The organism is Flectobacillus longus (genome assembly GCF_030056705.1).
Taxonomy (GTDB): Bacteria; Bacteroidota; Bacteroidia; order Cytophagales; family Spirosomataceae; genus Flectobacillus; species Flectobacillus longus.
Genome location: NZ_JASHIC010000017.1, coordinates 1 through 57,671 on the forward strand (window position 1 = coordinate 1; position 57,671 = coordinate 57,671).

General features: G+C 38.4%; 50 protein-coding genes (1 of these 50 running past the window's edge). 23 read left to right on the plus strand and 27 right to left on the minus strand.

What is annotated here, in order from left to right; genetic code table 11:
- Positions 1-173: 173 nt before the first annotated feature.
- Positions 174-905, minus strand: coding sequence for an iron-sulfur cluster repair di-iron protein (ric, locus tag QM491_RS13740; RefSeq protein ID WP_283328059.1), 732 nt, complete (start codon positions 903-905; stop codon positions 174-176).
- 170 nt (positions 906-1,075) lie between these two features.
- On the opposite strand from ric, the gene QM491_RS13745 reads away from it, so the two are divergent.
- The 7 genes from QM491_RS13745 to QM491_RS13775 all read left to right on the plus strand — a co-directional run bounded on the left by QM491_RS13745 (position 1,076) and on the right by QM491_RS13775 (position 7,619).
- Positions 1,076-1,531, plus strand: coding sequence for a c-type cytochrome (locus QM491_RS13745; RefSeq protein ID WP_283328060.1), 456 nt, complete (start codon positions 1,076-1,078; stop codon positions 1,529-1,531).
- A gap of 13 nt (positions 1,532-1,544) precedes the next feature.
- Positions 1,545-3,554, plus strand: coding sequence for a Sec-dependent nitrous-oxide reductase (gene nosZ / locus QM491_RS13750; RefSeq protein WP_283328061.1), 2,010 nt, complete (start codon positions 1,545-1,547; stop codon positions 3,552-3,554).
- Between the two features lie 75 nt (positions 3,555-3,629).
- Positions 3,630-4,202, plus strand: a complete 573-nt coding sequence (locus tag QM491_RS13755; RefSeq protein ID WP_283328062.1) for a hypothetical protein — start codon at positions 3,630-3,632, stop codon at positions 4,200-4,202.
- Position 4,203: 1 nt separating this feature from the next.
- Positions 4,204-4,644 carry a nitrous oxide reductase accessory protein NosL gene (locus tag QM491_RS13760; protein WP_283328063.1) on the plus strand — a complete coding sequence of 147 codons (441 nt, stop codon included), beginning with the start codon at positions 4,204-4,206 and terminating at the stop codon, positions 4,642-4,644.
- 9 nt (positions 4,645-4,653) lie between these two features.
- Entirely contained in the window at positions 4,654-5,928 is a 1,275-nt protein-coding gene (gene nosD, locus QM491_RS13765; RefSeq protein WP_283328064.1) for a nitrous oxide reductase family maturation protein NosD, read from the plus strand.
- 4 nt (positions 5,929-5,932) lie between these two features.
- The gene (locus tag QM491_RS13770) at positions 5,933-6,679 is read left to right on the plus strand and encodes an ABC transporter ATP-binding protein (RefSeq protein ID WP_166580162.1); all 747 of its coding nucleotides are present in this window, start codon (positions 5,933-5,935) and stop codon (positions 6,677-6,679) included.
- 172 nt (positions 6,680-6,851) lie between these two features.
- The gene (locus QM491_RS13775; protein ID WP_166580163.1) at positions 6,852-7,619 is read left to right on the plus strand and encodes an ABC transporter permease subunit; all 768 of its coding nucleotides are present in this window, start codon (positions 6,852-6,854) and stop codon (positions 7,617-7,619) included.
- 2 nt (positions 7,620-7,621) lie between these two features.
- Here the strand turns inward: QM491_RS13775 and QM491_RS13780 are convergent, their stop codons facing one another.
- The 23 genes from QM491_RS13780 to QM491_RS13890 all read right to left on the minus strand — a co-directional run bounded on the left by QM491_RS13780 (position 7,622) and on the right by QM491_RS13890 (position 37,226).
- Positions 7,622-8,359, minus strand: coding sequence for a UbiA prenyltransferase family protein (locus QM491_RS13780; RefSeq protein ID WP_283328065.1), 738 nt, complete (start codon positions 8,357-8,359; stop codon positions 7,622-7,624).
- Between the two features lie 317 nt (positions 8,360-8,676).
- The gene (locus tag QM491_RS13785) at positions 8,677-10,095 is read right to left on the minus strand and encodes a phytoene desaturase family protein (RefSeq protein WP_283328066.1); all 1,419 of its coding nucleotides are present in this window, start codon (positions 10,093-10,095) and stop codon (positions 8,677-8,679) included.
- 111 nt (positions 10,096-10,206) lie between these two features.
- Positions 10,207-11,457, minus strand: a complete 1,251-nt coding sequence (gene soxC, locus QM491_RS13790; RefSeq protein WP_283328067.1) for a sulfite dehydrogenase — start codon at positions 11,455-11,457, stop codon at positions 10,207-10,209.
- A gap of 44 nt (positions 11,458-11,501) precedes the next feature.
- The gene (locus QM491_RS13795; RefSeq protein WP_283328068.1) at positions 11,502-12,083 is read right to left on the minus strand and encodes a c-type cytochrome; all 582 of its coding nucleotides are present in this window, start codon (positions 12,081-12,083) and stop codon (positions 11,502-11,504) included.
- A gap of 23 nt (positions 12,084-12,106) precedes the next feature.
- The gene (locus QM491_RS13800; RefSeq protein ID WP_283328069.1) at positions 12,107-13,432 is read right to left on the minus strand and encodes a hypothetical protein; all 1,326 of its coding nucleotides are present in this window, start codon (positions 13,430-13,432) and stop codon (positions 12,107-12,109) included.
- A gap of 44 nt (positions 13,433-13,476) precedes the next feature.
- Positions 13,477-15,135, minus strand: coding sequence for a hypothetical protein (locus QM491_RS13805; RefSeq protein ID WP_283328070.1), 1,659 nt, complete (start codon positions 15,133-15,135; stop codon positions 13,477-13,479).
- Positions 15,136-15,173: 38 nt separating this feature from the next.
- Positions 15,174-16,514, minus strand: a complete 1,341-nt coding sequence (locus QM491_RS13810) for a DoxX family protein (RefSeq protein WP_283328071.1) — start codon at positions 16,512-16,514, stop codon at positions 15,174-15,176.
- Positions 16,515-16,535: 21 nt separating this feature from the next.
- Positions 16,536-17,876, minus strand: a complete 1,341-nt coding sequence (locus QM491_RS13815; protein WP_374761259.1) for a RagB/SusD family nutrient uptake outer membrane protein — start codon at positions 17,874-17,876, stop codon at positions 16,536-16,538.
- Between the two features lie 49 nt (positions 17,877-17,925).
- Entirely contained in the window at positions 17,926-20,967 is a 3,042-nt protein-coding gene (locus QM491_RS13820; protein ID WP_283328073.1) for a SusC/RagA family TonB-linked outer membrane protein, read from the minus strand.
- Between the two features lie 293 nt (positions 20,968-21,260).
- On the minus strand, positions 21,261-21,575 hold the full coding sequence (locus tag QM491_RS13825) for an AtuA-related protein (RefSeq protein ID WP_283328074.1): 315 nt from the start codon (positions 21,573-21,575) through the stop codon (positions 21,261-21,263).
- Positions 21,572-22,918, minus strand: a complete 1,347-nt coding sequence (locus QM491_RS13830; RefSeq protein ID WP_283328075.1) for an acyclic terpene utilization AtuA family protein — start codon at positions 22,916-22,918, stop codon at positions 21,572-21,574. The genes QM491_RS13825 and QM491_RS13830 overlap by 4 nt, the downstream gene beginning before the upstream one ends.
- A gap of 3 nt (positions 22,919-22,921) precedes the next feature.
- Complete coding sequence (locus QM491_RS13835; RefSeq protein ID WP_283328076.1) at positions 22,922-24,217, minus strand: CitMHS family transporter; 1,296 nt, start codon at positions 24,215-24,217, stop codon at positions 22,922-22,924.
- 17 nt (positions 24,218-24,234) lie between these two features.
- Positions 24,235-25,263, minus strand: coding sequence for an alpha/beta hydrolase (locus QM491_RS13840; RefSeq protein WP_283328077.1), 1,029 nt, complete (start codon positions 25,261-25,263; stop codon positions 24,235-24,237).
- Positions 25,264-25,382: 119 nt separating this feature from the next.
- Positions 25,383-26,720, minus strand: a complete 1,338-nt coding sequence (locus QM491_RS13845; RefSeq protein ID WP_283328078.1) for a DUF3237 family protein — start codon at positions 26,718-26,720, stop codon at positions 25,383-25,385.
- Between the two features lie 16 nt (positions 26,721-26,736).
- Complete coding sequence (locus tag QM491_RS13850; RefSeq protein ID WP_283328079.1) at positions 26,737-27,504, minus strand: 3-hydroxyacyl-CoA dehydrogenase; 768 nt, start codon at positions 27,502-27,504, stop codon at positions 26,737-26,739.
- Between the two features lie 181 nt (positions 27,505-27,685).
- A complete protein-coding gene (locus tag QM491_RS13855; RefSeq protein WP_283328080.1) occupies positions 27,686-29,491 on the minus strand; it encodes a feruloyl-CoA synthase in 1,806 nt (601 codons plus the stop codon).
- Positions 29,492-29,589: 98 nt separating this feature from the next.
- Complete coding sequence (locus tag QM491_RS13860; protein ID WP_283328081.1) at positions 29,590-30,375, minus strand: crotonase/enoyl-CoA hydratase family protein; 786 nt, start codon at positions 30,373-30,375, stop codon at positions 29,590-29,592.
- 113 nt (positions 30,376-30,488) lie between these two features.
- Positions 30,489-31,781, minus strand: a complete 1,293-nt coding sequence (locus QM491_RS13865; protein ID WP_283328082.1) for an MFS transporter — start codon at positions 31,779-31,781, stop codon at positions 30,489-30,491.
- Positions 31,782-31,978: 197 nt separating this feature from the next.
- On the minus strand, positions 31,979-32,845 hold the full coding sequence (locus tag QM491_RS13870; RefSeq protein ID WP_283328083.1) for an amidohydrolase family protein: 867 nt from the start codon (positions 32,843-32,845) through the stop codon (positions 31,979-31,981).
- 15 nt (positions 32,846-32,860) lie between these two features.
- Positions 32,861-33,982 (minus strand): alpha/beta hydrolase family protein, encoded by a 1,122-nt coding sequence (locus tag QM491_RS13875; RefSeq protein ID WP_283328084.1) that lies wholly within the window; start codon positions 33,980-33,982, stop codon positions 32,861-32,863.
- Positions 33,983-34,071: 89 nt separating this feature from the next.
- Positions 34,072-35,178 (minus strand): 5-methyltetrahydropteroyltriglutamate--homocysteine S-methyltransferase, encoded by a 1,107-nt coding sequence (locus QM491_RS13880; protein WP_283328085.1) that lies wholly within the window; start codon positions 35,176-35,178, stop codon positions 34,072-34,074.
- 165 nt (positions 35,179-35,343) lie between these two features.
- Positions 35,344-36,252 (minus strand): helix-turn-helix domain-containing protein, encoded by a 909-nt coding sequence (locus tag QM491_RS13885; RefSeq protein ID WP_283328086.1) that lies wholly within the window; start codon positions 36,250-36,252, stop codon positions 35,344-35,346.
- Between the two features lie 83 nt (positions 36,253-36,335).
- The gene (locus QM491_RS13890; protein ID WP_283328087.1) at positions 36,336-37,226 is read right to left on the minus strand and encodes a helix-turn-helix domain-containing protein; all 891 of its coding nucleotides are present in this window, start codon (positions 37,224-37,226) and stop codon (positions 36,336-36,338) included.
- Between the two features lie 218 nt (positions 37,227-37,444).
- Between QM491_RS13890 and QM491_RS13895 the strand changes: the two genes are divergently transcribed.
- The 7 genes from QM491_RS13895 to pcaB all read left to right on the plus strand — a co-directional run bounded on the left by QM491_RS13895 (position 37,445) and on the right by pcaB (position 45,114).
- Positions 37,445-38,626 (plus strand): 4-hydroxybenzoate 3-monooxygenase, encoded by a 1,182-nt coding sequence (locus QM491_RS13895; RefSeq protein ID WP_283328088.1) that lies wholly within the window; start codon positions 37,445-37,447, stop codon positions 38,624-38,626.
- 19 nt (positions 38,627-38,645) lie between these two features.
- A complete protein-coding gene (gene pcaDC / locus QM491_RS13900; RefSeq protein ID WP_283328089.1) occupies positions 38,646-39,818 on the plus strand; it encodes a bifunctional 3-oxoadipate enol-lactonase/4-carboxymuconolactone decarboxylase PcaDC in 1,173 nt (390 codons plus the stop codon).
- A gap of 24 nt (positions 39,819-39,842) precedes the next feature.
- A complete protein-coding gene (gene pcaH, locus QM491_RS13905; RefSeq protein ID WP_283328090.1) occupies positions 39,843-40,541 on the plus strand; it encodes a protocatechuate 3,4-dioxygenase subunit beta in 699 nt (232 codons plus the stop codon).
- Positions 40,538-41,101: a protocatechuate 3,4-dioxygenase subunit alpha gene (gene pcaG / locus QM491_RS13910; protein ID WP_283328091.1), complete on the plus strand. Its 564-nt coding sequence runs from the start codon at positions 40,538-40,540 to the stop codon at positions 41,099-41,101. Before pcaH ends, pcaG begins: the two co-directional genes overlap by 4 nt.
- A 119-nt stretch (positions 41,102-41,220) precedes the next feature.
- Entirely contained in the window at positions 41,221-42,567 is a 1,347-nt protein-coding gene (locus tag QM491_RS13915; RefSeq protein WP_283328092.1) for a 3-oxoacid CoA-transferase, read from the plus strand.
- Positions 42,564-43,772, plus strand: a complete 1,209-nt coding sequence (gene pcaF / locus QM491_RS13920) for a 3-oxoadipyl-CoA thiolase (RefSeq protein ID WP_283328093.1) — start codon at positions 42,564-42,566, stop codon at positions 43,770-43,772. The genes QM491_RS13915 and pcaF overlap by 4 nt, the downstream gene beginning before the upstream one ends.
- A 22-nt stretch (positions 43,773-43,794) precedes the next feature.
- Positions 43,795-45,114 (plus strand): 3-carboxy-cis,cis-muconate cycloisomerase, encoded by a 1,320-nt coding sequence (gene pcaB, locus QM491_RS13925; RefSeq protein ID WP_283328094.1) that lies wholly within the window; start codon positions 43,795-43,797, stop codon positions 45,112-45,114.
- A 66-nt stretch (positions 45,115-45,180) separates the two neighbouring features.
- Here pcaB and QM491_RS13930 read toward each other — a convergent pair whose 3' ends face one another.
- The 3 genes from QM491_RS13930 to QM491_RS13940 all read right to left on the minus strand — a co-directional run bounded on the left by QM491_RS13930 (position 45,181) and on the right by QM491_RS13940 (position 47,524).
- Positions 45,181-45,687: an SgcJ/EcaC family oxidoreductase gene (locus QM491_RS13930; protein ID WP_283328095.1), complete on the minus strand. Its 507-nt coding sequence runs from the start codon at positions 45,685-45,687 to the stop codon at positions 45,181-45,183.
- An 81-nt stretch (positions 45,688-45,768) separates the two neighbouring features.
- On the minus strand, positions 45,769-46,536 hold the full coding sequence (locus QM491_RS13935; protein ID WP_283328096.1) for a helix-turn-helix domain-containing protein: 768 nt from the start codon (positions 46,534-46,536) through the stop codon (positions 45,769-45,771).
- A gap of 109 nt (positions 46,537-46,645) precedes the next feature.
- Positions 46,646-47,524, minus strand: coding sequence for a helix-turn-helix domain-containing protein (locus QM491_RS13940; protein WP_283328097.1), 879 nt, complete (start codon positions 47,522-47,524; stop codon positions 46,646-46,648).
- A 107-nt stretch (positions 47,525-47,631) separates the two neighbouring features.
- Here QM491_RS13940 and QM491_RS13945 point away from each other — a divergent pair, with 107 nt between their 5' ends.
- The 9 genes from QM491_RS13945 to QM491_RS13985 form a co-directional block, all read left to right on the plus strand.
- Entirely contained in the window at positions 47,632-48,585 is a 954-nt protein-coding gene (locus QM491_RS13945; protein WP_283328098.1) for a VOC family protein, read from the plus strand.
- Between the two features lie 74 nt (positions 48,586-48,659).
- Positions 48,660-49,379, plus strand: coding sequence for a PIG-L deacetylase family protein (locus tag QM491_RS13950; RefSeq protein ID WP_166551934.1), 720 nt, complete (start codon positions 48,660-48,662; stop codon positions 49,377-49,379).
- Positions 49,380-49,382: 3 nt separating this feature from the next.
- Positions 49,383-50,000 carry a 4-carboxy-4-hydroxy-2-oxoadipate aldolase/oxaloacetate decarboxylase gene (locus tag QM491_RS13955; protein WP_283328099.1) on the plus strand — a complete coding sequence of 206 codons (618 nt, stop codon included), beginning with the start codon at positions 49,383-49,385 and terminating at the stop codon, positions 49,998-50,000.
- A 77-nt stretch (positions 50,001-50,077) separates the two neighbouring features.
- Positions 50,078-50,851 (plus strand): NAD(P)-dependent oxidoreductase, encoded by a 774-nt coding sequence (locus tag QM491_RS13960; protein WP_283328100.1) that lies wholly within the window; start codon positions 50,078-50,080, stop codon positions 50,849-50,851.
- Positions 50,842-51,918 (plus strand): 4-oxalomesaconate tautomerase, encoded by a 1,077-nt coding sequence (locus QM491_RS13965; protein ID WP_283328101.1) that lies wholly within the window; start codon positions 50,842-50,844, stop codon positions 51,916-51,918. Before QM491_RS13960 ends, QM491_RS13965 begins: the two co-directional genes overlap by 10 nt.
- A gap of 189 nt (positions 51,919-52,107) precedes the next feature.
- Positions 52,108-53,733: a sulfatase family protein gene (locus QM491_RS13970; protein ID WP_283328102.1), complete on the plus strand. Its 1,626-nt coding sequence runs from the start codon at positions 52,108-52,110 to the stop codon at positions 53,731-53,733.
- Positions 53,734-53,996: 263 nt separating this feature from the next.
- On the plus strand, positions 53,997-54,668 hold the full coding sequence (locus QM491_RS13975; protein WP_283328103.1) for an RNA polymerase sigma-70 factor: 672 nt from the start codon (positions 53,997-53,999) through the stop codon (positions 54,666-54,668).
- Positions 54,669-54,699: 31 nt separating this feature from the next.
- A complete protein-coding gene (locus QM491_RS13980) occupies positions 54,700-55,695 on the plus strand; it encodes a FecR family protein (RefSeq protein WP_283328104.1) in 996 nt (331 codons plus the stop codon).
- Between the two features lie 32 nt (positions 55,696-55,727).
- Positions 55,728-57,671, plus strand: partial view of a SusC/RagA family TonB-linked outer membrane protein gene (locus QM491_RS13985; RefSeq protein ID WP_283328105.1) — the 5' portion only. The gene runs 1,587 nt beyond the window's last position; 1,944 of the gene's 3,531 nt are visible here — the first part of the coding sequence; its start codon is at positions 55,728-55,730; the stop codon falls past the right edge of the window.

Genomic DNA, 57,671 nt, shown 5'->3' on the forward strand with positions numbered 1-57,671 from the left:
TGCATTAGGCTAAAAGTTAAATAGTATTTCTCATGAAGTAATAGAAACTTTTTTGCCTAATGCCTACGGCTTACAGACTAAAGCATGTTAATGCAATTTTATTTTGCATTAATACTTACTTACATTGAATTATATACTAGGCGGCAAAAGCAATACGAAAACTGACTTTTTCATTAATTTTCTAATATTGTTTTTTCGAGCGCTGTCAGTTTGGGAAATAAAATATTGTTTTCTAAATGTACATGTTGCGTCAAATCACTATCTAATTCTTCTAATTTGGATAGCATTACAATATGCGAATTACAGGCGTCTTCAGGAGGAGTATAATTATTGGTAATTTCTCGTAGTCTGAACAATAACTCTCCAGCTTCTTCGTGCTCGCTATTCATCATACTGATTGGATTTTTGACCGTCCGAAAAAATGGAGGAGATACATGGGCATGCTCCTCAGAGGCAGTTACGAGTGACTTGCCATAAGGAAATATTACATTTTCCTCTTTAGGCAAATGCGATAATAAATCTTCTTCAAGAATCTTGTAAACTGTAGCTAATTCTGTCAGATAAGCATATTTATCCTTATGTTTGGTATAGACTTTTTCTACAAAATATCTGATTTCGGGTAAGTTTTTATACAAAAATTGATGATGTACATTGTAGATATAATCAATCAAAAAATCTAGTTTTAAGTTATTAAAATCTAAAGACTTGTCTCCTGTTTTAGATAGTAACTCTATTTCCTCCCAAATTTCTGCTGGATTTTGCTTCTTCTTCTTACATTCTTCAGTAAAGCTCTTATTGCCCCCGCAACAAAAATCAATATTTAGCTTTCTAAATACACTTGCTGCTTTGGGGTTATGGGCTACTATTTCGCCTACAGTTTTAGTATCAAAATTTATCGTTTCCATAAAGTATTTGAGTTAAAATTTTCTACAAAAATAAAAGACTTTTTTATCTTCTATTATGACTAATATCAAAATAAGAACTCATAAAAGTCAGAATTTATCTTATGAGGTCTATATAGATTTGCATAATAAAAGACTTTTATATCTTTTATTTAATCTTAATTACTTACCGAATGAAGACATCATTATTAACTATCGCAATTGTGACTTTGACGCTCTGGGGATGCGGTGGCGCCAGTCAACGTGCCGAAAAACCCGAAACCAGTGATTCGGTACTTCAACAGCAAGAAGAAGTCCATGGTACAGAAGTAAAAGAAATAGCTCTGACTAACCCGCTAAGTCAGCCAATGGTAGACGAAGGTCAAAAAATCTATGATATGAAGTGCTCTTCGTGTCATAGACTAACTGACGAGCGTTTGGTTGGCCCAGGCTGGTTGGGTGTTACCAAAAGACGTAAGCCTACTTGGATTATCAATATGATTACCAATGTAGACATGATGTTAGAGAAAGATACCGAGGCTCAAAAGCTGTTAGAGCAATGTTTGGTACGTATGCCTAACCAAAATATAACAGAAAAAGATGCAAGAAGTATATTGGAATTGATGCGTAAAAATGATGGCGAAAAATAAAAACATTTTTAATATGAACCTAAAGTCTATTATAGGAGGAGTTGCAGTAGGTATTATTGCAGTTGCTCAAATCAGTTGTAAACCCAACAACAAAGGAGGTGCCAGTGGCAGTTCTGAACTAGCAGGCGACGCAGCTCAAAAAGTATATGTGGCGCCAGGCACACACGATGAGTTTTATAATATTGTTTCGGGAGGTTTTAATGGACAAATTTCTATTATAGGGCTTCCTTCAGGACGTACACTTAGGATTATTCCTGTATTTGCGCAAAGCCCAGAAAACGGTTATGGTTTTAGTGAAGAAACCAAACCTATGCTTAATACCTCACATGGATTTGTACCTTGGGACGACTCGCACCATATTGCCCTATCCACTACCAACAGTATTCACGACGGTCGTTGGGCATTTATTAATGGCAATAATACTCCAAGAATAGCCCGAATCAGTCTAAAAACGTTTAGAACAGAAGAAATCATAGAATTGCCTAACTCTGGAGGTAATCACTCTTCGCCATTTATTACCGCCAATACCGAATATGCTGTTGCAGGTACTCGTTTTTCGGTACCACCCGACGACAAGGCTGATGTACCAATTAGTTCTTTCAAGAAAAACTTCAAGGGTTATATCAGTTTTGTAAGTATTGATAAAAATACAGGTCGCATGGGCATCAAGTTTCAGCTCAAAACACCTGGTGTAAGCTTCGACTTGGCACGTGCTGGGAAAGGTAAATCGGCAGATTGGTTTTTCTTTTCTACCTATAATACTGAGCAAGCCAACTCACTTTTGGAGGTAAATGCTTCACAAAAAGACAAAGATTTTATTCTGGCGGTCAATTGGAAAAAAGCTGAACAATACCTAGCACAAGGAAAAGGGAAAAAAGAAGCTGCCAAATATGCACATAATGTGTATAGCGACAAAGTACATTCGGCAACATCAACCATTATGACAGAAGTAATGACGCTTGACCCCAAAGAATGTCCAGATATGCTTTATTTTATACCATGTCCTAAGTCGCCACATGGTTGTGATGTAGACCCAACAGGACAATACATTGTTGGATCGGGCAAATTGGCTGCGGTAATTCCTGTTTTTTCATTTGATAAAATGCAAAAAGCCATTGCAGCAAAGACTTTTGATGGAAACTTTGACGGAATCCCTGTACTCAAATACGATGCAGTGTTGCACGGAGAAGTACAAAAGCCAGGATTAGGACCGCTTCACACGGAATTTGATGGAAAAGGCAATGCCATTACCTCGTTTTTTGTATCGTCTGAACTTGTTCGTTGGAATATCGAAAAGCTAGAAGTTATCGACCGTGTACCAACTTATTATTCTGTTGGACACTTGAGTATTCCTGGAGGACCAACAGCCAAACCTTGGGGTAAATATGTAGTAGCTTATAACAAAATCACAAAAGACCGTTATTTGCCAACAGGCCCTGAATTAGCGCAATCGGCTCAGTTATATGACATATCGGGAGATAAAATGAAGTTATTACTCGACTTCCCAACCACAGGAGAGCCACACTATGCCGAATCTATACCTGCTAGTTTGATTGAGAAAAACTCAACTAAAATTTTCAAAATAGAAGAAAATGCACACCCGTATGCTGCCAAAGGCGAAAAAGAAGCTAAAGTAGTACGCAAAGGTAATGAGGTACACGTGTACATGACTGCCATTCGTTCGCACTTTACTCCTGACAATATCGAAGGTATAAAAATGGGAGATGTAGTGTATTTCCATGTAACCAACCTTGAACAAGATTGGGATGTGCCACATGGCTTTGCTATCAGAGGAGCACTCAATGCTGAGCTATTGATTATGCCTGGCGAAACCCAAACCCTCAAATGGATTCCTACCAAAGTAGGTGTAACCCCAATGTATTGTACTGATTTTTGTTCGGCATTGCACCAAGAAATGCAAGGATACGTAAGAGTCTCTCCCGCAGGAAGTAACGTGCCATTAACATGGGGTACTGGCAAAAATCCTGTTGCTGAGGCCGAACAAAAAGTAGCTAAAAAATAGCAAGCGCCAATTCACTTTGTAAAATAACTAGTCTATGAGCTGTAATAGGCTCATAGACTTCAAAATCATCAAAAAATGAAGCCACTTAGTAAAATCTCTCAAGTTCTTATAGCTCTAGGTGCGCTTGGGTTAATAGCCACCTATTTTACTCCCTTATGGCGCATTGACTTATGGGCACCACAATATCCAGAAGGGCTATCTATGCAAATTTGGCTAAATAAACTTTCAGGACAAGTTGATATTATCAATGGTCTGAATCACTACATTGGTATGGCACATATCAAGGAAGATATGTTTCCTGAGTTCAAAATTTTACCTTATTGTGTTGGTTTCTATATTGTTGCGGGGCTTGTAACAGCTATTTCAAAAAGTAAAAAAATGTTACTGAGCTTTTTTATTCTTGTTGTTCTTGGAGGCGTTTTGGCACTGTATGACTATTGGAAATGGGGTTACGCATATGGACATAATCTTAGTCCAGATGCTGCCATAAAAGTTCCTGGTATGTCTTATCAGCCTCCTATGTTGGGCTACAAAGAACTCCTCAACTTTGGCGCTTACTCTATTCCTGATATAGGCGGTTGGTTTTTTATACTACTTGGTTTAATCTGTGTTGGTACTACTGTTTATGAATTCAAATACAATCGCTAAAATGAAATTTTCTATCGTAATCCTACTTTGTATTGGAATAGCCATGTCGGCATGTACAACCCAAACAGAGCCTATCTATTATGGAAAAGATAACTGTGGTTTGTGTAAAATGACTATTATGGATTCCAAATATGCTACCGAATTAGTAACTCCTAAAGGTAAGGTCTTTAAGTTTGATGATTTAAGATGTATGGTTATTTTCATGAAAACCAACCATACATCTTCTGCCGATTATGCACATCTTGTTGTCAATAATTTTGATAATCCTCAAGAGTTTATCAATGTTACTGAGGGTACTTTTGGACAAGGCACTCTATTCAGAAGTCCCATGAGGGGAGACTTGGCTGCTTTTAAAAGCCCTCAAGATTCTCAAAAATTGAAAGAAAAAGATGCAACTATAAAGTTTTTTTCGTGGACTCAAATCCAAGAAATGTTTAATTAATAGTTCGATATGAAAAAACTAACTGTCATATTCATTTTACTTTCACAACTAACTTTTGCTAAAACGTGGAAAGTAAACAATACTTCGGAGCTATTGAAGAGTGTTGCTCATTCATCAAAAAATGATAGTGTCATTGTCAAAAAAGGAATATATCATATTACAAATCTTATTATTGACAAACCTATTTATTTGATTGGTGGCGAGTCTCAACCACAAAACTACCCCATCTTTGATGCCAACTATAAAGGCGAAATTATTACGGTAAAATCTTCGGGAGTGTATATCGGTAAAATTGAATTTCGGCATGTTGGCGAAACCAGCTCAATCGACTGGGCAGGTATTAAAGTGCTAGAATCCAGCAATGTAACTATTAAAAATAATTATTTTAGAGATTGCTACTTTGGTGTTTATCTATCGGCTTGTACCAAAATTCAAGTGCTTGGCAATACGGTTATTGGGCATCCTAAAGAAGAGCAAACTACAGGCAATGGTATCCATGCCTGGAAATGTGACAGTATTAAGATAGCTAATAATTATGTGCAGGGGCATCGTGATGGTATTTATTTTGAATTTGTGACCAACTCTTTGATTCGCCAAAACTTTACCACTCAAAATATTCGCTATGGTTTACATTTTATGTTCTCACACAACGATACTTACGAACTAAACCAGTTTGTGAATAATGGAGCAGGAGTGGCAGTCATGTACACCAAGCATGTTACTATGCGAAGTAACCTTTTTAAAAATAATTGGGGTGGCGCTGCCTATGGTATTCTCTTGAAAGATATTTCGGATAGTCAAATACAGCACAATCAGTTTATTTCCAACACAGTAGGAATATATCTTGAGGGGTGTAGCCGAACCAATATCATTCAAAATGAATTTTCGAATGATGGTATCGCCATGAGAATTCAGGCTAGCTGCGATGACAATTTGATTCAAAATAACAATTTTATTGCTAATACTTTTGATATAGCAACCAACGGAAACTCTGTATATAATACTATCTTAAAGAACTATTGGGAAAAATATGATGGCTACGACCTCAATCATGATGGCATTGGGGATGTAGCGTATAGACCCGTGAGTTTGTTTTCGACCCTTATCGAAAGGGTTCCTCAAACCATGATGCTATTACGGAGTTTTACGGCTAGTCTTTTGGATAAAATAGAAAAAATTATCCCTAGCCTTACCCCTGAAAACCTAAAAGACGAATCTCCGCTAATGAAGCCTATTCGACTAGTACCATTTAACCCAAAAGCTGTAACCGTCCAAAAATCATAATCCAATGATAAGATTTGAAAATATCAGCAAGACATTCGGAAAACATACCGTTTTACAGAATATAGCTCTCACCTTTGAGCAGGGACAAGCTGTGGCAATTGTCGGTCCAAATGGTTCTGGCAAAACTACACTTATCAAAAGTTTGCTTGGTATGGTTATACCAGATACAGGGTCTATATATGTTGATAATCAGAATATTAAACATGATTTCTCCTATCGCTCCAAAATAGGATATATGCCTCAGATAGGGCATTATCCCCCCAATTTATCTATTCGTCAGCTTATTGAGATGATGACCGATATCAGAAAAGGTATTATAGACAGCAAACAGCTTGATTTTGACATTATTAAAGATTTCGAGCTTGAAAAAATTTATGAAAAAAAATTAGGGACTCTTTCTGGAGGCACCAAACAAAAAGTGAGTGCAGCTTTAGCCTTTTTATTTGATCCACAAATATTAATTCTCGATGAACCTACAGCAGGATTAGACCCCCTTGCTAGTGAAATATTGAAGCAAAAGATATTTAAGGAAAAAAATAAAGGGAAACTAATTCTACTTACTTCTCATATTCTTTCTGACTTAGAAGAGCTATCTAGTCATCTTCTTTATATCCAAGATGGTCAAATACAGTTGTTTAAGCAACTAAGTCAGTTGAAGGAGGAGTATGACGAAACGCGTTTGAGCAAAATTATAGCTCGACTCATGCAAGTAAAATTAAGTCCTAGTCTTCCACAACCTTATTGGGTATAAACAGAAGTGCATAGATAGGAGTAATTTTTCGGGTTTAGTTTTGGTTATCAGGAACTTAACTCAATAATTGAATCAATTGTGTTTTGCATTGTTGCGCTTTAGAACGTAAGCCCAATAAAATATTTATCGCTTTCTGTGGGTAAACTCACAACCCTTTTTAATTTCTGAAATCATGAATAAAGTTATCAAATATGTAATCTATGATATTCTTCGCAACAAGTTTGTGATGAGTTATACGCTGTTGCTGTTATTGGTAAGTTTGGCTTTTTTTGGTTTTGAAGCCGACGCCAACAAGGGCTTATTGAGTTTGCTCAATATCATTTTGATGGTTGTACCTTTAGTAAGTATTATTTTTACAACTATACAATTTTACAACTCTTATGAGTTTTTGGAGCTGTTGTCCGCACAGCCTATAGGGCGCAAAACAATTTTTTTGAGCCAATATTTAGGTATAGGAATATCACTTTGCTTAGCATTTGTTATTGGTGTGGGCTTGCCTACGATTTTATTAGAAGGTACAACCAAAGGACTTACACTAATTTTGTGTGGATTGTTGTTGACGCTAGTTTTTGTTTCGTTGGCATTGTTAGCGTCTGTTTGTACCAAGGACAAAGCAAAGGGTATTGGTATAGCCTTAGCAATATGGTTTTACTTTAGCATTGTTTACGACGGATTTGTACTTACAGCTTTGTTGTCTTTCAGCGATTATCCTTTAGAAAAAGCATCCTTATTTTTTACTACTCTCAATCCATCTGACTTAGCTCGTATTATTATATTGATGAAACTCGATATTTCGGCACTTTTGGGAATGACTGGAGCTATCTTTCAACAATTTTTTAGCTCAATCTTAGGAATATTTATCGCTATTGTACTTTTGATACTGTGGATTATAGTCCCTGCGTGGAGAGCCTTGGCTATTTTCAACAAAAAAGATTTGTGAAATTACTTCAGAAAAATACTCCAAATAACAAAAGGAAGGCATGAACAGGTTTCTACACCAAACGAAAAGTAGAGGTCTGAATTATTTTTTTCAGTAAAAAACACAAACATCATTGAGATAAAACACGTGAGTATAAATGCAATGGCATATTGCTCTTCTAGGTAAATTATGCTTAATCCAGCCGCCAAGATAAGCATACCATAGGCTAGATATTTAGTCTTTTTGATACCTATCAATTGCGGAAAGGTAATTATCGAATCAGTTTCAACATCGCGGATATCAAAAGGGAGAATCAATGCTGTGATAAACAACAAAGTCATCAGAAAAATAGAAAAGCTGAAATAATGAAAAGAAAGCCATCCGTTGACCAAACCCCATACGATACCAACATAAAGCCCTTTTAAAAGTGGAATTTTACGAATAGTAGTACTCAAAAACTGACTATTATACAGTAGTCCTAAAAAAGAGATGGTCATCCATTTATAAAATCGATGGGCATTATGATTATGGAAAATCAGTGAAATGCTAATCAAGGCTATTATACTATTGATAATCAGTATTTTATTAAAGAATGATACTCCTTGATATTTGGTGTAAATATAACCATTAAAGTAAGTTACAAAAATGAGAAAGAAGGTGGGAAATCTAAAACTGCCTTCTTCTAACATAAAAAATGTAGCAAGTAAAGTTCCCATCAAAGCCACATAAAGCTGGCTATCAATAATTATTTTCTTCAGCACTGATATTCAAAATTTTAAATTTATTCTATTGATTAGAATAAAGCCGCTATATTTTGTTTAAACGGCTCTATAAAATAGCAATGCAAATAGAATAAATAACCTTGAATTTTGTATCAAAAAGCGCAAATAACTAGCTTTAATTATATTATTGGGGCAATAAAATAATTTTATCTGCTTTAAGGTTTAGGCTTTATGCCATAGACTAAAAGTGAAATCTGTTTCTCATGAAATAATAGACGCTTTTTTGCCTAATGCTTACAGCCTAAAGTTGAATAACTATTGTATATAATAGCAAAAGGTTCTTCTACAATATTTAACTAGAACAAATCTTTAAAAACACGCTCAGACGCGTGATAACCGCACATACCATGTACACCACCACCTGGAGGGGTTGATGATGAGCAGATATATAAACCTTTGGTCGAGGTACGATAAGGTGAACTTTTTAGTGCTGGTCTAGTAAAGAGCTGTCTCCAATCAATGATTCCTCCGTTGATGTCGCCACCAATATAATTGGGGTTATAAGATTCTAATTGTTCTGTATTGAAGGTATGTCTTGCCAAAATACGTTCTCTGAAGCCTGGCGCAAAACGCTCAATTTGTTTTTCGATAGCTTCTGTCATATCTTGTTTTGAGCCATTTGGCACGTGGCAGTATCCCCACAAAGCTTGCTTTCCTTCAGGTGCTCGACTGGTGTCGTAAACACCCTGTTGCGCTAATAAAACAAAGGGCTTTTCTTGGTGTTCACCACGAGCGGTTCGTGCTTCCGAATGAGCGATTTCAGCAAAGGTATTGCCGATGTGTACCGTACCTGCTTTATGTGTTTTCTCATCCGTAAACGGTACTTGTCCGTCAATAGCCCAATCTACCTTAAATACCCCCATTCCGTACCGATACTTTTCGAGTTGCCATTTATAAATATTTGAAAAGGTATGTCCTGCTATTTGTAGCAGCTGACGAGGCGTAACATCAAAAATAATAGCTTTTGCTGAAGGCAATTGTGCTAATGATTTTACATGAAAGTCTGTTTGAACTGTCCCTCCATTACTCAAAAAGCAAGAAGCTAGGGCATTGGCAATTGCCTGTGAGCCACCTTGTGGAATGGCCCAATTCACTTTATGTGCTGCTGCCAATAAGACCAACCCAATAGCAGAAGTTGTTAGGTTTTCGAGAGGCTGAATGGCGTGCGCTGCCATTCCTGCCCAAAGTGCTTTTGCTTCATTAGTTTCAAATCTTTTGGATAAAAGATTTGCCGACCAAAGTGCTTTGAGTCCAAACTGACTATATTTAATAGGGTTTTTTGGAAAATGAAATGGTGCAAGTATGTCTGGTAAAATAGCCTCCCAATCTTGAACAAGAGGTGCTATCAAACGTAGATAATTGTTACGGTCTACTCCTAATCTTGCGGCTGTTTCCTGAATATCTTTGGTCAAAATAACTGATTTCCCATTGTCCAATGGGTGTGCCGCTGCTACGGTCGGCTCTATAAACTGGAGCCCGTATCTATTTAATGATAAGGTATTGAAAAAAGGCGAAGCTATTCCTAAAGGGTGTATAGCCGAGCAAATATCATGTTTAAAGCCTGGCAAAGTTAACTCTGCCGTTCGTAAACCTCCCCCCAATATTGATTTGGACTCTATCAATAAAACTGATAAACCTTTTATTTGAAGATTTATAGCCGCCGCTAATCCATTGGGTCCCGAACCTATTACAATTACATCAAAATCTGTCGTCATACTGTATTTTATTAGTGTACAATGAGTTGCACTGATTTATGATATTGGATTTTGGAGATAGGTTAAACAAATCTGTAATCAAATATCACAAAATCTGGTATAGTAACTCCACTAGGCTCTTAAATTTTCAGGTTTTAATAAAACTCTACCATCTTTTTTGATTTGCCAAGCAGTGATTGGGTTGAGGTGATAACCTCCCATTTCAGAACCTCTGGCTTCTACCAATTGTTGGAAAGTAGGTTGTGTATAACCCGTTTCGTCGGTTACACGACTCATAATTTCGGTTTCTTCACCATTCCACTTCCATAAATATCTAAATCTGACGTGTGCTTTATCAAGAACGGGCTCCTGAATATTGGCTACCTGCCAAGTTTTTCCAGCGTTGGTGCTTACTTCTACCTTGAGTACTTTTCCTCTTCCCGACCATGCTAAGCCCTTGATTTCAATCCATCCTTTTTCGATGGATTGAGGAAAAGAAGGAAACGTAATAATCGATCGAGCATCAATATCAAAACTAAACATTCTGATTTTGCCATCTTTGATTGCTTCGGTATATTTAGATGTTTCTTCACGTGTCATGAATGGCTCGTCAGAAAGCTCGATTCTACGAAGCCATTTTACACTGGTGTTACCTTCCCAGCCCGGCAAAAATAATCTAAAAGGAAACCCTTGCTCTGGGCGAACAGGCTCGCCATTTTGTCCATAAGCTATAATCGCATCTTCCCAACCCTTGGCAACAGGAATACTACGCGTCATGACGGCTGAGTCGCCCCCTTCGGCTAAAAACCACTTGGCTGAAGGCTTTACGCCAACTTCTCTAAACAAAGTAGCTAATTTGACACCCGTCCATTCGCTTTGGCTGGTCAAACCTGCTATTTCTTGTGGCGTCATGGTTTCTTTTCCTGTTCGAAAGTTGCCTGAGCATTCTAAAAAAGCAATTCTAGAAACGGATGGAAAGCGCTTTAAATCAGCCAAAGAGAACTTTAAGGGTTTTTCTACGAGTCCATGAATAATCAATTCATGTTTTTGCGGGTCAATCAATGGAACGCCACCATGATGGCGTTCAAAATGTAAATCTGAGGGTGTTATAAAACCATAAAAGTCTTGCAATGGTGAACGAGAGGATATATCTGAAGGCTTTTTGACGGACTTTACAAAAGGAGAACGAGTACCGATTTCACCTGCTAATGTTCCTGTAACCTTAGTTGGGTCTTCGTCGGTAAGTCCTTTTTGTATAGTTTGCCCGTTGGCAGATTGAGTTATTGCTACTGCCGTTGTCACCATTCCGCCTAATAGTTTTCGTCGTGAAACGGTCATGGGGAAAGTTTGAGAAATCTCTATAATTTTATCTTGTTCTTGCATAAATATACTTTCGTTTTGCCCACAATAACTGTTATTGAGTTTCATTATCTAATGATAGAACCACCCGTTCGGTCATCGGGGACAAAAGCTTTGTGATTAGGCATTTCGATTTTAGGGAGTGTTTGGGCATCAATAATTTTCTTTTCATCGATAATACCATTGGCATGCAATAAATACGCAGTCAAATGATATACCTCTTGATTACTCAGCGAACCGGGTTGATTAAAAGGCATTGCTCGACGGACATAGTCGAATACGGTGGTGGCAAAAGGCCAATAATTACCGATTGTTTTTTCCTTTTTCTTGATTTTAGTGTCATTTGTGGTAACTAATACTCCTCCTACTCCACCTGTTCCTCCGATACCATGGCAGGCCACACACTTAGCTTCGAATATCTTTTTACCTTCTGTTGCTATTCCTTTTCCTTGGGGTAAACCCTTGCCACTAGGGCTTACATCTATATCTATTTTATCGATTTCCGCCTGTGTGACCGCACGTCCAAATCCATACAGTGTTGTGTCAGCATGAATTTGCTTAGCTTGAGAAATTGGTTTTCCCCAAGTTGGGAAAAAATAGATAAAGCAGGTATTAATCAATAGCCCGAAGTATAAATAGAGCGCTTTCATTCTGAGTTTTTTCGAGTTGCAGGTTATTTTGTCCCAAAAAAATGGAATTGTTTATCCACTAAAGGGTAATATTTTTCTTGGCGTTTCAATAGAACCGATAAAGAATCACCTGATTCATTGATACCATTCAAAATCAAATCCTTACTTGGAGTTTCTTGATAGTGAAAAATCAGCTTTTGGGAAGTATTTGCTCGGTTTTTCAGTACAATTTTATGAGATAGTGAATCTATTTCATAGCCGTAATAAAGCCTTCCTACATTGCCATAATATTCGGTAGTTCTTACTTTGTTATCTGTATTGAGTCTGGTTTGATTGGCAACTTTTATGCTAAACGTATTGAATTTTTCGAAAACTACATTTTGCCAGCGTAGCGTATCATAGGGGTTATAGGGTAATGTTTTATGATTGATTTGAAAATTTGCCACATCATAGAACCCTGCTAATGACTTTACTCCATCAGTCAAGGGCAGTTTAAAAGTCTTCTCGGCAGCATATACTCGACCATATTCAAAACCTCGATATACCAAGAATATCAAAATAAAGCCCCATTTTAAGGTTAGTCTAGCCCTTTGTTGCCAAGGTTTATAGAATTGTGGCGCTTGAAAGTTGGGCACAACGGATGCTTTATGTAAAATCAATATTTCCCAAAATGCTTTTATATCTTTTACCAAAAGTAAAACAGCGAGCGTTAAAATATGTAAACTTGTCACTTCGACCCCAGCATCATAACCGATGTTGACAAACCAGATAGGCAAAAGAATCGCTATCATCATCAATGTGCCCAAAGTAGTGGTACGGCGAAACAGAATAAGGACTGTTGCCACTAATTCGAATACTCCTGCAAAAACCTCGAAGAAAGGTGATACTCCCGTTGTGAGCCAGTATAATTTCCCTGGGGTAAATTCCCCCAAGTTGGTATTGAGTTGACTTATCGTTGGAAATGGCATTTGTACAGGAAAAACCTTTGCAATGGCAAACCACGACATACGAAGCGCCAATCCGTAGCGCACAATCACAAAGAACCAATAGGTCAATTGTGAATAATCTTTACGTTTTTTGTCGAGTAGATGCCACAGTGCGCCAACCAAAATGCTCAGAAGTAGGGTTGTAAGCCATCCAACATAGTTTTTACCACTGGCATTGTCAAAAAACCAAGGGTTGTTTTGACTTACCACATCAATGATTCTAAAGGGATGTGTTTTTGTCTGAAAACTTTCTCCGTAATCTTTTAAGTAAAAACTAGGATAAAAAGGAATACTGGTAATAATGGCAAAAAATAGAAACCCACGAAGTAGAATTGCTTCATAGGGCTTCTGGAAAGTAATGTTTTCTTTTTCTAATGACATCATGAATGATTTTAGTATTAAGGTTGTAGAGGAAATAACCTTATCGCTTATTTATCGTATTTGCCAGCTTCCAGAGTACTTCTTGTGAGGGCATATTTTTTCACAAAACGGTCTAAAACAACCTCGACAGAGTCTTTATTTTCATCGATTCCAGAAAGGACTACACGATTTCCATTATCAAGAATTGTGTATTTCAGAATCATCTTGTTGCGCTCTACAGGTTTACTTTCTGCTTTGATACCTTTGGTACGACGTGCTGAGCGTGCTATAGCTTCTATTTTGGTATCTTCTTTACCAATTACTTCGCGTGATTCTTTAGGAATCCAGTTATCTTCTGTATTTTCTTTTTTCTTATTTTTCAAAGCCACAGATTTACCTTCATTTCGATTTCCTGAGAACTCACGGTTTTCAGCATTTCTCGAACCACGGTTTTTATCTTGTAAATACAGAATATTACGAACAGTATCAGCTTCATAATAAAATACACGCTGTCCACCAGCAACACCCGTAAGCTCAAAAGTTCGATTGATATCACGCATAGGTGCACCACCACCATTTGATAAATCTAACTCAACAGGCTTGTTGACTTTGAAGGTAAGCGTTGTCCATTTTTCGAAAGTCGCTTGTTGCCAACGAGTTGTATCAGCAGGGCTATATGGTAATATCTGACCATTGATTTTGTATTCTGTCACATGATAATTACCACGCAAACCTGCAATACCTTTTTGCGCAGGCTGTTTGTAAGGGTCATACAAAAAGTTGATAATAGCCAAATAGGTAAATACGGGCAAAAACAAAATCAGTGTCAAGCTTTTGAGACTAATACGAGCGATACGTTGCCATGCTTTATCAAATGTTGGGTAATATTTGTAAGGAATAGTCAAACGCTCTTGAATCAAGAGTTTATATAAATCAGGGATGTAATCCACCAAGATAAAAGCAGAAAATAAAACAAAGTAGGAACTGTAAACATGTACCCCACCATCGTAAGCAAAGTTTACATAAACGATATCTGCCAATGCTCCAAACAATAAGACTGCTCCCCAAAAAGTAGTGGCTCTAAAAAATAGTAATGCTCCTGCCAATACCTCGACTACTCCCGTGAATACTTCATACCAAGGTACAATTCCGATAGATAACCAATAGATTTTTTGTAAAGTCAAATCGCCAAAATTGGTATTCAGTAAGCCCCACGAAGGATAAGGTAATTGAGTGGGTGTAAGTTTGGTAAAACCAAAACCAATAATGCCGATTCCTGCACGGTAGCGAACAATCACTTTAAGCCAGTAATACCAAAGTTTATAGTTTTTAGGTTCCTTTTTAGTGAAAATAACAATGGCTGTCCATATTCCTGCTGCAACCAGAGAAACAATAAAGGTAATTACCCAAACTGCATAGCCATTGAGCGAAGAGCCAAAAATTTTATTACCAAAAAAGTTTAGTCCTGACCCAAAACGAGCAATGTCATATATATCACGATAGTGCAAATGCAACCAATCAAATGACAAAATCTCCTGATACCAATCTAGGTTATTGGGAAAAGTCATCGCAATAAAAAAAATAAACGATACACGGAAGGCAAATTTTTGTCCCGCACTCCAAGTCAGGTTTTTGAAGTAATTAGCCTTGTTTATCTCTGTACTTTCTAAAGATTCCGATGTTGGAATTTGCTCTTCAAGGGATGAATTAATATTTGTATAAGCCATTTTTTCTGAGTTAAAAGATTGATGATTTGTGGAGAAAACTACAATTTCAACACACTTCTACGTCCTACTTTTTTAGCCTCGTGAATCAAATATTTTTTATTCAACTTTTCGAGTACTGCATATACCGAATCTTGGTGGGAATCTACCCCAGACAATATCACTATAGAGTCATTAAGAGCCTGATAATGAATTGTTAGTGCATCATTTTTATAATTAACATTACGGTTTGTCAGGCGTAATATGTTTGAGCTTGGGTCTTTTTGATAGCTATAAAAATGACGACCTTGAGTACCTGCCAGCTCATAAATACGCTGAGCATCATCTTTGAAAATCTCTTCTGTTGGTAAATTTTCGATATTTACCTCTCGATTTGATTTAATACTGATGGTGTTCCATTTTTCGAAAATAATATCTTGCCAACGTACTGAGTCCGTTTTTGAATATGGAATTTCTTGGTTGTTGAGCTTGAATGTTTTTACGTTGTAAACACCCGTCAATTGACTCAAACCAGCTTGGCTTGGGAAGTGATATCCACCTCCCGAAGCACCAGCCTTGGTTTTATAACCATAGAAAACCACAAAAACAATGATATATAAACCCTTTAGTGTTAGACGGTATAGTTGTTTTTTCTCTCTAAACTCTGGTTGAAAGTGATTTTGATCAACAGGCTGTTCAAGTGAAACCAGCTTGAACAAACGAATCGTATCGAAGGCAAACAAATAGAGTCCCAAGCTGATTAGATAAAAAGCATATACATATTCGCCCCCCTCGTAAGCAATATTCGAAATCGCTACGTTACCCGCAAAAGGTAAAATGATTAAAGTGCCAATTGTTGTTGTTTTACGGTGTAATAGCAATAATGCTCCTGCCAGTTCTACCAAGCCAAGGAAAGATTGGTAACTCGGTACAACTCCCAAACCAAGCGAAAAGAGTTTCCATGCGGTAAAATCACCATAATTGGTATTGAGATTACTCAAACTTGGTTCGGGTGATTGGATGGTATAAATCTTCAAAAACGAATAAGCAATGAGTCCTAGTGCTAATCTGTATCTCACAAAAACTCTTATCCAATAATACCATTTGTCATAATCAATATTTTTAGGTAATATTTTGTCCCAAAAAATTGTGCCTACTAAAGCCAAAATGGCAACAATAATCCAGTTGAGAAATGACTGCTCTCCCAAAAAATCTGGCGCATATCTAGACAAATAGAAAATGTCACGGTACTGAAGAGTTAGCCAGTTGGTATCAATTATATATTTAAAAAAAGATAAATCGATAGGTAGTATTTGGATAAAGAAATACAGCCCAAAAAACTTAAATAGGTTTTTCTCGCTTTTGCCCCATGAGCTTTGCGATTGAATATCAAAAGTTCCCATTGTGTTTATTTCGTTTAGCGTTTAATAACCTGTATTTTGAACTAAAGCCTTGTCAATCAACAACTCACCTGCTGGTAATGGCAACAGCAAACGATTATTGTCAGTGACATTAAATACTGTTGCAGCTCGTCCTGTTCTGACGACATCAAACCAACGATGAGGTTCTAGTGCAAACTCTAGACGTCTTTCGTTTTCGATTCCAAGTAAAATTTGCTCTTTCGTTTGTGCTGTTGATGCATCGATACCCGCACGACTTCTGATAGCATTTAAGTCTGCTAATGCCGCCGTAAGCTTATTTTGATTAGCTTCAGCTTCTGCCCTAATCAAATACAATTCTGCGATACGAATCACATAAGTTGGGTCAGCGGCTGGCGTGCGATAATAGAGGTTTCCGTACCAACGATTTTGGTTATCTTTTGCTACTAAAGCACTGCGTCCACCACCTACTTTGGGATCATTGAGCAATGCTACCAAGGCATCATTTGGTGCCCACTGACGTGTGCCTCCATTGGTTTGAGGTTGCCATTGGTTACGATGTGTGTTAGTTTCGTTAGCACTGTAAAATATCTCAAAAACAGATTCTGCTGTACCACGTGCATCATTCGCAAAAAATGCGCTGTACGGTTTTACTAACTGATAAGATGCGTTATCCGAAATCAATTTTGTTGCATATTCTTCAGCTTTATCCCATTCTTTTTGGTACAAATGGTATCTTGCACGAAGCGCCCAAACCGTTTTTCTGGTAGCTCTGTAACGGTTTGTGGTAGCTGATAATAAAGGCTCTGCCGTTGTCAAATCGGCTAAAACTTGAGCATAAGTCTCGGCTTGCGTACTGCGAGCAATACCCCTATTTTCGGTTGGACTTGCAGTTGGTTTGGTAATAAGTGGAACACCTCCCCATGTGCGTGCTAGGTCAAAATAGGCTAATGCTCGAATGAAATAAGCTTCACCCAATATCTGATTTTTTAAATCTGTCGTCAATGCTGGGTCAGTAACCGTTGGAACTTTCGCAATGACATTATTGGCTCGGTTGATAGTTACATAAATAGCGGTCCAAGCCGAGGCAATCGTCGAGTTGTCAGCGTTTACCTTTTTATTGATAAACTCTTGAACTTGTGATTGCGAACCTGTCCATTGAATATTGTCTCCAGACAAGTATCCAATAGATTGAAAGGTCGTGCCATAATAGTTGGTACTAGCTAAAGCTGAATAAACCCCTCTGATAGCAGTTTCAGAGGATGTTTTATCATAAATTGTTTGTGCATCAGAAATGGATTCTAATGGTTTTACATCTAAATAGTTTTGGCAAGATGTTAATAAACCAATTAATCCTATCGATATAGTATATTTTATGAGCTTCATGTTTTTCATTTTCTTAAAAATCTGGTAAAAAACTAAGTAAGAAACACGTCTAGAATGTTAGGTTAATACCCACTTGAAAGCTTCTTGGTTGTGGTGGAGTACCTAGATCAATGCCTTGCGCATTTTGGTCGCTACTTGCGCTCGATTCAGGATCTAGACCTGTGTAGTTGGTCAACAACCAAAGGTTTGTACCATTTACAAATACTTTAGCTGCTTCAGCACCTATTCTTTTGGCGATTGCTTTAGGCAAATGATAGCCAATATTGAGCGAACGGAGACGTATAAACGAACCATCTTCCAACCATCTACTTCCACCATCACGATAGTTGTTTACATTGATTCCGTCAGGACGAGGTACATCGGTAATATCACCAGGTTTTTGCCATCTTGCTAGGTTGCTGGCAAAAATAATTCTTGCGGCATCTCTTGCGCCGCCTCCTTCTCCAAAGAATTTGTTATGGTTATAAATTTTGTTACCGTATTGGTACGCAAAAAATGCCGATATCTCAAAGCCTTTGTAAGTTACAGTGTTGGTTAACCCTCCAAAGAATTTTGGCCAAATACTACCAACTAGTTGACGGTCATCTGTGGTGATTTTACCATCCTTATTGACGTCTTCATAAACAACATTTCCTGTTTCTGGATCAACATACAATTGTTTGTACACCCAGAATGAGTAAAGAGGATTTCCTTCTTTTTGTAAAATCAAATCACGACTACCATATCTTAGTGGCGTTGCGAGTTTTTCGATTTTATTGATATTTTGAGCTATGTTAAAGCTTGTTGTCCATACCAAACCACCTTTATTGATATTGGTAGAGGTAATGTTTAACTCAAAACCTTTGTTACTGATTTCGGCGGCATTGCTCCAATAATTTGCAAAACCCGTTGTGCTTGGCAAAGCCAATTGTAATAATCCATCACGAGTATATTTTGAATAAACATTGAATTCAACGCCCAAACGACCAGCCAAGAACGAAGCATCGACACCAATATTTACTTGGTTGGTTTTCTCCCAACGTAAATCTGGGTTAGCTAATTGTTGTGGAGCTGTACCAGCACCTCCTTGATAAGAGGCGCCACCTGTCCACAAACCTTGTGCGGCAAAGTTGCCAATACCGTTTTGGTTACCTACGATACCATAGCTAGCTTTGAGTTTTAAATCCGTTACTAAATCTACATTTTTTAAAAACTCTTCTTGTTTCAAACGCCAAGCTGCACCTACTGATGGAAAATAACCCCACTTGCGGTCTGCACCAAATCTTGAAGAACCATCCGCTCTTAAACTTGCATTGAATAGATATTTTCCATTGATATTGTAATCCGCTTTTGCAAAAAATGAAGCAAGATTGCTTTTACTCCAGTTTTGTGTACTCGTTGTTGTTGCGGCTGACGATATAATTTTGAAAGAGTTATTCGCAAAACCTCTACCTTCTGCATAAGTACGATTGAGTTGGTCGCTTTGTAAGGTATTTCCGACTACAAAACCAAAACTGTGCCCATTATCGAATCTCTTACGATAGGTCAAAGTTTGTTCGTTCAATAAGGTCGTGTATTGTGTAATAGAAGAAGTAGCCAAACCGCCTTGTGCACCTAAGAGTAAAAACGTATTCCAGTATTCGGATTCGTTGTAGTTGTTGTAATCAGCACCCCAGCTTGATCGTAGTTTAAGGTTAGGGAGTAATTCTGCTTCGAAGTAAAGATTTCCTATATATCGTAAACTGGTTGAGTTAACATCGTAATTTTGGAGTAATAAAGTCAGGTTGTCGAAACCTGCTCTTCCGACCAAAACGCCATTTTCATAAGGTGACAAATACGTTGGTGTGTGCAGTGCTGCTTGTAACAAACCTCCTTGAGGACCGTCACCTGCACGAGCTTGATTTCGATAAGTTCTAGTAAATAAATTGTTTACGCCAATCGTAAGTTTATCGCTTACTCGTTGGTCTAAGTTTACTTTAAAGCTAGCTCTTGTGAAGTTAATAGGTTTTAAGATTGCTTCTTGAGAGGTAAAACCACCACCAATATAATACTTTGTACTTTTGGTACCACCAGTCAAGGCAATATCATAGTTTTGTAAAGTAGCAGTTCTAAAAGCCTCACTCAATCTGTCATAAGTTTGTTGTTCTTCTGGCAAACCACGACCGCCTTCTGACACTGGTCTAAATGGACGGTTCGCAAAAGTTCTGTTGAGTGATGGCGTATCTTTACCTGTATTTACCCACCATTCGTTCACTAATTGTGCATGTTGCGGACCTGTCGTTAAATCCCATAGTTTGGCAGCTTTCGCCTGACCATAACTTGCACTAAAATTGATTTGAGGTGCTTGCTCATAATTTCCACGCTTTGTTGTAATCAAGACCACTCCATTCGCTCCTCTCGAACCGTAAAGCGCTGTAGCTTCTGCATCTTTCAGCACTTCGATACTCTGAATATCATTAGGATTAATATCGGCAATCGGCGAGGTCGATTTTCCTCCAGTACTAATCGACTGCAAGCTATTACTATTGATAAATACACCATCAACCACATATAAAGGGTCATTGTCAGCATTGATTGACGTCGCTCCACGTACGCGAACATTCACGCTTTCACCTGGCACACCAGTTGGTGATGAAATTTGTACCCCTGAAACTTTTCCTTGTAATTGTGCATCGATACTTCCAACAGGAATAGAGTTCACCTCATTTGGATTTATTTTAGAAACCGACCCAATCAAGTTCTTACGTTCCTGTGTACCGTATCCAACCACTACAACTTCATTTAATTCTTTTGAGCTACTGCGAAGCTCAACGGTTATGGTTGATTTGGATGCAACAAACTGTTTTGATTCATACCCTATGTAATTGATAATCAAAATATAAGGTAATTTTTGACCTGTACGAAAGTAAAATTCTCCATTTGAATCGGTGATGACTCCATGCGTTGTCCCTTTAATACTGATTGAAGCTCCAATGAGTGGTTCTTTCGTTTTTTCATCAATAACAGTTCCTGATAAGGTTGAATTAATGGTTGCATCTGTTTTTTGTGCATAGACTCCAACGGAGACAAACAAAATACAGATGATTGTCTGTAAAATGAGCTTTTTTTTCATTTAATTTGTGTTGGTTAATTTAAACAACAAGGTTTAGGGGTCTTGTAACGAAAGCCCCTAATACACGTTTAGCGTACCTTTTGTGACCAAGTCATTCTTGTTGCCGCAAGAATGACTTTTTTAAGATACATATCTATACTAAAAATATAGACTATATAGATTAATTACACAAATATAAATATTCAAATAAATGGAATCCAAATTATGAGGAAAAAAAAACCTCTTTTTGCTTAAATATTGTCTTATGGAGACAAACAATAGAGGAAATTTGCCTGAAAAGGGTCTATTAGGTTTTAAAAGTTGGTATATGCAATTTCCATTTCAAGAAGTGCGTAGCTCAAAGTTTTGCCATGCGTATCTATTGCCAACGATGTTGTAACTCCACCTAATAAGGCTTGTTGACAAACAAAAAGCAATGACGAAATATTAGGTAGTTCGTAACGAATAATCTCACCTTCTACGATTCCTTGTAAATGTTCTTGCACCTTTTGAGCAGTAATTTGAGTGCAAAGTAGTTCATAATCAGACTCTTTAAAAGGAATTAAAGATAGCGTAAGAGTATTGCCTTTGTCGCCTGCTCTGCTGTGGGCTATTTCGTAAAGTTTCATGCGCTTAAAATGTCTACGTTTGCTTTCAATAAATTTCTGTCAATTAAAATGGAGACGATTCCTATTACCTCATTTATATTTTTTCGCACACCCCCACCAGCCGCAGGACCATTGGTATAAAGTGCTTCTACTTCCTCTCCAACCAACGAGGCTTCGTCGGCAGTTGAGGCTTTTCCCGACACTCTCAATCTTACTTCGGGTAAATAGGACTCTTCTACTTTCATTTTAGCACTAAATTCTTCTCGAAAAATGGAATTTAAGCCGATGTAATCTATTCTGAATGTTTCAAAATTAGGCTTTAGTCTTTGTGATAAAATCTCACCCGCTAGTTTGGCTCGCCCGACGGCGTTGAATCCGGCATAAGAAATTTCACCTTCTCCAAGGTAAAATGCTTTATAACCGACACTTGCTTTGTAAGTTTCGGGTTTAGCCTTGCCTGTACCACCTGTAACCCAAATTTGGTTTTTGCCAATTTCTTCTAATTTGACTGTCGTAAAATCAGCAATTACATCAGGAGTATAATATTCATGTGGGTTTATGACCTCGTACAAAAGCTGTTCTTTGGCAGTTTGTAAAGTAATTTTGCCTCCAGTGCCTTTTACTTTACTAATAATAGCTGAACCATCGGCGTAAATATCAGCAAAAGGATGTCCCAGATTTTCTAATCCTTCTATCGGTTTCATAATGGGTTCGGCAAAATATCCACCAGTGATATGCCCCGCACATTCGAGTAGGTGTCCAATCACGGTGCCTTTTCCCAACAAATCAAAATCCTCTATTTGCCAGTCAAATTCATGAATCATGGGTGCCAAAAACAAAGAAGGGTCTGATACTCTTCCTGTTATAATTATTTGTGCATCAGCCTCTAATGCCTCCAAGATTCCATCAATACCCATATACGCATTGATAGAGATTACCTCATAGTCATTTAATGCTTGACCATTTTCCAAAATGGTAAAATGGGTTGAGCTATTTTTTACCCATTGTGTTGCATCATCGCCTGTCACGGCTGCTACTTTGAGGGGTAAATTTAATTCTTTGGCTATCTCAATGACTTTTTGAGCGGCTGCCAGTGGGTTCGCCGCCCCCATATTCGTGATGAGTTTTATTTGATTTTTGACTAATAATGGCAATAATGATTTGATTCGCTTCTCCAGAAGTGGATCATACCCTTTGGATGCGTCTTGTAATTTTCTTTTTTGGGCTAAGGCAATCGTTCTTTCTGCCAGACATTCTAGCACAAGATAGTCTAATTCGCCTTTTTCGGCCAATACAAGCGCTGGTTCTATTCTATCTCCCGAAAAACCTGCTCCGCATCCTATTCTTATTTTTTCTTTTTTCATTTGCTAAATATGTATCGAACCTGTCAGTAAAGCCATAATCGTCATCACCAGGGTGGTACCCCAAGCCCATTTGAAGGTAAATTTTTGATGTTCCCCCAATTCAACTTCTGTCAAACCAATCAATAAAAATGTAGATGCCGTCAAGGGGCTAATCGGAAACCCTACCGTCATTTGTCCCAGCAATGCAGCACGTCCTATTTCTAAAGAATCTAAATGAAATTGTGTTGCGGTTTGACTCAAAATAGGCACTACGCCAAAATAATAGGCATCTGGCGTGAAGAGAATACTCGCTGGCAAACTCGTAATAGCTGTAAGTAAAGGCAAAAGATTGGCATGATGCTGAGGAATCAACGAGACTAACTCGTTTGCCATGGCATCAATCATTTTGGTTCCTGTAAGAATCCCCGAAAAAATTCCCGCCACGAATATCATACTCGATACGAGAAAAATATTCATGCCGTGACCACGCAATACTTTTTGTTGGTCAGTCAATCGTGGATAGTTGATTAAAAGTGCCAACATACTTGCCAGTAAAAACAAAACAGGTGTAGGAATCAACCCTTTAATTAGCACCACAATTAAACTAATCGTCAAGATAGCATTGAGGATAATGAGTTTTGGGCGACGTAAACTTCTTTCATTTTCAGTTAAATTCTCCTGATGATTATAGGCAAAATCTACCACACCCAATCGTTTTCTTTCCTTCATCCCCAAAAAATACGCCACAAATAATACCCATGCGAGCCCAGCTAATATTGCAGGAATATTGGGGTTAAAAATATGTACAGCATCCGTTTTGAGTGTAGAAATAGCTCGTGCGGAAGTTCCAGACCAAGGTACAAGGTGCATAGGTCCAACACTCAGAGCAACAATACAAGGCAATATCAAACGATTGATTTTTAGCTGTTTGTAAATGGGAAAAAAAGCCGAAAGTACAATCATAAAAGTAGCAGTACCGTCGCCATCCAAATGCACAATCATGGTCAATATGGCTGTGCCAAGAATAACTTTGAGTGGGTCACCTTTTACATACTTGATAATAAAAGCCACCACTGGGTCAAAAAGTCCAGCATCGAGCATGGTAGCAAAATATAGTACCGCAAAGGTTAGCAAGATGCCTGTAGGCGCTACCTGCTTCATCCCTGCTAGCATCATTTCTCCTAATTCTTTAGGAGAAAACCCTGCAATAATTCCTGCCAAAAGTGGGACGATTACCAAAGCAGTAATCACCGAGAGTCTTTTGGTAATGATTAAAAATAAGAAAATAGCAATGGTCGAAAATCCTAATAGAGCGAGCATATTATCGAGCGTATATGTTATTCGAAAACGAGATAGTCATTAAAAAATGGGAGCAAATCATTCAAAACTCTGCCATCATTTGTCCAAATTTTGTTCACATGGTTTCCAATATATTCCTCTGCAAAATGCTTAATACCAAGGTTTTCTAATTTTTGACTAAACGCTCCGCACTGAATTGGAAAGCGTTGTGCGTCGTTTCTTCCCCAATCTAATTTTAGGGCTTTTAGTTTACGAAGATTATCAGCGTATTTATCTACCATTAATACAGGAAAATTTGCATTCCATTTATCAACAACCGCTTGATTTACTTGTAGACTATCGCCTTGATAGGTAAAAGGCATATCACAGTAAAAAGGAGGATTTGTAGGATTAGGTGACCAAGCACGACCCACGGCAACCAATACTTTTGGATAATACGTTTTTCTTAACTCTTCGACCGTTTTTATTTTGGAAAGTTCCTTAAATGAATCGCTATTGGCGCCAAATTCTTTGACCATCATCAATAATCCTGGACTCATGGCATACACCGAACTAAACACTTCTGGATATAACATCCCGATTTTGATTGCACCATAACCGCCCATCGAATGTCCACCAATACCTCTACTATTACGGTTTGCAATGGTTCTATATTTGCGGTCAATCACTTCCACCAACTCCTTGGCTTCAAATTCAGACCAGTTACCCGTGAGAGTTGAGTTACTATAAAAACTTCCTTCAAAAAGAGTATAATGGCTTGCAATAACTAAAATAAAAGGACGAATTTTAGCTTGAGCAATACTTTTGTCAAGAATCGCTTTCATACCTGTAGTAATACTATCATTGCCCATGAAGCCATGTAAATAGTACACCACAGGAAATCGTTTTTGTGTGCTTTCATAATTTGGAGGAAGATATACCGAGATTTTTCGGTTAGCATTTTCACCCCCTATATTTTGTAAGGTTTTAGCATTAATCACAAAGCTTTCGACTTTGCCAGAGACTCGTTGAGCCTTTATTTGACTGAAAAACAGACAAGTAATTAGCAGTAATAAAATTCTTTTCATAAATCAAATGTGTTTTTTGGATAGATATGTTTTAAAAGGGACTGAGTGAAAAGGCATTAAGGCACAAAGTGAATAGTTGTTTTACAACTTTTATCACTTTGTGCCTGTTGATTTTAATTCTATTTCACTGCCCAAATCTGAATCAAAACATGGTCAGGCTTGCGGATGCCTTTACATAAGAATAAGCTATTATTTACCCAATCATACTTTCCTTTGGGAGCTTCAAGTTTTGGAATAGTTCTAAAATAATATTGTGAAGGATCAACATTCTCGCCTTTGGCAATTTTAGCGGCTATTTCAGGTGATGCAACTCTCAATCCATTGTTTTTCACATAAATAATCACTCCATCATCCGTTTTGATTTGATAGTTGGCATCTAGCTCAGCAACGCCGTCGCTTCTCACAATTTGCCAGTCAGCACCTCCAGACAATACTTCTCCTTTTATACTTGGTCCTTCAAATGTACCTCCAACAATTGGAATGATGCGTCGCAGTCCATGTGGTGTTTGACCTACCGTGAGAGCCTCGCTTAGCAAAACTTTTATTTCACAGAAAAAAGCTAAGCCCGGTGCTGGTGGCTCGGGAGTTGTCAGGCCGTGCAATTGTAGCCAATCGCCAAAGCGCTCTATCCACGTATCGGTAGGAATGTTTTTCTTACTCATACCGAATCCATGACCACCTTTTTCGTAAATATGTAACTCGGCAGGTTGTTTGGCTTGAGTCCATTTACCGTAAATCGAGGAGCTATGTAAAGTAAAGCCTAATTGATCATCCGAAGCGGCTGCCACAAAAATCGGCGTAGGCTGAGTTGGGACTTTATTGCCCAAAATAGCTTTTTCGTAGGCATAAATAGGCGCAACAAAATTGGGTCTTTCAGCATCGTTGGCTGTATAAACTACCGACATGGTTAAGGTTCCTCCTGCCGAAAATCCCATCATGCCAATTTTGTTTGGATTGACATGAAATTTCTCAGCGTTCTGGCGAATATATTGAATCGCCTTACGTCCATCTTGCGTAGCCAAAGGAATCACTGCCGCATTTTCTTGGTCGAGCGCTTTCATATTGCTCATTTTACCCATGATTTCGGTAATGGGATTATCCGTAAAAGAGCGTGCAACTCGGTATTTTAATACAAAAGCAGCAATACCTCTTTCATTCAGCCATTTTGCTACATCAACGCCTTCATTATCAATTGATAAGGTATGAAAAGCTCCTCCTGGTGCAACCACAATAGCAGTACCATTTGCTTTATTAGGGTTAGGTAAATAGGCAGTAATAGTTGGGTCAACGATATTATAGGCTGTTCGACCACCCCAATTAGCATTGGTTAACACTGATTCTTGCCAAGTCCAGTTTTCTGAGCCTGGGGCTTTGCCTTCGTACAATTGGATAACTTCTTGTGCATGAGCCGTATATCCGAGTAAAACGCCCAATATGTAGGTAAGTATTTTTTTCATAGTAAAAGGTTTTGTATTATTTCATTCCCATTCTAATAGCCCCATCCAAACGGATTACCTCGCCATTGAGCATGGTGTTTTCAATGATTTGCTGTACCAATTTCGCAAATTCTTCAGGTTTTCCTAGTCTTGAGGGAAAAGGAATTTGCTGTGCTAAAGATGCTTGTGCTTCGCTAGACAAATTAGCAAGTAAAGGCGTTTCAAAAATCCCAGGAGCAATGGTCATCACTCGAATACCCATACGAGCAAATTCACGAGCAATTGGCAGGGTCATAGATACCACACCACCTTTAGAAGCTGAATATGCTGCCTGTCCGATTTGTCCATCAAAAGCTGCTACCGAAGCGGTATTGATTACTATTCCTCTTTCTCCATGTTCGTTTGGCGTATTATGTTGCATGACATTTGCGCCCAAACGAAGTACATTAAATACACCTACTAAATTGACTTGAATGACTTTTTGAAAAAATTCTAAATCATGAGGACCGTCTTTGCCTACAACTCTTTTGGCAGGACCGATACCCGCACAATTGATGACCCCGTTGATTTGTCCGAATACAGACAAGCCCTTTTCGATAGCTTGCTTTACCTGTACTTCGTCTACGATATCAGTTTTATAAAAAAGCGCCGAATCGCCCAAACTTACTTGAGCAAGTTGCCCAGCTTGCTCGTTAATATCTAGTAAAATAACTTTTCCGCCTTGCGAAATAATGTTTTGTGCCGTAGCCAAACCCAGCCCTGAGGCACCACCAGAAATGAGAAATATGTTTGATTGTATATTCATCGTAAAAAAGAAAAACCCTCAATACGTCAATAAAAGGGGATTTTTTAAGGAATAAGATTGAGCAATATGCTCGTATGAATGGTTTTTTGGATAATAATTTAATAGAAGTAAACCTTTACTGACGATTGAGGGATATGGGTTGTTGCTTTCGGCTATGAGCTGTCAGCTTTTTGAGAAATATCTATTCATAATGACTAAACAATTGATTGACTAAAGCTTTTCGATTTGATAAAACAGCACGTTGGTTGAGCGAACCTTTGTCTGTTATCTCGCCTTTGTCAATCGATGGCGGTTCGTGGGCAATAATAACTTTGCCAATACTAGTCGAACTACCTGTGGCATGAGCGTTAAAGTCATTCATCCATGTATTTATAAATGTTTTTACCGACGAATGTTCGTACAACTCTGATACGCAGACCTGCGTTGTATGTCCTGTCAGCGTGCAACAAGCTTCGATATTGAGAAACAAAATCAAACCAATATAGTCTTGGTCGAGCCCAGCAATCACTACATCTTGAATAATGGGCGAACCAGAAGAAATAATCTTGGTTTTCATCACGCCAACATTGACCCAAGTACCAGTTGAGAGTTTAAAATCTTCGGCTATTCTTCCATCAAAAACCAATCCTTTGTCAGGGTTATTCTCGTCCAAAAACTTTACTGCATCGCCTGTTTTATAAAAGCCTTCTTCATCAAAAGCTTGTAAAGTTGCCTCTGGGTTTCGCCAATAACCTTTTGTTACATTAGCAGCTCGGTATCTAGCTTCCCATTTGTCACCCAAAGACACCAATTTTACTTCTAGCCCTGCTACTGGGACTCCTAATAAGCCTGAAAAAGCGCCGCCCCAATTGGCAAAAAGAGCCGAAGGTCCTGATTCTGTACAACCTAAACCTGTCACAATAGGTACTTTTACGCCGATGGTCTGAATAGCAAGTTCTTCCAACTTATTCCAGATAGGTTGCGCCAAACTAGCACCAGCATAAAAAATGATTTGAAGATTTTTGAAAAAAGTGTTTCTTAATTGTTCTTCTTTTTCCAGATATGGAATCAACATTTCAAAACCTTTCGGTACATTGAAATAAGCCGTGGGAGATATTTCTCGGAGATTTTTTACCGTTTCTTCAATTCCCTTACTACTTGGTTTTCCATCGTCTATATAGAGTGTGCCACCATTATGGAGTGCCAGGCCAAAATTATGATTACCTCCAAAGGTATGGTTCCACGGGAGCCAATCTATAAAGACAGGAGCTTGATCCTGCATAAAAGGAAAACTCTGTGTAATCTGTTGGAGATTGGCACACCACATTTGTTGTGTATTAATTACACCTTTGGGTAAGCCCGTTGAGCCCGATGTGAATAAAATTTTAGCAACAGTATCACCTTTAACCTTTTTGTGAGCTTGTGCTACGTCATCACAAAAAACTGATTGTCGCCAAGAGGCTATATTTGTAAAGTTGTCTCCCTGTGATACTAGTATTGTAACTTCTGGAAATGTATTTTTGATAAATTGAATAGCTCTTGTATAAGCTTGCTCAGATTGTACAAAAACAAGTTTTGGAGTCATTTTCTCCAAACAATGACGAAGTTTAGAAAAGTCTTCCGACACCAAAGAATACGCAGGTGAAATCGGTGAATATGCAATACCTATATGCACAGAAGCCAAGGCTAAAAGGGCATGCTCCAAGCTATTTTCGGAAAGTATAACTATGGTATCATTCTCCTCAAAACCCATATCTAATAGATTTTGAGCTATTGAGCACATTTGTTGATAGGTATCTGCGTAGCTTAGTTCTTGCCAAATACCCTCTTTGTTACGCTGAGCAATAAAAGTTTTTTCTGGTTGTTGAATCGACCATTCCCCAAGTCTATCAGTAATAGTTTCGGGAAAAGGTTTTAACTCACTATTTAACCGAAACAAAATGCTACCATCAGAATTGTGGGTCTTGATGGTTTGGGTGGGGCCAAAAGCTACATTCTTGAACTCCATAACTTGAAAGAGATAAAATATTTTTTAATCGAAAATGCCCAATCCAATATAGTTACTGAACTTTTGCGCATCGCCTACTTTACAGTCATTACTACAACTTATTCGCCAACTTTTTTAGCTCTTCCTTCCAAAAAGTCTTTTAATCTCTGTTTGGCTTCGGGAGCACTTTGAGCAATAGCCGCCATCATACTTTCCAATAAAAGCCCTTCTGTTTGACCGCTATCTGCTATTCTTGGCAATACATGTGTAAGAGCATAATTGGTCATTCCAGCGTTGGAAGCTATTTTCAGTGCGAGTTCTTTTCCCTTTTCTAATCCTTGTCCTTCGTCAACTAAGTATTGTGCCAATCCGATTCGTTCGCCTTCTTCGGCATGATACACACGCCCCGTAAGCATCATATCTGTCATACGAGCCATGCCAATTAATTTGGGTAGTCGAACGGCGGCTCCACCACCGACAAATATTCCTCTTTGTCCTTCGGGTAAGGCATAAAATGTACTTTTATCAGCCACTCGAATATGACAAGCCGCTGCTAATTCCAGACCACCACCAACTACTGCACCGTGTAATACAGCGACTACTGGAACGGATCCATATTGTACTTTTTCGAGTACTCTATGCCACATTCTTGAATGAAAAATGCCTTGTACAGCATCACGTTCCTTTAGTTCAGAAAGGTCTAAGCCTGCTGAAAAATGCTTACCCATTCCGTAAATAATGGCACAACGAATATGGGAAGGAATATTTTCGAAAACAGTTTCGATACCTAATATAAGTGCATCATTAAAGGCATTTCGTTTGTCTGGACGATTGAGTCCTATCCATAAAATATCACCTTCCTCACGTATTTGTAAGGTGTCAGGGACTGATTTTGTTACCATCATCGATTATAAGAATCTCTTGTTGTTGCTGTTATAACTTGGCTTTTTGGGTTCAAGAATCAACTTCTGTGATATACTTCTCTTTAGTTAAAATAAGGGTTAAGTATTTAGGTATTTTAACTTACTTTATCGGTAGACAAATACCAAGTCATGAGTCCTGCAAGGGCTGTTGGAATGGCAAAAATCAAGAAATTTGTGCTCATAGATAGTCCTAATCCGATTAAAACACCACCAACTGCTGGACCAATAATGCCTCCTAGTCGACCAATGCCAATCGACCAACCAACGCCTGTAGTTCGGAATTCGGTTGGGTATATACGTGCAGAAACTGCGTAGAGTCCCACAAATCCTCCTTGAATACCAAATCCTAATAAGCCAAAGACGATTATAATCCAGTCTGTTCCTACAAAAACTTTGAAAATCGCCATCAAAATCGCCGTTAATACCAATATCGTTCCGATGGTTTTCTTTAAGCCATATTTGCTTGAAAAATATCCTTGCGTGATTATCCCTACAAAAGCGCCAACATTAAATACTGTTCCTGCATAAATTGCCAATTCGATTGAAAGTCCTGCTGACGAAGCCAGCTTTGGTATCCAACTGGTAAGAAAATATAGTGTCGCAAAAGATAGAAATAGTGCTACCCACAACTGAATGGTAGATAGTCGAAACGTTGGACTCAATAATAATTTGATAGGAATTTTCTGAAAAATTGTTGGTTTTTCAGGCAAAGTAACGATAGTTTCTTTACCCATTTTTGACAATAAATCATTAGCTTTTGCTAAGGCTCCTTCTGGTTGTGATTTTAGGTAAAAATCTAAAGATTCAGCCAAAAAGAAGTAAACTACTGGTACAGAACCCAATGTACAGCATCCTGCTAATTGAAAAATCGAATGCCAACCATAAGTAGGAATAATTTTGGCTGCGACCATTCCTGATAAAACGGCACCAATCGGATAGCCTGAAAGGGCAAAACTTACCCAAAAATCTTTCGTGGTAGGTGGCGCGTATTCCGACGTTAATGCGGCAGTACTTGCAAGCATACAACCTATTCCTAAACCGTTGATAAAGCGAAAGAATATTAATTGATTTACTGATTCAGCAAAAGAGGTAATAAAAATCGTTACTCCCATTAGTAAGCCACTGATAATCATCATTTTTTTACGTCCAAGTTTATCCGCATAAGGTGCAATAATCAAAGCACCAACCGACATTCCCACCAATCCCGAACTAAAGACAAGACCTAAAGCTTCGGCACCAATACTCCACGCTTTGGTGATGGCTGGTGCTGCATACGAAATGACCATTACATCCATACCATCAAGCATATTCATCAAAAAACAAACCAATATGCTACTGTATTGCAAAGAAGTCATCTTCGCAGGTTGATTCAATGTTACGTGGGACATAAATTATTGAGTGATTGATGGATGAGTGATTTAGTGATTATTTTAATCAAACGTAGAGATACAAAGCCTTGATTTTTACATCCAATTTGTTCATTGAAAAATATTTACTATGCTAAGCTATGGAGCTAGATTAAGATTATGTTTTAATGATTTTATATAAATCACTCATTCACAAATCACTAAATAACTCAATAACACTATTGGAGCTTAAGCATCTTAATGGCATTTTCTTTCAGAATCAAAGGTTTTACTTGTTCTTTAAAACCTGCTTCGTCAAAGTCTTTAATCCATCTTTCTGGAGTAATTAAGGGAAAATCTGTTCCAAAAAGCATTCTGTCCTTGAGTAAAGTATTGGCATACTGAACCAATTGTGGTGGAAAATACTTGGGTGACCAACCACTTAAATCAATGTACACATTGGGTTTGTGCATGGCTACAGATAAGGCTTCATCTTGCCAAGGCCAACTCGGATGTGCAATAATGATAGGACAATCAGGGAAGTCTATAGCAACATCATCCAAATGAATCGGATTAGAGTATTCTAACCGAAGTCCACCGCCACCACGCACACCACTTCCAAACCCAGAATGTCCCGAATGAAAAAGCATTGGTAATTGATATTCAGCAATAACTTCGTATAGATGATACGCCATTTTATCTTGTGGATAAAAACCCTGTACTGTCGGATGAAACTTAAAGCCTTTGACGCCATAATTTTCAATCAAATCTCTTGCTTCACGTGCTCCCATACGTCCTTTATGAGGGTCGATACTCGCAAAAGCAATCATGACATCATCATTTTTTAATGCTCCTTCTGCTACTTCTATATTAGGAATTCGTCGCTTTCCAACATTAAATTCTGAATCTACTGTAAACATCACAAAAGCCATATTTCGCTCACGATAGTAATCCGCTGTTTCTTGAATCGTAGGGCGTTTGTCTGATTTGAAATACTTAGCAAATGCCTCATCAAACTCGCTTCGGTAATCGTCGTGTGGTTGACAACACGATACTTCGGCATGCGTATGTACATCAATTGCGATAACTTTCTGAATATCAATCATATTTTCAAAATAATTTTATTTCATCCAAATATCTCCAGCAGGTTTTTGTCCCGATTTCACCCAGCTTCTTAGTTCATCAAACGCACTACCTGTTTGTTGAGCTGTAAATACACAATGCCCTTGTCCAGTGGTATATCGTACTTTAAAAAACTGGTCTTTTTGCTGATGATGCACCATATTTTCAAAATTTACTACGCCATAGGTCGGCGGAATCAATTGATCATAAACGGTATGAAGCAAAAAAACTGGTTTGTTGATATTGCCTGTTCGGTCATATTTTCCAAAAATCATATTCGGATTTACATTTGCCTCCAAACGTTCAGCTTTGTGATTGACCAAATCATTATCTGGGAAACCACTATAAACTGTATTGGTATTATCAAAAGGGTTACCTCCCGCTTTTTGGGCTAAATCACGAAGTACATTTTCATTAAAAAATAACGAGAATGGCAAATCATCTAGTTTCAGATCAAAGCGTTTGGCAAAAGCCACCGCCAAAAGTGAATCTTTACTAACGATTGCTTTACGAATTGCCATTGCTTTGGCAACCATTGTACGACCTCCTTCACTTGGGCTAGACTTTTTGCTTAAATCAAAAATTTCTTTGAGTGATGGCACAATGCCAGGAAATAGTCCATTGAAGGTCGCATACATATCGAATTCTTTGCGACACTGCAAATAGGGTCTACTTGACAAAGGACAAAGTGGTAAACCTCCGTGATAGTTGTCGCCAAAATTTTCGATAGTCGCCACCGTAATACCACCGCCCATCGAATGCCCAACCATAAACGTAGAGTCAGGTTTTCCGTATTGTTTGACAAAATATTGTCGTAAACTTTCTGTATCATCTACTCCCTGCGGAAGCGCAAAACCTTGATATTGATAGTCAGATGCAGCCACGGCAAAGCCTCTTGACAAAAATGGGCTCATGCGATTAATAAATTCAGGATTTTGACTTTGAAGCGGTTTGGTACCCATAAACTCATATCCATGAGCATACATTACCAACTTGCCTTTCCAGTTAGGTGGAAAAATAATGCGGTATCTAGCGCCATTGAGTTGTCCAGAATCAATCTTTGCTACTTGCGCTACCAAACTATGTGTGAGCAATAGCAAAAGAAATAGTTTTTTAAACATAACAGTTAGAAATTCTTCTATCTATTCAGAGAATAATTTTAAATTTTGTCGAGATTTCTACCATCAAAAATCCCTATTCAACAATCATATTAGGCTTCTCCCCAAACTTTGATAGCTGTATTTACTACCAATTCAATCTTGCGCCATTGGTCGTCATGAGTTAGGTCATTGCCATGGTGTGTTGAAGAAAAACCGCATTGTGGGCTTACACAGAGATTTTCGAGTGGCATATATTGCGCCGCCTCATCAATACGTTTGCATAAATCATCAATATTTTCTAGCTCTTTTACCTTTGAAGAAATGATTCCTAATACCACATGTTTGTTTGTAGGTACAAATCTCAAAGGAGCAAAATCACCGCTTCTTTCATCATCATATTCCAAGAAATACGCGTCTACATTGATTTCGTTAAACAAAATTTCTGCTACAGGTTCATAGCCACCTTCAGCAAACCAAGTACTTCTATAATTTCCACGGCAAAGGTGAATTCCAACAGTTAAATCACTTGGACGATTGTCAATTACCGAATTGATGAGGGCAGCATACGTGCGTGGCAATTCATTGGGGTCTTCTCCTCTTTCTGCTGCGGCAGCACGCATTTTGGGGTCGCACAAATACGCCAAATTAGTATCATCCAATTGTAAGTAACGTAATCCTGCTGCGTATAAATGGTCTATTTCTTGTTTGTAGGCTTTTGACAAATCATGAAAAAACTCATCCATATCTGGGTAAGCCTGAATGTCAATCGATTTGCGACCACCACGAAAGTGAATCATCGTTGGCGACGGAATACTTACTTTGGGAGTTTGGGTAACGATAGATTTTAGGTAATTAAAATCGGCAACTTGAATATCTTTTTGATGCTGGAGTTTTCCTGTTACACTTAAAACAGGAGGTTTGAATCCATCTTCAGCCACTTTTGCATTTGGATTGGCGTCCATACCTCCTGTCACTGTCACCCCCGCAAGCTCTTTCAAAAAGTCTAAATGGAAATAATCTCTGCGAAATTCACCATCAGTGATAGCTTTCATCCCTGTAGATTCAAGCTTTTTGACGGTTTCTAGAATAGCAGCATCTTCAATAGCTCGTAATTCTTCGGCTGGAAGATTACCTAATTTCCACTCGTGACGATTTGTTTTTACAGACTCTGTACGAAGCAAACTTCCTACATGGTCGGCTCTAAAAGGAGGTTTCATAATTAATTAGTATTAAAATTGGATTGAAGGGGTATTTTGGTATTTTTTCAAATGACTATTATAGCCTTTTGATTATTTAAAGTGTTGTACTCAAGGGTGACACAAAATTGTAGCGTTTGGAAGAGAATAAATAGGCGATATCAAAGTAATATTATGCAAAAACAATCAATTAGAATTATTTCTATATTGTTTTGGAGTTAAAAGTGTTTTTGCTTTAAAAAAACGACTAAAGTCGCTTGGGTCAACTTTTCCCAAACGAAAGGCAATTTCTCCAATACTCAAATCCGTTTGACTTAACAAAACTTTTGCTTCCAAAATTCTCATTTCTTCTAATAGTTCATGAGCTGATTTCCCAGTTGTTGTTTTGACCGATTTGTGTAAATGATTAGGTGAAACAGATAAAAAATCGGCAAATTCCTGCACTGTTTTTTTCTCATAAATCAAACTTGATAAAGCATCTTTGTAGCGTTGGGTTAAGTAAGTTGCCGCATTTTGAAGAGATTTAGGCTTGCTCTTTTCTTGTAACTTAAATTCAGTTAAAAGGGTCGTTAAATACAAAGGTAACAGCTCAAATCGTTCGGGCTGGTTCTTCTTATATTCTTGTAGTGTCAACTCAAATAATTCAATAACTTGCTTATTATCAATTAATTCAAATACAGGATTTCCTGTAAGTTGGAAAAAGGGAAGTTCTTTAAAAATAGGAAGATTAAATCTTTTTTGCTGAAAGATTTCAGGTAAAAAATGAAGATAATACCCTTCGGCATCCTCACTGACAAATTCTATAGAAGTTATCTGGTCGGAAGGTAAAGCAAATAGCGTATTAGGACCTATTTCGTATTGAGTTAGACCTTTACTTCGTAGTACTTTTCCTTTCGTTAGAAAAATCATAAAATATACCAAACGACGATGCGGTTGTAGAGGTAGTTGTAAATGTATTTTATAATGCTCAACCCGTTCGATATGAAATTGGTCATATACTTTGGATACCACAGGCTTCCAGTTTCCAAACAGATATTCATCAAATTGGGAAGGATTCAATACTGGAATTTTAGCATTAGCCTGTTTTTGAGCCATTTTATTATATTTTTGATGATAGTTTTTAGGTAAAATCAATCAATATTATTTGATTTCTCAAAGTAAATCTATACCGACGAAAATCAAAAATAGAGATTTCTACTTTTCTCTTTAAAGTCTTTTGGAGATAACCCTACAACCTTTTTAAAGAGTCTAGAGAAATAGGCAGGGTCATCAAAATTGACCTGATATGCCACTTCTGCAATACTCAAATTAGTGTACAAAAGATATTTTTTTGCTTCCTCTACAAAAAAATCATGTACACATTGAATAGCGGATTTGTCGGTTACAGTACGACAAACCCGATTGAGATGCACAATCGTAATCTTTTGTTCTTCGGCATATTGAGTAATACTTTTTTGTGGACTATAAGAGTCTTTAATACTTTTGACAAAGCTTCGGTAAATAGATAGACTCCGTTGATTGCTTACTAATTTCTGTTGGTTTTGAGCACTCGTTAATCGAAAAATCTCAATACACAACATTCCTAAAACGGCTTGTATTGAGAAGTTTTTCTCTAAATAAGTACTATTTTCTTCTTCTCTAATTCTGTCGATTAAATTTTTTACTTTCAAGAAATTGTCAGGGTAATCATTTAATAATAAGCACGTTATTTCTTGAAAAGCCAAGCTGATGGTTGGTGCCGTTTGTAACAATCTATCCCAATACGACGACGATACAGTAAGTACAATCCCCGATAATCCTGCCACAAATACGAATCCATGCAGAGTGTTAGGCGGAATAATCACCAAGGTCATGCCATTTGTTTGCCAAGTATGATGTGCACTTATGATTTTTGCTTCACCATCTTCCAAACAAAATATCTGCCACAAATCTGTATGAATATGCGATTCTATTTGCCAGTTGTGTAGTTGACTTCGAGCCTCCAAAGGTTCGCAATGTACAAAATCAGGTAACCACCGTCGTTGTGCATCGCCATAAAGTCCCGAATAATTAATAATTCTATTTTTCATTTGATGAATTCTTGATGTATGTCGTATTGGTATATAATCTTTTCAAGGTAAACTATTTATATTTTTAGCTTACAATATAATGCCAATGTTTATTTTGTCCAAATAATACCGTAATTCGTCCAAAAATAAACCTACAAGCAACTTCTATCTTTGCTTCATCAATTAAAAGTCTGGCCAGTCTTTAAATCATATTTAACGAAAAAATCTATCATAAACTCATGACGAAGCACTCAACCAAAGTCGGTATCATTGGTGCAGGACCAGCCGGACTTACACTTGCCTTATTACTTCAAAGAAAAGGAATCGATTGTATAATTCTTGAAAACCGTAGTCGCCAATATGTGGAATCTCGTGTTCGAGCAGGCTTGTTAGAACAAAATACAGTTGATTTAATTCGTGAACTAGGTGCATCCGAACGACTTGATAAAGAGGGACTTGAGCACCATGGTGTTTATCTGAGTTTTAATGGTGTTCGCCAACGTGTACCTTTCAAAGAGCTAACAGGTGGTCGTTGCATCACCATTTATGGACAGCAAGAAGTAGTCAAAGATTTGATTCAAGCTAATTTAGACAGAGGAATTGAAATTCTTTTTGAAGCTCATGCTAAGCATATTGAAGGTATCGAAACCGAAAACCCAAGTATTTTTTACGAACATAACGGCGAAGAACATGAATTGTCTTGCGACTTTGTAGCAGGTTGTGATGGCTATCATGGTATTGGTCGTCAGCATTTGCCCAAAGATACTTACAACGAATTTAGAATTGAATATCCCTTTAGTTGGTTAGGTATTTTAGCAAATGTTGCCCCTTCATCTGACGAGCTGATTTATGCCTACCACGAAAGAGGATTTGCTTTGCATAGTCTTCGTTCTGAGACAGTTAGTCGCTTGTATATTCAGGTTGAGAACGATGACACAGTAGATAACTGGTCAGATGAAAAAATTTGGGAAGAGCTATCTATTCGATTAGGAACCGAAGGTTGGAAGTTACAAAGTGGTCCAATTTTCGAAAAAAGTATAACTCCTATGCGCAGTTTCATGATTGATAATATGCAACATGGACGTTTGTTTTTGGCAGGTGATGCTGCTCATATTGTACCGCCAACAGGAGGAAAAGGGTTGAATTTGGCAGTAGCAGATATTCGTTTTCTGGCATCTGCTTTGACTAATTGGTATGATAATCAGGATGATAGTCTTCTACAAAGCTATTCACAGGATTGTTTAAGAAGAATTTGGCGTGCACAGGATTTCTCCAACTTTATGACTTATCTATTTCATAAGCAGGCGGCGCATGGTTCATTTGAAAATTTACTCCAAAAATCAAAATTTGATTATATAGGTATCTCCAAAGCCCAAGCTACAACCATAGCTGAAAACTATGTAGGTCTGAAAGAAATTTGAATTAACCTTCCATATTTTAATGGCTAACTTTCTAAATATCAACGGTCTAAATGTTCATTATAAATGGATAAACCGTAAAAAAGAAACCACCTTTGTTTTTATAAATTCACTTGGTACAGACTTTAGTATCTGGGATAAAGTGGTTGAGGGCTTGGTCGATGTTGCCAATGTATTGTGCTATGACAAACGTGGACATGGACTTTCTCAAACGGCAGCTACTACTCATGGTATGCAAAGCTACTATGAAGACCTCGTTGGTTTGCTTGATGCGCTAAAAATTCAGCAATGTATTCCTGTTGGGCTATCGGTGGGTGGTCGAGTGGCAATGCTTTTTGCAGAACGTCATCCTGAACGAGTGCAAAAGTTGATTCTTTGTGATACAGCTCATAAAATAGGCACTTCAACAAGCTGGAATCAGCGAATCGAACAGGTCAATACTGTTGGTTTGGCAGGTATTTCGGATGCAGTTATGGAAAAATGGTTTCCCGAAAGTTTTCGAAATACGCAAGTATCCGAGCTAATTGGATATCGTACGATGCTAGAAAGATGTTGTCCAAAAGGCTACATTCATTGTTGTGAAGCTATTCGTGATGCCGACTTGACCGAAAATGTTCAAAAAATCCAAACAGAAACCCTGTGTGTTGTTGGAACAGAAGACCTTTCGACCACACCAGAATTGGTCAAATCATTGGTGGCATTAATGCCTCACGCTTCGCTAGAAGAAATTGAGCGTTCGGGGCACATCCCTTGTGTAGATGCTCCCGAAAAGTTACTGTCGCTCATCTACACTTTCGCTTTTGCGCCTAGTACCGAATCCCTTTATGAGATTGGTATGAAAACCCGTCGTTCTGTTTTGGGCAATACTCATGTAGATAGAGCCGAAGCCAATAAAAGTGATTTTGATACTGATTTTCAGTCATATATCACCCAAAGTGCTTGGGGGTTGGTTTGGTCAAGACCCGAACTCAGCAAAAGAGAGCGTAGTTTGATTACGATTGCTATCTTAGCCTCCTTAGGGCACGAAGAAGAATTGGCCATGCACATCAGAGCTACTCAGAATACAGGGGCAAGCGTGTCAGATGTTAAGGAAGTATTGTTGCATTTGGGAATTTACGCAGGTGTTCCTTGCTCAAATAGTGCTTACAAAATAGCCAAGAAAGTTTACCAAGAACTCGAAAAAAAAGGATTTTAGTCAAAACCTTCAATCATTTAACACATGAATCATAACCAAAGAGATTGGGAGGTACATCCTCCCTATTTATATCCCGACTATAAATCAACCGTTTTTAGAGCCCCCTCAAAACCTTTGATTCCGATGAAACATACGCTTTCGGAGTCAACAGGGCCAGTTTATGGACAAGAAAGTGTAGGGAAATATGATAATGACCTTACCAAAAATGGTATTCGAAATGGTGAACCACTCGGCGAACGTATTGTGGTTTCTGGAAGAATATTAGATATTGATGGGCGTCCTATCAAAAATACTTTGGTAGAAATTTGGCAAGCCAACGCCGCTGGTCGATACATTCATAAAGTTGACCAGCACAATGCGCCACTCGATCCCAATTTTTTTGGAGGCGGACGCTGCGTGACCGACGAAAATGGACGTTATACCTTTATGACTATTAAGCCTGGAGCCTATCCTTGGGGCAATCATCCAAATGCTTGGCGACCTAACCATATTCATTTCTCTTTGTTTGGGTCAAATATTACGAATCGTTTGGTCACTCAAATGTACTTTCCTGGCGACCCATTATTGCAATACGATCCTATTTATCAGGGAGTTCCCGAAAAAGCTAGACATCTTTTGGTATCACAATTTGATTTATCCTTGACCCAACCAGATTTTGCTTTAGGCTATAATTTTGACATCGTATTAAGAGGACATAACGCTACTCCATTCGAAAATCAATGACACAGACTCCATCACAAACGGTAGGTCCATATTTTGCGTATGGGCTCAGTCCGCAACAATATTTATACAACCATACCAGTATTGCTTCGGGCAATTTGCGCACGTCGAATACACAAGGCGAACCTATTACTATCAAAGGGCGTGTACTTGACGGACAAGGAAACGCAATCCCCGATGCGATGATTGAGATTTGGCAGGCAGATGCCAAAGGGCAATATAACCCTACTGATTCGGACTTTAAAGGTTTCGGGCGATTTGGAACAGGTACAGATCCAGAAGCACAGTTTATTTTTCAGACTATCAAACCCGCATCGGTTGACGGACAAGCACCTCATATTACTGTGGTGGTTTTTATGCGTGGTCTGTTGACACATGCCTACACAAGACTTTATTTTTCAGACGAAACAGCTGAAAATCAAAAGGATATAGTTTTAAGCACTGTTCCTGAAGAAAGAAAAAACACACTCATTGCTCAACGACAAGAAACCCCAGAAGGTATTGTATATCAATGGGATATCGTTATGCAAGGCGAACAAGAGACGGTATTTTTTGACGTTTAAAAAAGCATCATGAAGTAAATATTTGTTGTAAATCGACACAAACAGATAAAGCTTTTGACATATAGGCTTACTTTCAAGTCGAAATACTTCATGATTACTTTCTAAATCACTTAAAAATCATGAAACAAGTACCACAAATTACGGTAGAAGCAGCAGCAGCATTGGTCAAAGATGGCGATGTCTTGTTGGGTGGGGGCTTTGGTATGACAGGGAATCCTGTTCATTTGCTTCATGCACTCGCTAAAACTCAAACTAAAAATCTCACTTTTATTGGCAATAATGTAGGCGAACCTAATCTTGGAGGGGGTAAATTGTTACTAAATGGACAAATCAGCAAAATGATTGGTTCATTTTTTACCAGTAACCCCGACGCAGTAAAAGCCGCACAATCTGGTCAGGTAGAATATGAACTTCTGCCACAAGGCACACTTGCTGAAGCCATTCGTGCTGGTGGTGCGGGAATAGGCGGTTTTTATACTCCAACTTCAGCAGGAACATTGATTGCAAAAGGAAGAGATACCAAGATTATTAATGGTCAAGAGCAAGTTTTCATCGAAGGAATTCGTGGAAATGTAGCTTTTATCAGAGCATGGAAAGCCGATACTGCGGGGAATTTGACTTACAGAATGACGGAGCAAAACTTCAATCGTGCGATGGCAACAGCAGCCGATTTGGTGATTGCCGAAGTAGAAGAAATCGTTCCTGTTGGCGAAATTGATCCTAATTTTATACATACACCAGGGTGTTTTGTTGATTATTTGGTCGAAGCCAAGGTTTCGTTAGAAGATTTAGGTTCATCGGCATCTGTCAATAGAGGCAAGAAAGTAAGCGAATCACGTATGCAAATGGCTAAGCGAGCTTTTGCAGAACTGAAAAATGGTGATGTTGTCAACCTCGGTATTGGGATTCCGACCCTTGTTGCGGATTTAATCAAACCCGAAGATGGTATTATTCTTCATACCGAAAATGGCATGTTAGGCGTCGGTCCAGCCCCTGAAGATGGAGGTGGTGCAATGGATTACCCTGTCAACGCTGGAAAAATTCCTGTTACGGCACTCAAAGGAAGTAGCTATTTTGATAGTGCAGATTCCTTTGCGATGATTCGTGGTGGACACGTAGATGTGGCTATTATGGGAGGGTTGGAAGTAGATGAAAAAGGCAATTTAGCCAACTGGGCAGTGCCCGGAAAACCTCTTTTAGGTGTTGGTGGTGCGATGGATTTGGCTTCTGGTGCCAAAAAATTGATTGTTACCCTAACTCATGCCGATCCTGATGGAACCTCAAAAGTAGTTCCTACTTGTACCCTTCCACTTACGGCCGAAGGCGTAGTCGATTTGGTTATTACCGATTTAGCGGTTTTTGCTTATCCAGAAGGAAAACTCACCCTTATTGAGCTTATGCCTAATGTGACTATCGAAGAAGTAAGAGCTAAAACTGCCGCACAATTTATCGAAAAACTCTCATGAAAACAGCCTATATCATCGACGCCATCCGTACTCCCATCGGAAGTTTTGGAGGGAGTCTTTCAAGTGTTCGTGCCGACGACCTAGCGGCGCTAGTCATTAAGGAATTAGTTTCTCGCAACCCACAAATCCCTGTCGAAACCATTGGTGATGTGATTTTGGGATGCCATAACCAAGCGGGAGAAGACAACCGTAATGTGGCTCGTATGGCATTGCTTCTGGCGGGATTACCTTATACTATTGCTGGCGAAACAGTCAATAGACTTTGTGCTTCAGGAATGTCTGCGGTGATTAATGCCAGTCGTGCAATTCAAACAGGAGATGCCGAAGTTATGATTGCAGGAGGAATGGAACACATGACTCGTGGGCCTTGGGTTATTTCAAAAACTTCAAAACCTTTTGGGAATGACGCCCAAATGTTTGATTCGAGCTTTGGTTGGCGTTTTGTCAATCCTCTAATGCACAAAATGTATGGCACTGATGCCATGGGAGTTACCGCCGAAAATCTGGTTGAACTATATGGTATCAGTCGTGAAGACCAAGATTTATTTGCTTTTCGCTCTCAACAAAAAGCAACGCAAGCACAAGTAAATGGTCGATTAGCGGAAGAGATTATTGCGGTAAGCATTAGTCCAAAAAAGGGGGAAATTGTTCAGTTTGAGAAAGACGAGTTTGTAAAACCTCAAACCTCCTTGGAAAAACTAGCACAATTGCGACCTGCTTTCAAAAAAGAAGGTGGTAGTGTCACTGCTGGTAATGCTTCTGGCTTGAATGATGGCGCAGCCGCTATGTATTTAGCTTCTGAAGAGGCTGTTGTAAAATATGGTTTAAAACCTTTGGCAAAAGTTGTATCTTCGGCAGTCGTTGGTGTTGAGCCTAGAATTATGGGTATTGGTCCAGTTCCAGCAACTCAAAAAGCCTTGGAAAAAGCAGGATTGACCCTCGATCAAATCGATATCATTGAGCTTAACGAAGCATTCGCTGCTCAATCTTTGGCTTGTACAAGAGCCTTAGGTTTAGCCGACGACGACCCTCGAATCAATCCTAATGGTGGGGCAATAGCTTTGGGGCATCCACTGGGTATGTCAGGTACTCGATTGATTCAAACGGCTAGCCTTGAATTACATAAGCAAAACAAACGCTACGCTCTTTGTACGATGTGCGTGGGTGTTGGTCAAGGATATGCTGTGATTATTGAAAAGGTATAATTTTAGCTAAAATCAATCGCTCATGAATGATTTATTTCAAACCTTATTTTACGACAATCGGATTAGTGAACTATATACTTCTGAAAAAAGTATTCAGTATCTCCTTGATTTTGAAGCTCATTTGGCAAAAGCTCAAGCAGAATGCCAGTTTATTCCTAGTCAATTTTCAGAAATCATAGCGCATTGTTGTAAGGTTGAAAAAATAGATATTTCTCAAATAGTTATACAGGTAGGTTTGGGAGGAAATATTGCTATTCCTTTGGTAAAACAGCTAACATCCATCGTAAAGGTGGACAATGCTGATGCGTCAAAATTTGTTCATTTTGGCGCTACCAGTCAAGATGTGATTGATACTGCCATGATGTTGCAGTGCAAAGAGGCTATTCATTTGATGCTTCCTTTATTGACCCAAAGTATCGACCAATTGAAGGTTTTAGCATTAGCGCATCAAGACACTTTTCTGATAGGTCGTTCTTTTATGCAACAAGCTCGCCCTATTAGTTTTGACTACAAAGTAGCCATTTGGATAGATAGCCTTCAAAGAGCAAAACAACGATTGGAGTCTTTGAAATACTATCTACAACTGGGTGGTGCCGTCGGAACCTTGGCTAGTATGCCACAGAAAGGAATAGCTATTGCGCAACGTATGGCGGCTAATATGGGACTCGAATACCATCCGATTTCATGGCATACCCAGCGAGATTTTGTCATTGAAATTGCTGCTACATTGGGGATTCTTTCGGGGAGCTTAGGAAAAATAGCCAAAGATATTAGTCTGTTGATGCAAACTGAAATAGCCGAGGTATTTGAGCCAGCAGGCAAAGGGAAAGGTGGTTCGTCTACTATGCCACATAAGCGAAATCCTGTTTCATCTATTTCGATTTTGTCTAACGCTCAGCGTATTCCTAATTTGATTGCAACACTGTTGAGCGCTCAAATACAAGACCACGAGCGAGCGACAGGCACATGGCATGCCGAATGGGAAACACTTGCACAGGTAGTTCAATTGACTGCTGGAAGTGTGCGACAAATGAGCATTTTGACCAATGGCTTAGAAGTCAATCCTGAAAAAATGTTAGCGAATTTAGAAATAACACAAGGATTAATTTATGCCGAAAATCTATCTTTTGCTTTGGCAGAAACCCTAGGTAAAAGTGAAGCTCATGAAATGGTAGAAGAACTCTGTCAGGAGGCTACAGCTAAACGAAAACATTTGAAAGAATTAGTTTTAGAAAATACTAAAATCAGGTCATTTCTTTCAGAATCACATATTCAGGAGCTATTTTCTCCACAAAATTCTATTGGCTTTGCGCATGAAATGGCAGCTCATTTCATACAATAATTCAAATTTTTAGTTTTCTCCTAGCTAACAAGTCCATTTGTTAGCTAGGAGATTTATATCTATCAACTATTCTTTAGGCATTCGGTTTACGGGATTACTTTTCTGTGCAGCTTCTTCGATGACTAAATTTTCTGTAGCCGTCAAAAGCCATTTTTCTGCTTTTTTTACAAATACCATCATCGCAATATTTTCGGCTTCGTCGTGATGATTGCCACTTGGTGTAGTATATTCTCCCATGTGCCAGTACAAGCGAACTACTGCTACATCATTGGTAATGAATCTAGTATGAACAGAAGTTTTGGTGAGTTTGGTGTTTTTGAACATAACTTTGTGAAAAACATTATGTGCATAAATCACCTCTTTTCGATTTTTCCACCACATACCTACCACATTGACCCAATCCGAATCTTCGGTCGCATAATTGACCATATTCTCGAAGTTGTGATTTTCCCAATCTTTAAAAAATAAATCTATTTTTCCTTCAATAACTGCTTTGTCTTGTTCTTGATTTTGTGCCAGACCAGTAAACGTCGAAAATCCCCATGTTGCCACGATAAAAAGTAGATATTTCATAACTATAATGTTTAAGTTTTATAGTGACAAAATTATCTCTTGGTAACAGGTTAAAATAGTACCAATGCGACATGTTTACTTTTATAATTGACCTCCTAAAGTAAATGAAGACGCTTTGATTTCATCTTCCATCATCGAAGGAGAACTACCACAAAATGCCTTAAAATCTCGAATTAAGTGCATTTGGTCAAAATAACCACAATCGTAAGCAATAGAAGTCCACTTGACTTGAGGATTATTTTCCTTCAAGCGCCAAGCTTTTGCGAAACGAGTAATACGAGTAAAAAAACGAGGTTGTAAACCAATTCTTTGTTGAAATAACCGCTCTAACTGTCGAGTGCTAACACAGGCATTTTCGGCAATATCTTCCACTGTCATCAAACCTCCTTTTTGATGAACTAGCGAAAGAACCTTATCTACAGGCAAGGACGGTCGGAGCTGAAGGGCTTTTTTCAATAAAAACCCTTCAACAAGTTGTACAATAGCTTTTGCGTCAGACAATTCACAAAGTTGCTCGTTAATAAATTCGATTTCTTTATCCAAAAAATAAATACTATCCAGCGATTCATCCATCACCATTTCATTCATCGGAATTCCTAAAATTCGGAACAATCCCCCAGGCTGAAATCCAACTTTAACGGTATAGCTATGAAAAGGCATCGTTAATTTAATTCGATTCACCTGTGGACCAACCAAGATACTCGGTGACAATTTTACAATTTTCTCCTTGTCCAAATACTCACTCATCGGGGACTCTAGCGGATAAAAGTATAGGCATTGCTCCCCCAATGGAGGCAGTACCACCGTAGGATTTTTACCTATCGCAGGCATATCAAGTCGAAAAATCATGATATTATTCACAAATTCTCGCAGAGCTGGTTGGGGAGAAAATACTTGGTAAAACATAGAGTATGAGGAAGTTGCTATACCTAAAAATACACAATATTCATTAAATCCACTATCTCCTATCTACTTGTCGATATTCGGCGGGAGATAAGCCAATGTGTTTTTTGAAGAGCTTGGCAAAATAATTAGGATATTCAAAATCAAGCAAATAGGCAATTTCAGAAATAGAATAGGACGTATGTAACAGATACTTTTGGGCTTCCTGAATCAAATGTTGATGGACTAACTCCATGGCTGATTTCCCTGAGATTGCTTTACAAATTCGATTTAAGTGAACAGCGGAAATATTTAACTCTTCTGCAAAATCAGGAATACTTTTTTGATGAGAGGATTTTTTGATGTTTTGCAAAAACTTTCTAAAATACGCCATTTGTAAGGAATCGCCAGAGAGGTTGGCATCCTGTGTAGCCAATCGATGGATATGCAGGAAAAACTGGGTCAAACAAGCTTTTATCATCATCATTCTATCCGAATTTTCACTGAACAATTCGTATTCTGCCAATTGCAACTGATAGAGCATTTTTTCGAAAGTCCCATTTTCATCAAATGATTGAATAACTCGTACTTTTTCAAATGTCTGCCAAATAGGGTGTGATGTTTCAAAAATATCTTCTATAATATTTTCTGATAAGGTTAAAATACTCCCCTCAATATCTGGATGATACACCAGTCCGTGTAAGGCCATTGCAGGGATTACCATCAAACATGGTGCGCATAATTCGTACTCAGAAATGGCATCTGCAAAGCGAAGAGTTCCTTTTTTTACTATAAATACTTGAAAAAGTTTTAAATGTATATGTGGTTTGATTTGCCAATCAAATTCTTTACTTCTTGTAGAAATAGGTTCTAAAAACAAATATTCAGATGAATATTTGCCATTTTCATCTCCATAAAGCCCATCAAAATTGGTAATTTTCTTGAGTGAATTCATTGACTTATGTTCGAATTTTATCCTTAAAAGTACGAAAAGTCTCCTAATAAAACCTTCTCATGCGTCTAATTTTGTAATACGTTTTAAACAACACAAAACCACTCGTTATGGAAGATATTACTTGGGAATTGGCTCACTTGGCTCATGTAGAATTACTCACACCAAAGCTCGATGAAAGTATCCGTTTTTTCACGGAGATTCTTGGAATGATGCTTGTCGAAACGCATGAAGATTGTGCCTATTTGCGTGCTTATGATGATTATGAGCATTATACGCTCAAGCTTCGAGCGCATCGCCATGCGGGCATTGGGCATTTTGCATGGCGTGCCCGAAGTAAATCTGCACTAGAAAGACGAGTGAAAGCAATACAGCAGGCAAATCTGGGCATTCGTTGGCACGAAGGTGAATGTGGTTATGGTGATACTTTTATGTTTCGCTACCCTGATGGTCATTTAGCAGAAATTTATTTTGATACCCGTAAATATCAGCCTGACGAGCAACACAAATCTGCTCTCAAAAATACCGCTAGTAAATTTCCTGGCAGAGGTATGAATGTGAGGCGAATAGATCACCTCAATCTGTTAGCCAAAGATATTGTAGCCTTTAGTTACTTCCAGTTCAAGGTATTAGGCGGGCGCATGACCGAGACTATTGTTTTTGATGAACAGCCTAAAGGTGTTTGGGTTTCAGTAAATTCCAAATCCTATGACCTTGCTATTACCGAAGATCATTCGGGTTTATCGGGGCGTTTTCATCATTTGACTTACGCTGTAAACAGTCGTGAAGAGGTTCTTTTGGCGGCAGATATAGCTTTAGAAAATGGTATTTTTATCGAAACGGGTCCACATAAACACGCCATTCAGCAAACGTTTTTCTTGTATGTGTATGAGCCAGGTGGTAATAGAATCGAAATTGCCAATCCTACAGCAAGACTCATTTTAGACCCTGATTATGAGACCGTTGTCTGGAATCGAGAGGAACGTTCGAAAGGGCAAGCTTGGGGGCTCAAAACCGTTGATAGCTTTCATACACGAGGTACTCCTATGCCTGAAGACCTCTAGGAGTTTTGAGTGTTAAATTTTGAGTGCAGAGTTTTTTGTTAAAATAAGGTCTCTTCAAACCACCAATTATTATCATGAAAAAGAAATTATTAGTCATAGGCGCTCATTCGGCGGATTTCGTTTGGCGCTCAGCAGGAACTATTGCTAAAGCCATTGAAGAAGGAGCCGAAACCCTTGTTATTTGTATGTCCTACGGCGAAAGAGGCGAATCTGGGGAATTATGGAAAGAAAATCCACAAAGGAGTGTCGATAATGTAAAGGAAATTCGTCACGAGCAGGCTCAAAAAGCAGCCGATATTTTAGAAACGCCTATTCAATTCTTGGACTGGGGCGATTATCCTATGTTGATTTCAGATGAAAGAATTACCCAATTAACCCATATTATCGGCGATTTTGAGCCGACTGTTATCCTAACCCATTCAGAAAAAGACCCTTTTAATCCAGATCATCCCTTAGCATTTCAGGCAACTCAACGTGCAAGGCTGTTGTCTTGCGGAGCAGGGGTACCGAGTGCATTTAAGAATATCGACCCGCCAGCTTGGTATTCATTTGAGCCACATCAGCCAGAACTTTGTGGTTTTTTACCTGATACTTATATAGATATTACTTCGGTAATGGATAAAAAAATGGCAGCGATGGATTGTATGGGTGCTCAAAAGTACCTCAGAGATTACTATGCCGAGTTAGCCTCACGTCGTGGGAATCATGCAAGAAGAATTTCTGGACAAAAAAATGTTCAGTTTGCCGAAGCCCATCAAAGTCAAGTACCAAGAGTCACAAATACCATTTTTTAAGTTATGGATTTAATACAAGAACTTACCAAATTTTCGGCTGCTACATTACACGAAGCCATGGGTAAAAAAGGGAATTTACCCTCAGCTATCAAGCCGATTGCGAAAAATATGAAAGTCTGCGGACCTGCGTACACCGTTCAGACTATGCCTCGCGACAATATGCTCTTGCATCGTGCCTATGCTTATGCAAAAGCTGGAGATGTGTTAATTGCCAATTGTTCAGGGTTTTATGAGGCAGGATATTGGGGTGATCTCATGAGTTTAGGAGCTAAAACTAAAGGAATCAATGGTTTGGTAATTGATGCCTGCGTACGCGATGCCGACGATATTGAAGAGATGGGTTTTCCTGTGTTTAGCCGTGGGCTATGTATTCATGGTACTTCCAATTATGGTGATGGCACGCTCAACGAACCCATTATAATAGGCAATATTCTGATCAATCCAGGTGATATTGTTGTTGGAGATAGAGATGGCGTTGTGATTATTCCTCAAGAAAAAATCGAAGAAACCATCGAGAAAGCTATCGCCAGAGAAGCCAAGGAGGAAAGAGTTCGTGAACAACTTAGACAAGGAAAGACGTCGTTACAGATTTATGGTTGGGACGAAAAGTTTGGATATTAGATGTATTGAGTGATTCTCCCCTTTGTTGGAAATAACTCCAACAAAGGCATATTTTGAAGTTTTAAATTAGGAATTTTATGAAAATAGCCATATTAGGTTTAGGCGAGGCTGGAGCTCGCTTTGCCAATGATTTAGCAGCAAATGGGCATCAAATCTGGGGTTACGACCCTGAGCCAAAATATAAATTAAATTCTGATATTCAGTTAGTTGAAAGTAATGCTAAGGCCGTGAGCTATGCTGATGTGATATTGAGTGTTAACTTGTCTTCTGCCTCTATCGAAATCGCTCAAGAAATAGCGACTGTTGCAAAACCTCATCAGTTTTTTTGTGAAATGAATACCTCAGGACCACAAAAGAAAATCGCTATTGCCAAAATTCTAGCACCTACTCAAATCAAAGTTATAGATTTGGCGATTATGGCGCCTGTTCCTCCCAAAGGCATTTTAACGCCTTTTTTAGCTGCGGGAGAATATGCTTCAGATTTGTTAGATTTTGTAAAGCCTTTAGCTCTCAATATTTCTTTGGTCGAAAATAGTACAATCGGTGATGCTGCAACTCGAAAACTGCTTCGTTCTATTGTCTATAAAGGCATAGCGGCTGTTATTTGTGAGGCAATGGAAGCTGGTGAAGTCTTCGGGATGGAAGCCTACATCAGAGGACAAATTAGTTCGCTGGTTGGTGGCAATGACGAAATTATCGACCGATTTGTGGAAGGAAGTCGTACACATGCTTTGCGTAGAATGCACGAAATGGAAGCCGTCATAGAAATGTTGGAAGACAAAGGAGTGGAACCAATTGTTACTCGTGGTACAAGAAACAACCTTGAAAAGCTCTTAAAATCATGCAGTTAGCCATTCCATATATGCACTTTCGGGGGGGAAGTTCAAAAGGGCTTTTTTTCTTGAAAAAAGATTTACCTGAAGATGAAAACCTTCGAAATCAGTATCTTATTGCAGCCATTGAAGGAACAACGCAAGGAGATAGTCGACAAATAGATGGTTTGGGAGGTGGTTCGTCATTGAGTAGTAAAATTGCTATTGTGAGTCCCTCGTCAATTCCCGAGGCAGATTTAGACTACTTTTTTGTACAGGTTCAGATAGGTAAAGGTAAGGTTTCGACGCTCCAAACTTGTGGAAATATGTTAGCGGGCGTTCTGCCTTTTGCGATTGAGAGCGGAATTTTCAAAGCCAATTCCCCAACCACAAGCGCCAGAATAAATATGGTAAATACAAGTGGAATTTGTGAAGTGGTAGTTCAAACACCTGATTATCAAGTACAATATAATGGAAATACCAAAATTGATGGTGTGGTTGGAACTTCAGCGCCAATTATTTGTAATTATTTAGAAACCGTTGGCGCTACCTGTGGCGCACTTTTGCCGACGGGTAATAACATCGATATAATCCATGGCATAGAGGCAACTTGTATAGACAATGGAATGCCTGTAGTAATTATGCGAGCATCGGACTTTGGGTTGAGTGGTTATGAAAGTATAAGAGAACTTGAAGAGAATGAGCCATTAAAACAGACGATTGAAGCTATTCGACTTGTTGCTGGTGAAATGATGCAGCTCGGTGATGTAAGCCAGCAAACCATTCCTAAAATGTGTCTGATTGCTCCTCCAATTCAAGGAGGGGCGTTACATACACGTATGTTTATTCCGCATGTGGTGCATGAAGCTATTGGCGTTTTAGCAGCCGTTTCGGTGGCTACAACCTGTGTTTTACCCAATAGTATTGCCAAAAGTATTGCTAATTTCTCAGAAAACAACTCCTTATTTTCCATCGAACACCCGTCTGGGGAATTTACTGTTAATTTAGATTATCATGTTAAAAATCAAGACATTGAAGTGAAATCTTCAGGAGTTGTCCGCACGGCAAGATTGATAAGTAAAGGAGAGGTTTATATTTCAATTTAGTACTACCAAAGAGTTTTGAGCAATCAAGGCTCTTTTTGTTTAATTAGGTATTACATTTGAATCACCAAAATTGGTAACATGGTTTGTTAATTTTTAGCACAAATGCAGGATAAATTGATTGTATCACTTTGAAGCATTAAAGCGATTTTCTATTTTTAGACCCAATTTCAACCTTTTAACTATCTATCTATGAAAAAAATTTCCATCATCCTACTGCTACTGGTAGGTATAGTTGGTGTATTTGTGGCACTAAAACCGCATAAGCCCAAACGTCCGAATATTGTTTTTATCATGTCTGATGACCATGCTTATCAGGCAATTTCAGCTTATGATAAACGTCTCACAAGCACACCCAACATCGACAGAATCGCTAAAGATGGTATGCTTTTTACCAATGCTTGCGTAACTAACTCAATTTGTGCACCTTCACGAGCCGTGATTTTGACAGGAAAACATAGTCATATCAACGGAAAGGTTGACAACTACTTTCCATTTGACACAACTAATATTACATTCCCTCAGCTATTACAAGCCAATGGTTATCAGACAGCTATGTTTGGAAAACTACATTTTGGTAATAATCCCAAAGGCTTTGATGAGTTCCAGATTTTACCAGACCAAGGTAATTACTATAACCCCGACATCATTACCAAAAAAGAAGGTCCTAAAAAACTTATGGGTTATGTAACTGACCTTATCACAGATATTACGCTCAACTGGCTCAAAAACGAGAGAGATCCAGATAAACCTTTCTTTTTGGCATATTTGCACAAAGCTCCACACCGCGAATGGATTCCTGCTGAACGTCATTATAAAGAATTTATTCATAAAACTTTCCCTGAACCAAGCACCCTTTTTGATAATTACGAAGGACGTGGAACAGCCGCTAAAGAAGCCGAAATGAATCTTCTTAAGCACATGAACTGGGCTGGAGACTCGAAGGTTTTCCCTGAAAATATGAAAAAATTGGGTATCAAAGAATCTCATTCTTATGATATTGCTTTGTACAATGCAACTGTTGGTCGCATGAATCCTGAACAAAGAAAAGTTTGGGACGATACTTACCGTCCTATGAATGAGGAATTTATGAAGAAATACCCTACCATGACCGAAAAAGAAAAAATGCAATGGCGTTATCAGCGTTACATGCAAGATTATCTAGGTTGTATTGCTTCGGTGGATGAGGGCGTTGGAAAAGTTTTAGATTTCTTGAAGGAAAACGGTTTGGATGAAAATACGATTGTGGTTTATACTTCCGACCAAGGGTTTTACTTGGGCGAACACGGCTGGTTTGACAAACGATTTATTTTCGATGAATCTTTCAAAACACCTTTAATCGTAAAATGGCCGGGGATCATTAAAGCCGGTTCAAAGAATTCACAAATGGTTCAGAATCTGGATTTTGCGCAGACTTTTCTTGAAGCAGCAGGAATCAAACCTCCTTCAGATATGCAGGGTGAAAGCTTAATTCCTATTTTTAAAGGACAAGGAAAAAACTTTAGAGATGCCGCATACTATCATTATTACGAATACCCAAGTGTGCACATGGTAAAACGCCATTATGGTATTGTGACTGAACAATTTAAGCTTATCCACTTCTATTATGATGTAGATGAATGGGAATTATATGATAGGAGAAAAGATAAAAACGAGCTCAAGAACGTATATAATGACCCTGCTTATGCCAAAATCAAAGCAGATTTACATAAAAAACTAGCTCAATTACGTATCAAATACAAAGATTCGGAAGAGCTTGACAAAATGTATATTGCCAAATATAAGGAACTCGAAAAGAGCGGGAAAATCGTTCGATAGCGGATTGTGGATTACTGATTTCGAGATTTAGGATTAAGTAGTATGCTATACTTCCACAATCTAAAATCCAACATCCCAAATTGATGCTTTTTACACAGGTGCTGGATACTTATTCAGCACCTTTTTTATGGTATAATTTCCAATATCAATCCTAAAAAATTAGATATAAAATACTTTTTCTTAAAATTTTTAAAAAAATCTCATTTTTCACTACGTAGTTTTTGCACCATTTTTGTCTTTACAGTATAATAGCATCAAAATGTGTGAAAGACTTTACTATGATTCGTCAAGAACCTAAATCTATAACTACTGAAAATGATAATCCTACGTTGGACTTTGTAGAGCCACATCCGGAAACAGAGGGGAGAATTATTGATGGAGCAGAACTGGCAGCAAAGCTTGCATTTCAGACACATCCACAAAAAGGTTGTGAAATACTTTTTGGGATGTATTATCGAGCACTTTGTTCACACGCCATCAGGTACGTATATATCAAAGAGGTAGCCGAAGATATTGTCAGCGATGTCTTTTGTAATTTTTGGAAAACCCAGTCGTACCAATCGATTAATACATCCTATCGTGCCTATTTGTTTAGAGCAGTTCGCAACAGAGCCCTGAATTATCTGGCTAATGAGTTCAAGCAAAGTGATTCGCTTGAGAAAGTCTACCATATCGAAGGTGCCGAACTACCCGAGCAAATCATGCAATATGAAGAGCTACACCAGAAAATAGAACTGATAATCAATACATTACCTAAACAGTGTCAAAAAGTATTTTTGATGAATCGCTTTGAAGGTAAAAAAGCTAAAGAAATTGCCGACGAGCTTGATATTTCATATCGTACCGTCGAAACACATATTCACAAAGCAATACAAGCGCTCAAGTTTGGCCTCAAAGACCTATTTCTATGGATTAGTCTATACTTTGTATTTTAAAAAACCTGATAAACAAACACATTGAAAAATTATGGAATCTGTAGTCAATAGACATATACTTTTTGAGCATTTTGCAGGGAAAAGTTCGCCTCTGCAAAAGCAATACATTGAAGAATGGCTCAAAAAAACTCAAAATCAAGAATTGTTTTATTTATGGTTGTTGGAGTGGGAAACACAACATCCTCAATACAATCCATCTGTAGAAAAACGCCTCCAAGATTTTAAACAAATCATGGCGCAAACAGCTGAGGAAGAAACTCTTACGCTAGATAAAGAAATAGATAATCGAGCAAATAATTGGTTCAAAATAAGTAGAATAGCGGCTACTTTGGTATTATTAGGTTTGGGGTCTTGGTATTTTAAAGATCATTTTCAGTACCAAATTTATGAGACTAATTTTGGTCAGGTTGAAAAAATTGAATTGAAAGATGGCACCATGGTTACACTCAATGCCAATTCAACCTTAAAAGTGCCTAGATTTGGATTTGGCACCAAAAATAGAGAAGTTGAGCTTATTGGAGAAGCTGTATTTTCGGTTACTCATACACCTGACAATCAGAAATTTATCGTAAAAACTCAGCGTAATTTTGAAGTGGTTGTGTTAGGTACAGAATTTAGTGTTTTTAGTCGAGAAAGAGGGGCAAAAGTAATGCTCAATAAAGGAAAAGTAAGATTAGAATATCAGGAAAATCAAGTCAAAAAGGAAATCACCATGCGTCCTGGCGAGTTGGTCAAGCTTGATATTCGGAATCATATACAAAAAGATACTGCCAAAACCTTTGACCCTATTATTGCATGGCAACAAAACAGATTGATTTTTGAAGATACCAACCTGTTTGAGTTCACTCAAATTATGGAAGAAAATTATGGTGTAAAAGTAAAATTACAAAGTGACTCTTTGGCCAAAAAGACCCTTGTAGGTTCATACAAAGCCCAAAATGCAGAAGAGTTGCTAAATACCGTTGTAGAATTATTAGACCTCAAGTTATCCAAAACAGGGAACACGTTCGTGCTCTCGGAGAAGTAAAAATATTCCATTACCTTCTAAATAAATTTTCTATGAATCTAGCTTTACCTGCAATGCTCAAAGCCAGCGTGTTATTCAGCACAATGGCTTTGGGGGGACAGCCGTGTAATGCCCAAGTATTTGCTATGGCACAAAAAAATATCTTGAGCAGAACAAAAACCGAGCAACATTTGACAAACAACACCCAAAAACTTAGAGAGGTGCTCGGACAATTAAAAAATCACTATCGTGTCGACATTTTGTTTGAAGGAGGAACAATCGAAAAGGTAACCGTCAACCAACAATTAGTAGACTGGAATCAAAAAATTGAAAACAATCTCGAAAGACTCTTAGAATCCACAAAATTAAAGTACAAAAAGTCAAAATCAGGCGCTTATTTGATTGTTGAAAAATTTCCTTCACAATCATCAGATACCAAAAGTGGTGCAACAAAAGAAGAATATCTTCCCAAAATTATCTCATCAGAACATCCAGTAGTACTCAACACCAACGCCCCGATGTTTTCGCCAGGACAGTTGCAAGTGGTGATGGAACAAAACGTGACAGGGAAAGTGACAGATGAAAAAGGTGAACCACTTGCGGGCGTTAATATTGCCTTGAAAGGAACTACCAGAGGAGTAAATTCAGATGGAAACGGTCGATATAAAATCAATGTGCCTAATAGTGGTGCAGTATTGGTCTTCTCTTTTGTAGGATTCGTGAGTAAAGAAGTAGCTGTTGGTTCGCAAAACATGATTAACATCGTACTCGAATCGGACAACAAATCACTCGACGAAGTAGTAGTGGTAGGTTATGGGACACAAAAGAAAGCGAATTTGACTGGAGCTGTTTCAACGATTGATTCAAAAGTTATTGAAAACCGTCCTGTGTCAAACGTAGCTAATGCTTTACAGGGTGTTACTTCTGGTTTGATTATCACTCGTGGTACAGGTCAGCCTGGCAACGAAGGTATTGGTATTCAGATTCGTGGCGCTACTTCTGCCAATGGAAACGTAGATCCATTGGTATTGGTCGACGGCGTAACCGTTTCTAGTTTTACTTTACAAACCCTCAATCCCAACGATATCGAGAATATCAGTGTGTTAAAAGATGCGGCGGCAGCGGCCATTTATGGTGCTCAAGCAGCAGGTGGAGTAATTTTGATTACTACTAAAAAAGGTAAATCGGGTAAAACTGTTTTTGATTATTCCAACCAAATCGGGGTAGACTGGGCACTCAACGTTCCTGAAAGGTTACCGCTTTTGGAAGAAGCACTTTATGCCAATTTAGCTCGAAAAAATGCTAAAACAGGTCCTGAATATACCGACGATGATTTACAGCGTATCAGAGATGGCGTTCCTTATGTTGTAAACCCTTCTGACACAACAAGATATATTTTTTATAACCAAGAAGATCAAATTGGTCAAGTGGTTAGAAAATATACGCCTATGCAAACGCATAATTTCTCAGCAAGAGGTGGAAATGAAAAAACCAATTACTTGGTATCATTGGGCTATTATGGCAAACAAGGTTTGTTCAGAGTAGGTCCCGACCGTCTTGACCGTTACAACGTTCGTTTCAATTTAGGCTCACAACTGACTAAGCATATTTCTTTGGATTCTCGTATTGCCTATACCAAGCAAGACCAACAAGCCTCATCAGCAAGTACCGACGGCGAGGGATTGGTATATCAGGTATATCGCTTGCGTACACGCTTCCCTATTTTTACTCCAGAAGGAAGACTCAACGGTGGTGCAGGTTCGTCAGCTAACAATGCCTATGCCTTGCTAAAAGAAGGTGGATACAACAACATGGATAGAAATTTCTTTGATGGGGTATTTACTTTAGCCGCAAAAGATGTTCTAAAAGGATTACAATTGCGTGCAGTATTAGGACAACAATATCGCTTTGGAGAAAGGAGAAGATTTGCTCGTCAGGTAGAACTTTGGGGAAGATTTGCTCCCGTTTTTTACCTAAATAATCCTAACTCGTATGCC

Excerpts from the sequence above, each read along its gene's own strand:
- QM491_RS13815 (WP_374761259.1), bottom strand. The coding sequence starts at position 17,876 with ATGAAGCTCATAAAATATACTATATCGATAGGATTAATTGGTTTATTA.
- QM491_RS13945 (WP_283328098.1), top strand. The coding sequence starts at position 47,632 with ATGGAAGATATTACTTGGGAATTGGCTCACTTGGCTCATGTAGAATTA.
- QM491_RS13745 (WP_283328060.1), top strand. The coding sequence starts at position 1,076 with ATGAAGACATCATTATTAACTATCGCAATTGTGACTTTGACGCTCTGG.
- QM491_RS13865 (WP_283328082.1), bottom strand. The coding sequence starts at position 31,781 with ATGTCCCACGTAACATTGAATCAACCTGCGAAGATGACTTCTTTGCAA.
- QM491_RS13915 (WP_283328092.1), top strand. The coding sequence starts at position 41,221 with ATGAAACAAGTACCACAAATTACGGTAGAAGCAGCAGCAGCATTGGTC.
- QM491_RS13795 (WP_283328068.1), bottom strand. The coding sequence starts at position 12,083 with ATGAAAGCGCTCTATTTATACTTCGGGCTATTGATTAATACCTGCTTT.
- QM491_RS13870 (WP_283328083.1), bottom strand. The coding sequence starts at position 32,845 with ATGATTGATATTCAGAAAGTTATCGCAATTGATGTACATACGCATGCC.
- pcaB (WP_283328094.1), top strand. The coding sequence starts at position 43,795 with ATGAATGATTTATTTCAAACCTTATTTTACGACAATCGGATTAGTGAA.
- QM491_RS13880 (WP_283328085.1), bottom strand. The coding sequence starts at position 35,178 with ATGAAACCTCCTTTTAGAGCCGACCATGTAGGAAGTTTGCTTCGTACA.
- QM491_RS13960 (WP_283328100.1), top strand. The coding sequence starts at position 50,078 with ATGAAAATAGCCATATTAGGTTTAGGCGAGGCTGGAGCTCGCTTTGCC.
- pcaF (WP_283328093.1), top strand. The coding sequence starts at position 42,564 with ATGAAAACAGCCTATATCATCGACGCCATCCGTACTCCCATCGGAAGT.
- QM491_RS13845 (WP_283328078.1), bottom strand. The coding sequence starts at position 26,720 with ATGAAAAAAATACTTACCTACATATTGGGCGTTTTACTCGGATATACG.
- QM491_RS13970 (WP_283328102.1), top strand. The coding sequence starts at position 52,108 with ATGAAAAAAATTTCCATCATCCTACTGCTACTGGTAGGTATAGTTGGT.
- nosZ (WP_283328061.1), top strand. The coding sequence starts at position 1,545 with ATGAACCTAAAGTCTATTATAGGAGGAGTTGCAGTAGGTATTATTGCA.
- QM491_RS13860 (WP_283328081.1), bottom strand. The coding sequence starts at position 30,375 with ATGATGGTAACAAAATCAGTCCCTGACACCTTACAAATACGTGAGGAA.
- pcaDC (WP_283328089.1), top strand. The coding sequence starts at position 38,646 with ATGGCTAACTTTCTAAATATCAACGGTCTAAATGTTCATTATAAATGG.
- QM491_RS13835 (WP_283328076.1), bottom strand. The coding sequence starts at position 24,217 with ATGCTCGCTCTATTAGGATTTTCGACCATTGCTATTTTCTTATTTTTA.
- QM491_RS13760 (WP_283328063.1), top strand. The coding sequence starts at position 4,204 with ATGAAATTTTCTATCGTAATCCTACTTTGTATTGGAATAGCCATGTCG.
- QM491_RS13805 (WP_283328070.1), bottom strand. The coding sequence starts at position 15,135 with ATGGCTTATACAAATATTAATTCATCCCTTGAAGAGCAAATTCCAACA.
- QM491_RS13890 (WP_283328087.1), bottom strand. The coding sequence starts at position 37,226 with ATGAAAAATAGAATTATTAATTATTCGGGACTTTATGGCGATGCACAA.
- QM491_RS13820 (WP_283328073.1), bottom strand. The coding sequence starts at position 20,967 with ATGAAAAAAAAGCTCATTTTACAGACAATCATCTGTATTTTGTTTGTC.
- QM491_RS13980 (WP_283328104.1), top strand. The coding sequence starts at position 54,700 with ATGGAATCTGTAGTCAATAGACATATACTTTTTGAGCATTTTGCAGGG.
- QM491_RS13850 (WP_283328079.1), bottom strand. The coding sequence starts at position 27,504 with ATGAATATACAATCAAACATATTTCTCATTTCTGGTGGTGCCTCAGGG.
- QM491_RS13875 (WP_283328084.1), bottom strand. The coding sequence starts at position 33,982 with ATGTTTAAAAAACTATTTCTTTTGCTATTGCTCACACATAGTTTGGTA.
- pcaH (WP_283328090.1), top strand. The coding sequence starts at position 39,843 with ATGAATCATAACCAAAGAGATTGGGAGGTACATCCTCCCTATTTATAT.
- soxC (WP_283328067.1), bottom strand. The coding sequence starts at position 11,457 with ATGCAAGAACAAGATAAAATTATAGAGATTTCTCAAACTTTCCCCATG.
- QM491_RS13840 (WP_283328077.1), bottom strand. The coding sequence starts at position 25,263 with ATGAAAAGAATTTTATTACTGCTAATTACTTGTCTGTTTTTCAGTCAA.
- QM491_RS13885 (WP_283328086.1), bottom strand. The coding sequence starts at position 36,252 with ATGGCTCAAAAACAGGCTAATGCTAAAATTCCAGTATTGAATCCTTCC.
- QM491_RS13935 (WP_283328096.1), bottom strand. The coding sequence starts at position 46,536 with ATGATTTTTCGACTTGATATGCCTGCGATAGGTAAAAATCCTACGGTG.
- QM491_RS13965 (WP_283328101.1), top strand. The coding sequence starts at position 50,842 with ATGCAGTTAGCCATTCCATATATGCACTTTCGGGGGGGAAGTTCAAAA.
- QM491_RS13895 (WP_283328088.1), top strand. The coding sequence starts at position 37,445 with ATGACGAAGCACTCAACCAAAGTCGGTATCATTGGTGCAGGACCAGCC.
- QM491_RS13830 (WP_283328075.1), bottom strand. The coding sequence starts at position 22,918 with ATGAAAAAAGAAAAAATAAGAATAGGATGCGGAGCAGGTTTTTCGGGA.
- QM491_RS13955 (WP_283328099.1), top strand. The coding sequence starts at position 49,383 with ATGGATTTAATACAAGAACTTACCAAATTTTCGGCTGCTACATTACAC.
- QM491_RS13855 (WP_283328080.1), bottom strand. The coding sequence starts at position 29,491 with ATGGAGTTCAAGAATGTAGCTTTTGGCCCCACCCAAACCATCAAGACC.
- QM491_RS13930 (WP_283328095.1), bottom strand. The coding sequence starts at position 45,687 with ATGAAATATCTACTTTTTATCGTGGCAACATGGGGATTTTCGACGTTT.
- QM491_RS13775 (WP_166580163.1), top strand. The coding sequence starts at position 6,852 with ATGAATAAAGTTATCAAATATGTAATCTATGATATTCTTCGCAACAAG.
- nosD (WP_283328064.1), top strand. The coding sequence starts at position 4,654 with ATGAAAAAACTAACTGTCATATTCATTTTACTTTCACAACTAACTTTT.
- QM491_RS13810 (WP_283328071.1), bottom strand. The coding sequence starts at position 16,514 with ATGGGAACTTTTGATATTCAATCGCAAAGCTCATGGGGCAAAAGCGAG.
- QM491_RS13770 (WP_166580162.1), top strand. The coding sequence starts at position 5,933 with ATGATAAGATTTGAAAATATCAGCAAGACATTCGGAAAACATACCGTT.
- QM491_RS13940 (WP_283328097.1), bottom strand. The coding sequence starts at position 47,524 with ATGAATTCACTCAAGAAAATTACCAATTTTGATGGGCTTTATGGAGAT.
- ric (WP_283328059.1), bottom strand. The coding sequence starts at position 905 with ATGGAAACGATAAATTTTGATACTAAAACTGTAGGCGAAATAGTAGCC.
- QM491_RS13785 (WP_283328066.1), bottom strand. The coding sequence starts at position 10,095 with ATGACGACAGATTTTGATGTAATTGTAATAGGTTCGGGACCCAATGGA.
- QM491_RS13825 (WP_283328074.1), bottom strand. The coding sequence starts at position 21,575 with ATGAAACTTTACGAAATAGCCCACAGCAGAGCAGGCGACAAAGGCAAT.
- QM491_RS13950 (WP_166551934.1), top strand. The coding sequence starts at position 48,660 with ATGAAAAAGAAATTATTAGTCATAGGCGCTCATTCGGCGGATTTCGTT.
- QM491_RS13755 (WP_283328062.1), top strand. The coding sequence starts at position 3,630 with ATGAAGCCACTTAGTAAAATCTCTCAAGTTCTTATAGCTCTAGGTGCG.
- QM491_RS13800 (WP_283328069.1), bottom strand. The coding sequence starts at position 13,432 with ATGATGTCATTAGAAAAAGAAAACATTACTTTCCAGAAGCCCTATGAA.
- pcaG (WP_283328091.1), top strand. The coding sequence starts at position 40,538 with ATGACACAGACTCCATCACAAACGGTAGGTCCATATTTTGCGTATGGG.